The sequence below is a fragment of the Alloyangia mangrovi genome (genome assembly GCF_002300555.2).
In the GTDB taxonomy this organism is placed as follows: domain Bacteria; phylum Pseudomonadota; class Alphaproteobacteria; order Rhodobacterales; family Rhodobacteraceae; genus Salipiger; species Salipiger mangrovi.
Window position 1 is genome coordinate 1 of sequence record NZ_NTHN02000002.1, and the last position, 53,135, is coordinate 53,135.

Below are 53,135 nucleotides of genomic sequence, written 5' to 3' on the forward strand. Positions count from 1 at the left end.
GTAGGCGGCGGCACGGTCCTCGGCGTTCACCATGCCCGCAGCGGCGGCCCATTTCGGGATCAGCAGGTACTGGCCCTCGCGCAGGGTGAAGTTGGCGTCGAGCCCGTTCCACTCCGCCAGCGACTTCGGCGTGACGCCGTAGAGCCGCGCCACAGTATAGGCGGTTTCGCCGCGCTGCACCTTGTGGCGGATCGGCTCGACGCCGCCGGTCTGCGCGGCGGAACTGGTCGCGCGGGTCTGGGCGCTGGTTTGCGCCGGGGCGAGCGTGGTGGTGGTCACCTCCGAGGGGCGGGCGGTGGCGGGGGCGTTGTTGATCGCATTGCCGGCAAGCGTCGCGATGTCCACGTTGCCGGTCGGTACGGCGACGCCGACGCGGCTCGGCAGGGCGATGATCTCGTCGGGGCGCAGCGGGTCGTTCGGCTGCATGCCGTTGTAGCGGGCGACCTCTCCGGCTGGCAGGCCGACGCGGTTGGCCACGTCCGCCACGGTGTCGCCGGTGCGGGCTACGGCCACCTGGTAGGTCGGGTAGGACAGCACGCCCCGCGCATCGGGCACCGGTCGGTCGGCGGTGCTGGCCGAAAGTGCGGCCTGCGATGTGTCGAGCGAGCCGCCCATGCGGCCGCGCATGTCGTAGTCGATCGGGCCGGAGCAGGCCGCCAGCATGGCGGCCGCGGCCAGCGGCCCGGCGATCCGGGTGGCGGATTTGCGGAATGCGTCGTCCATCTGTCTCGATCCTCACCTGCGCCCCTTGTCCCGGGACGTCATGTCAATTGCCGCCCGGAAAGGTCAGCTCTCCTTGGCCAGACCTTCCACAAGCGGCACGAAGCGCACGGGGCGCAGCTCGTCATAGTCGAAGCCCTGTTCCGTGCGGGTCACCCGGATGAGGTGCTGCACGGTGTCGGACTGCCCCACGGGCAAGACCATGATACCGCCAATCCGCAGCTGGGCCAAGAGCGGGCCGGGCGGGTCCTCTGCCGCGGCGGTCACCAAGATGCGATCAAAGGGCGCCTGGTCGGGCAGGCCGAAGCTGCCGTCTGCGGTGAAGGCGGTAATATTCGAAAGATCGAGCGCGTCAAATACCTTGCGCGCCTCAACCACGAGGCGGCGGTGACGGTCCACCGTGTAGACCCGGCGCGCCAGCTGGCTGAGGATCGCCGCCTGGTACCCCGAGCCGGTGCCGACCTCGAGCACCTTGTCGCGGTTCGACACGTTCAGCGCCTGCGTCATCAGCCCGACCACAGAGGGCTGAGAGATGGTCTGCCCGCAGGGGATCGGCAGCGGCATGTCCTCATAGGCTCGGTCGGTGAAATAGCCCTTCACGAAGAGCCCGCGGTCGATCTTCTCCATCGCCTCGAGAACGAGGCTGTCGGTCACCCCGCGCGAGCGCAGGGCGAAGAGCAGCTGCATCTTCTGTTCAGCGTCGAAACTCATGCGAAGGCCCCTTCCAGCGCCGCAAGCGCGGCGTGGTCGGTCAGGTCGGCGCGCATCGGCGTGACCGAGATGTAGCTCTCGAGGTTCACCGCGGCATCGGTCCCGGCAGGTGCGGGGCTGCGCTGGTCGCCGCCGCGGATCCACAGGAAGCGCCGGCCCGAGGGCGAGAGGTGTGGCTCAACCGAGTAGTTGGTCTCGGCCCGCCGGCCCTGCGGCACGACGCGGGTGCCCTTGACCTCCTCCGCCGGACAGGGCGGGAAATTCACGTTCCAGAACAGCCGGTAGTCGGCATCCCTCTCGGTGCCCGCGGCGAGGATGCGGCGGATCACCTCGGCGCCATGGGTCGCGGCGGTCTCGAAGGGGTTCGTCAGGTGACGGGTGCGCGGGCCGAGGTATTGCGACAGGGCGATCGACGGCAGCCCCTGCAGCGCGCCTTCCATGGCGCCGCCAAGGGTGCCGGAGTAGAGCGCGTTCTCGGCTGAGTTGTTGCCCCGGTTCACGCCGGAGAGCACGAGGTCGGGCGGGCAGTCCTTCATCACGTCGTGCAGACCGGCCAGCACGCAGTCCGCGGGGCTGCCTTCGGCGGCCCAGCGGCGCGGTCCCATCTCGGCGATCATCATCGGGTGGGTGTAGCTGATGCAATGGGCCACCCCCGATTGCTCGAAGGCGGGCGCCACGGTCCAGACCTCTCCCTCGGGTCCGGCGAGCTCTTCGGCGATGGCCTGCAGCACCGCCAGCCCCGGGGCGTTGATGCCGTCGTCATTGGTGATGAGAATGCGCATGATGGGATCCCTATTATGGACCTTCCATAGGCAATGGCCCGGTTTGGAGCAAGGCGCTGCAGGGCTACGGGGTGCCTCCGGTGCGTTCCAGGGCCAAGGTGTGACTCAGAAGTTGCGGCGAGCGCAGCAGCTTCCGCGACGTCGGCTTGTGATCACGATCTTTTGGAGAGGCTTCGCAGGGGCGCTGAACATGCTATCGTCCGCCGAAGTCGCATTTCCGAGGCCAACCCCATGCCGACGCAGGAACTTGTCATACTCGTGCCCCTGGCGATCAAGTCGGTAATCGGCGCGCTGCGCGGTTGCATGGAAGAGGCCGCGGGCGTGTCACTGCGGCCGGTGCATGATCTCAACCCGGCGATCGCCGAGCGCGTCTTCTCGGGCCGGCGTGGTGACATCGGTTTGAGCAACCCGCAATACGTCCGGCAGCTCACCGACGCGGGCTACGTGGACCCTGCCGCGCACCGGGCCTTTGGCCGAGTACGGCTCGCCGTGGCCCGCAAGCACGGAACCGGCGGGCCGGTGTTGACCGGGGCCGAGGAAATCGTCGCCCTGCTGACATCGGCGCAGAGCATCGGCTACACCGGGGCTGGCACCAGCGGACGCACTTTTCTGGGCGTCTTGGGGCGGCTCGGAATCGTTGCGGATGTGGGGCCGCGCTGCCGGCCGATGGGGGGGCGGTGCTCCGGTGGCGGCGGTCGCGGCGGGAGAGATCGAACTCGCCGTCGCCCCGCTGACGACCATTCTCAGCAGCCCCGGCGTCGAGCCGGGGGCGATCTTCCCCGATGCGCTCGAAACGCATATCGACATGTCGGTCTTCGTCACGCGAACCGCCGCCGCTGAGGCGATGGCGGTTCTCGAATTCCTCACCTCGCCGGCGCTCGACGCGCAGCTCGCGGCGGCCGGGGTTTCCCGCTTCGAGCTGGGCTGAGGTCTGTCCGAAGCGCAGGGGTCAGGTGAGGCCCAGCTCGCCCAGAAGACGCGCGGCCTCGGCATAGGGCGAGGCGAGCACGGTCTTGTCCTCTCCAGGGTGGAAGACGACGCGGGTGGTGGTGTGCATCGGCTTGGGGCTTACGATCTCGACCTTGGGCCCGGTCTTGACGGTCTCGGCCTGCCAGCTCCGCGCGAGCGCGATCTGCGCGCCCTTGGTGGTGCCGTAGTGGCCGTAGAACCGTTGGCCAGCGTGGTCGTCCTCGAAGAAGACCGCACGGCCCTCTGCGCCGAGCAGCGGTGTGATGTAGGGGATCAGCACGCCGGTCGCGGTCAGGTTGGTCGCGATCGACTTCGCCCAGTCCTTCTGGTCCAGGTGATTGGCCGGGGCCAGCGGCGCGGCATGCACAGCAGTGTGCAGCCAGAGCGCAATGCCGCCCCAGCGGTCCCAGACCGAGCGGCAGAGTTGCGCCATGGCCTCGGGCTTGGTGATGTCCATGGGGGCAAGCGTCGCTGCCCCGCCCTTGGCCTTGATGCGGTCGTCGAGATCCTCGAGCCCACCGACGGTGCGGCCGACGGCGACGATGTGGTACTCCGGCGCGAGCGCGTCGGCGAGGGCAAAGCCCAGCCCGCGCGAGGCTCCGGTGACAAGGGCGATCTTTTCACTCATGGCACGCCCTCTCGCCCGGACACGGGCGAATGTCAATTCGCCCGCGATGCCGCAGGCCGCGCAGTCCGGCAGCCGTGTCGTGCGGGTGTCAGGGCAGCTCGATCCACTCGGCGGCGCCGCCCTTGGAGAGCGCGATACGGTCCTCGTCGATGGCGACGATCTTCTGCCGGCCGAGTTGCGTGCCGACACCGACGGTCATCACCCGGCCATCCGGCAGGCGCACCAGCGCGCGTGGATCGCGGTCCGAGCGTCGCACGCCCAGCAGGGCGATGCCGCTCGGCAAGGGCGCCTGCGTGGTGGCGCTGGCGGCAACTTTAGGGGGTGTGGAATTTGCCATGGCCTGCTCTCCTTGGTCTGGTTGCGGCGGATTGCAGCCAAATAAAGAAGGGCCGTGGGCATAAAAAGGGGGACGCGTCGTCACGTCCCCGTGCGCGCCGCAACGGAAGGGGTCCTGCGGCGGAAAGCGGCGCGCGCCTCGGCGAGGAGGCGCGCAGAGGCTGCGTTACTCTGCCGCAGTCTTGAGCTTGAAGCCCTTCTCGATCATGTCGGCCGGCTCGACCGGGTACTCGCCCGAGAAGCAGGCGTCGCAATACTGCGGGCAGGCGTTGTTGCGGCCCTCGTCGCTCGCGCCGACGGCGCGGTAGAGACCGTCGAGCGAGATGAACTTGAGGCTGTCAACGCCGAGATGCTCGCGCATCTCCTCCTCGGACATGGTCGCGGCCAGCAGCTTTTCGCGCTGGGGCGTGTCCACGCCGTAGAAGCACGGCCAGGCGGTGGGCGGCGAGGCGATACGGAAGTGCACCTCGGCGGCGCCAGCATCAAGGATCATCTCCTTGATCTTGCGCGAGGTGGTGCCGCGCACCACCGAGTCGTCGACCAGGATCACCCGCTTGCCGCGAATGAGCGCGCGGTTGACGTTGAGCTTGAGGCGCACACCCATGTTGCGGATCTGCTCGGTCGGCTCGATGAAGGTCCGGCCCATGTACTGGTTGCGGATGATCCCCATGCCGTAGGGAATGCCGCTCTCGTGCGCAAAGCCGATGGCGGCCGGGGTGCCGCTGTCGGGCACCGGGCAGACGAGATCGGCCTCGACCGGCGCCTCGCGGGCCAGTTCGACGCCGATCTGACGGCGCGTCTCGTAGACCGAGCGACCGCCGATGATCGAATCGGGGCGCGAGAAGTAGACGTGCTCGAAGATGCAGAACTTCGACGGCTGGGCGCGGAAGGGGCGGCGGCTCTCGACCTTGCCACCCGAGATGACGACCATCTCGCCGGGCTCGATCTCGCGCACGAATTCCGCGCCGATGATGTCGAGCGCGCAGGTTTCGGAGCTGAGCACGTACCCGCCGTCGGCCAGCTTGCCGAGCACCAGCGGGCGCACGCCGAGCGGGTCACGCACGCCGATCAGCTTGGTGCGGGTCATGGCGACCACCGAGAAGGCGCCCTCGACCCGGCGCAGCGCGTCTTCCATGCGGGCCGGGATGTCGCGCTGCAGAGAGCGGGCCATCAGGTGGATGATGCATTCGCTGTCCGACGAGCTCTGGAAGATCGAGCCACGCTCGATCAGCTCGCGGCGCAGCGCGTCGGCATTGGTGATGTTGCCGTTGTGGGCGATCGCGGCGCCGCCCATCGAGAATTCGCCGAAGAAGGGCTGCACGTCGCGGATCGCGGCGCCTTTGGAGCCGGCGGTCGAGTAGCGGACGTGGCCGATGGCGAGTGCACCGGGCAGGGTTTCCATCAGCGAGGCGCGGGTGAAGTTGTCGCGCACGTAGCCGAAGCGGCGGGCCGAATTGAACCCGTCTTCGGGCGAGTAGGAGACGATCCCGCCGGCTTCCTGACCCCGGTGCTGCAGGGCGTGCAGGCCGAGGGCGACGAAATTCGCCGCGTCCGTGACGCCGATGACCCCGAACACGCCGCACTCTTCATGCAGCTTGTCGGCATCGACGGCGTCGAAATCAAAGGGATGGGCGGGGGGGCATCTGGCGATCGGACAAGGGCGGCTCCGAATCCATGGGGCTGGGGACAGCCCCCTCATACTGGCATGAGGGGCGCGTGTCACGGAAGCTTCGCATATGGACGCCGCGGCGCGGCGTGGCAAGACATGCGCTAACACGTCTGCGGGATTTCGTGATCATTGTGCCAGCCCCTGCGGCAGGCGGGCAACGAAAAAGCCGCGCCCGGAAGCGCGGCCTCGGGTTCTGCCAGCGGGCTTGCGGCTCAGGCGTCGCCGCCAGCCGGCGCTTCGCAGATGCCCACCAGCTGCTCGTATTGCGCGGTGATCCAGCCGAGCGCGGCCTCGGGGTTCTGGTCCTCGATCTTGCCGGTGAACTGGGCAAAGACCGCAGCCGAGCGCGAATCGTCAACCATGGGGATGTCCTGCGCGGTGATCACCGTCTCGTAGACGAAGAAGGCGATGGCCACGAGCAGCACGCCGCGCGCCACGCCGAAAAGGAAGCCGAGCCCCTGATCGAGCCCGCCGAGCGCCGAGCGCTGCACGAGGCTGGAGAACACCGGAGTGAAGAGCGACACGACGACCAGCGCCAGCGCGAAGACCGCGGCGAAGGCGGCGATGATCGACAGTTCGCAGCTGTCGGCGAGGAAGTCGCCGAGCACCGGGATTTCCTTGACCAGCGGCTGCACCTGCGGTGCGAAGACGAAGGCGAGGATCGCCGCGACGATCCAGCCCAGGATGGCCAGCGACTCGCGCACCAGCCCGCGCGAATAGGCGAGCAGTGCCGACAGCACGATGACGAGCGCGACGACCCCGTCGATGATAGTGAATCCGTCCATGCGCTTCGCGCCCCTCGTCTGATCCGGTTGATCGATGCCGGGCCTTAGCCGGCGCCGAACATCTCTCCCACCAGAGTGACCAGGTCGGGCATCTGGCTGAGCGACATGCCGCTCTTGCCGGTGGCCTTTCCGCCCTTTGGCAGGATCGCGTTGGAAAAACCAAGTTTTTGCGCCTCTTTCAACCTGTTTTCGGTCTGGCCGACCGGTCTCAGGGCGCCAGAGAGGCTGATTTCGCCGAAAACAACTGTTTCCGGGGGTACGGCAATGTCCTCGCGGGCGGAAAGCAGCGCAGCCGCCACCGCCAGATCCGCCGCTGGCTCGTTGATCTTCATGCCGCCGGCGACGTTGAGGTAGACGTCGAGTCCCGCGAAGGGGATGCCGCAGCGCGCCTCGAGCACTGCCAGGATCATCGCCAGACGCCCGCCGTCCCAGCCGACAACCGAACGCCGCGGCTGCGATTGCGGGGTCGGGGCGACCAGCGCCTGGAACTCGACCAGCACCGGCCGGGTGCCCTCGATGCCGGAGAAGACCACCGAGCCGGGCGCGGGAGTGCCGCGTTCGCTGAGGAACAGCGCCGAGGGATTCAGCACCTCGGCGAGCCCCGCGCCGGTCATCTCGAAGACGCCGATCTCGTCAGCGGGGCCGAAGCGGTTCTTCACCGAGCGCAGGATGCGGAACTGGTGGCCGCGCTCGCCCTCGAAGTAGAGCACCGTGTCGACCATGTGCTCGACCACCCGCGGCCCGGCGATCTGCCCGTCCTTGGTGACATGGCCGACCATGATCACCGAGGTGCCCTGGCGCTTGGCGAAGGTGGTCAGCTCATGCGCCGCGGCGCGGACCTGCGCCACCGAACCCGGGGCGCTGGCCACGTTGTCCACCCACATGGTCTGGATCGAGTCGACGATCACCAGCCCCGGCTTCTCGGCCTCGAGCGTGGTGAGAATGTCGCGCAGGTTGGTCTCGGCGGCGAGCTGCACCGACGCCTCGCCAAGTCCCAGACGCTGGGCGCGCATGCGCACCTGCGCCCGTGCCTCCTCGCCCGAGGCGTAGATCACCTTCTGCCCGGCGCGGGCAAAGGCCGCGGCGGCCTGCAGCAGCAGGGTCGATTTGCCGATGCCGGGATCGCCGCCGACGAGGATCGCCGAGCCGGGCACCAGACCGCCGCCGAGCACACGGTCGAGTTCCTCGATCCGCGAGGCGGTGCGGGGCGGCGCGGCCTCGGTGGTGGCAAGATCCGACAGCGCCACCTTGCGTCCACGCGTCGCGCCCAGCGTCTTGCCGCCGGGCCCCTGCGAGAGCGGCACCTCCTCGGTGATGGAGTTCCATTCCCCGCAGGCATCGCAGCGCCCCGACCATTTCGAGGTGGCGTTGCCGCAGGACTGACAGACGAAATTTGCGGTAGCTTTGGCCATGCGCGGGTTCTGCCCGCTCCGGGCGCGCTGCGCAAGTTGGGCGCTTCATCCGGGCGCAAATATCCCGGGAGGGACTGCGGTGAAGTCGCAGAGGGGGCCGTGCCCCCTCCGGTGGTTTCAGCCCGCGGCGCTCACTCGGCGGCGCGTGGTAGGGGCACGACGCGCTCCGGACGCGGCTCTTCCGCGAACTCGGGGGCGGGTGCGTCCATGGTCACCGTGGCCTCGGGCAGGATCTCGGGCAGGATATCCTCGAGTTCGTCCACCAGTCGGGCAAGCTGCGCCTGCGCGATGGCCTCGTCCAGCTCCAGCCGTTCGTGCCAGCGCCGGATCTCGACGGCGGCGGCCTTGGCCTTGTCGATGCGAATGTTGAAATCCTCGACCTCTTGCTGCCGGGCGATCAGGAAATCCTGCGCCCGCTGCACGTTGCGGTCGGAATAGGTGCGTGCGAGATCGCGCGACACGTGGCTCATTTGCGCGGCCACTTCGAGCACCGAGGGTTCGAGCTCGGCAAGGTCGGGATGGTCGCGCAGGTAGGCGATCCGCTCGCGGACCGAATCGAACTCGGATTGCAGTTTGAAAACCCCCTCGCGGTCGGCGCGGTGCGACATCGTATAGGCGCGGGCAATATCGCGCATGCCGATCTGGAACGAGCGATGCGATCGTTCCAACGCCATGACATGCGCGGCATTGGGCAGGAAGGACACCAGTACAAGAGCAAGTCCGGCAAAGATGCATTGCACCCAAAGACCGGCATTCTCAATCGGTTGCCCACCAAGGCTGAGGTCGAGCTCGAGCCAGGGCGCAAGCCCCGCAGCCGCGGCGGCGGTCCAGATCACCAGCGCCACCCCAACGGTGGCTACGACAATGAATGCCAGTCGCTGGAGGATATAGTGCAGGGCGAGACCTGCGTCACGAAGTTGGGACACCATGGGGGACTCCCAAGAAAAAGCCAAAGAAAGAACGGTAACGAAATAGAATAGGGCGAGTGTACCGAAAGGAGAGGGAAATGTTAACTTTAATGACCGGCGCTAAGTCCGCGTGAACAATCACAGTGGCAGAATTGCAATTGTTGCGGGAAACCCGACTCGTTCAGTCGCCTCTATTCCGGCTCTCCAGCAGGCCTATGGCCAGCGAGGCCAGCACACAGAAGGTAAAGAGATAAAGCCCCCAGCCGGTCTCGATCCGGCCGATGCCCATGCCCTTGACCAGCGTGACATAGACCGCGACGAGAAAAATATCGGCCATGGCCAGTTTGCCGAGAGCGTTGACCAGCGGCAGCGCGCGGCGCGGCACCCGCCCGAACTGGAACAGCGCCAGCCCCCCGAGCTTCACCATGGGGGCCACCAGCGCGAAGAGCGCCACCAGCAGCGCCAGGAAGACGTCGCTGTGCCAGAGCGTGACGATGCCCGAGATGACGCTGATTTCCGACAGGCCGAAGAGCGGCAGGAGCCCGGCCCGCATCAGCGGTGCAGCCCAGGCGATGGGGTAGAGCATGAACAAGGCGAGGTTGGCGTATTTGAGCATGCAATGTCTCGGGCCGGGCAAGGGGCGCTGCCCCTCTTCGCCTAGCGGCGAATTCACCCCGGCGTATTTGGAAAGAGAAGAAGGGGTGGATCAGACGAAGCGCGCTGCCAACCACAGGCCGACAAGCCCCGCGATGAGCAGCATATGCAGAATGTCGATGGCGCGGAAGCGGCTGCCGGGCAGCGCTGCGCTCAGCACCAGCGGGGCGGAGGCGAGCAGCAGCGCCGGCAGCCCTTGCTGCCAGGCGAGCAAGCGGGAGACGACGGGCAGGAGAGGGACGCCGGACAGGCCGAGGGATGCGGCGAGCGTCGGAGCGAGGCTCGCGTAGATGCCGCAGCCCGCGAGGACAAGCGAGAGCAGGGCCGCCAGCCGCGCCGGGCCGCGGGCGAAGAGACCGCGGACCAGGGCAAGCAGCGCCAGCACCTCGAGGTAGACGAAGCTCTTGAACACGATCAGCGCGATGAGCAGCGGGCTCGGCTCGAAGAGAGTCATCGCAGCGCCTCGATCGGACCCGCCGCGTGTCCGTGGATGAACTGCTGCACGTAAGGATCTGCAGTGGCGTCCATTTCTTCGACCGGACCTTCCCAGCGGATCTTGCCTGCATGCAGCATGGCGACGCGGTCGGCGATGGCCCTGACCGAGCTCATGTCGTGGGTGATCGTCAGCGCGGTGACGCCCATCTCGGTGACGATCTCGCGGATCAGCTCGTTGATCACCCCGGCCATGATCGGATCGAGCCCGGTGGTCGGCTCGTCGAAGAAGATGATCTCGGGCTCGGCAGCGATGGCGCGGGCGAGGCCGACGCGCTTCTGCATGCCGCCCGAGAGCTCGGCGGGCAGGCGGTCGGCGACCTCGGGTCCGAGCCCGACGCGGCGCAGCTTTTCGATGGCGATCTCGCGGGCCTCGCGGCGGGGGCGCCTCAGCGGGCCGCGCAGAAGGCGGAAGGCGACGTTCTGCCAGACCGGCAGCGAGTCGAAGAGGGCGGCTCCCTGGAACAGCATGCCGAAGCGGGAGAGCAGGGCGTCGCGTTCGCCGCGCGTCGCGTCCTGCCCGTCGATGCTGATGCGGCCGCTGTCGGGGGTGACGAGGCCGAGGATGCATTTCAGCAGCACCGACTTGCCGGTGCCCGAGCCGCCGATGATCACCATCGAGCTGCCCTTGGGCACATGCAGGCTGGTGCCGCGCAGCACGGGTGCGCCGTCGAAGCTCTTGTGCAGGTCCGTGAGGGTGATCATGCCGAGAAGAACACCCCCGTAAGCAGGAAGTTCGCGGCGAGGATCAGGATCGCCGCTGCCTCGACCGAGGACTTGGTGGCACGGCCGACGCCCTGTGCGCCGCGGCCCGAGTGCATGCCGTAATAGCAGCCCATGAGCGCGGCGATGCCGCCGAAGGCGCAGCCCTTGGCGAGCGAGGAGAGCATGTCGAGCGGTTCGAGAAAGTTCAGCGTGTTGGCAAGGTAACCCACTGGGTTGAAGCCGAGCGAGCTGGTGGCCACGGCGTAGCCGCCGGCGATGCCGATCACGTCGCCTACCGCCACCAGCAGCGGCACGGTGAGCAGCGCGGCCAGAAGCCGCGGAGCTACGAGGTATTTCATCGGATCGGTCGACAGGGTGACCAGCGCGTCGACCTGCTCGGTGACCTTCATCGTGGCGATCTCGGCGGCGATCGACGAGGTGACGCGCGCCGCGATCATCAGACCCACCAGCACCGGCCCCAGCTCGCGCACCATGCCGATGGCGACGATCTGCGGCACCACCGCCTCGGCGTTGAAGCGCGCGCCGCCCGAGTAAATCTGCAGCGCCAGCGCGCCGCCGGTGAAAATCGCCGTCATGCCCACCACCGGCAGCGACAGCCATCCGATGTGAAGCAGCGCCATGCCGAACTCGCGCGGGTAGAGCGGCGGGCGGACAATGTGGCTCAGAGCCGCAAGAGCGAAGAGCGTCAGCCGTCCGGCCGCTCCCAGCGCGCGGATCACCGCGCGACCGAGCGTCCCCAGTGCCGCGGCGGGCGCGGCGACGAGGGTTCGGGTCAGGCTCATGCGCCTGCGTAGACCCGCGCGTAGCGGCCCCCGAGCGAGGTGAGAATCTCGTAGCCGATGGTGTCGATGTGGTTGGCCAACTGGTCGACGCTCTGGTGCGGACCGAGCAGCTCGAGCGTGTCGGGCAGGGTGTCGACCGCGGTGACATCGACGGTGATGAGGTCCATCGAGATGCGCCCGAGCAGCTTGCAGCGGGTCTCGCCAGCCCAGAGGTAGGTCTTGGGGGCGAGCGCGCGTTGCAACCCGTCGGCGTAGCCCGCCGAGATCGTCGCGACCTTCATCGGCGAGCGGGCGACGAAGTTGTTGCCGTAGCCCACGGACTCGCCGGTCTTGACCTCGCGGGTCTGGATCACCGGGATATGCAGTGAGACCACGCGCCGGGCGTCGCGGAAGGGCATCGCGCCGTAAAGGCCGATGCCGGGGCGGGTGACGTCGAAATGGTAGTTCTTGCCCAGCAGGATGCCGCCCGTGGCCGAGAGCGAGCGCGGCGCGTCGAGCCCGTCGGTCATCTCGCGAAAATTGCGCAGCTGGTGGGCGTTCATTCCGTGGTTCGGCTCGTCGGCGCAGGCAAGGTGCGACATGATCAGTCGGGGCTTCTGCTTCATCGCCAACTCGCGAAGGGCGGCCCATTCCTCGGCCTCCATGCCGAGCCGGTTCATGCCGCTGTCGAGCTGGATGCCGAAGGGATGGCCGGGCAGCGCCTCGACGTGGCGCAGCATCTGGTCGATGGAATTCAGCATCGGGGTTAGCCCCGCCGCCTTGATCAGCCCCGCATCCCCCGCCATATGGCCGCCGAAGACGTTGATCTCGGGGCCGTCCCCCAGAGCCTTGCGCACCGCGGCGCCTTCTTCGACCGTGGCGGTAAAGAAGCGGCGCACGCCCTCGCGGGCGAGCATCGGCGCGACGCGATCGGCGCCGAGACCGTAGGAGTTTGCCTTGACGACGGCGCCGGTCTCGCAATCGGAGAGGGCGTCGAGGGCGCGCCAGTTGGCGCGGATCGCGTCGAGATCGACGGTAAGCTGTGCCTGTGCCATGGCGCGTTGATTGCCGGGCGCGGGCGGGGCGTCAAGAGGGAAAGCGTTGGACCTGCGGGCCGAAGTTCTCCATCCTGAATTTTCGACAAGGGGCGGGCGGAAGCGGGAATTTCCGGGATGGAAGATGTGGATATCAGGTTCTTCCTGGCCTTCCTCGCGCCGACGCTCGGCTTCCTCGTCTGGTTCGTGAAACGGCTCATCGACGACGAGCGTGACGAGCGTCGGCGCAGGAAGCAGCAGGACAGCCTCGTGCGGGCGCTCTTTGCCGAGATCGACTTTAACACCCGGGACATGGAGCGCTTCCTGAAGCGCTCGCCGTCGGAGGCGGACCTGCTAAAGCGCTTCCGCGAGGACCGGGCGCTGATCCCGCATATCACCGATGCTCGGCACACCGAGATCTACCGCACGCGGATCAGCGAGGTGCACAACATCGCCGACGGGGCGCTGCACCAGACGGTGAATTTCTACGGGCTGCTGGAAAAGATCAGGGTGCAGATCGAGGGGGTTCAGCAGGCCAGCTACCTGACGCTGTCACCGGAGTCGCGGGTCAAGGTGATCGCGCTCATCATCGAGAGCGCCAGCGACGCGGCGGCCTGCGGGCAGGAGCTCCTTGGGAGTCTCGCGCATGACCACGCAGCCCTTGCGCTCGTAAGGTTTCGTTTCGACGAGACCCGGTCGCTGGTGGAATTGGCCGCGCAGAGGGTCGCGCTTGAAGGGAAGATCGAAGCATTCAGGCGGGGCTGGCCGTCAAACTAGATGAGTTGGGAGGCCAGACACGAAAAGGCAGCGCCGGGCCACAAAGGGCCACCGATGCGCTGCCCGGTGAAGGTCAGATGATGATGGGATCCGGTCCGGTCATGAGGCTCTTCCTTCCTGCTTACCCTTGGAATCTAGGGGGCGGGGGGCCGGAAATCAAGAGTCTCCTGCCCCGCACGCCTTGGCTTGGGTCCACGTCAGGCGCGTCAGAAATTGTCGCCTTCGCCGTTCTGCCAAGGACGCACGAGGTTGCCGAAGCGGGTGAAGCGGCCCTCGAAGCTGAGCTCCACCGTGCCGATAGGGCCGTGACGCTGCTTGCCGATGATCACCTCGGCCTTGCCGTGCAGGCGCTCCATGCGCTCCTGCCAGGCGGCCATCTCGTCGAGCCGGTCGTCCGAGGGCTTCTCGCGCTCGACGTAATATTCCTCGCGGAACACGAACATCACCACGTCGGCGTCCTGCTCGATCGAGCCCGATTCCCGCAGGTCCGAGAGCTGCGGGCGTTTGTCCTCGCGGCTTTCCACCTGACGCGAGAGCTGCGACAGGGCGATCACCGGGATGTTGAGCTCCTTGGCGATGGCCTTGAGGCCCATGGAGATCTCGGCGATCTCGTTGACCCGGTTCTCGGCGGTGCCGCGCACCAGCTGCAGGTAGTCGACCATCAGCACGTCGAGCCCGTGCGTGCGCTTCAGGCGCCGCGCGCGGGCGGCGAGCTGGGCAATCGGGATGGCGGGCGTATCGTCGATGAACAGCGGGCAGGCCTCGAGGCTCTTCGCGGCATCGACGAAGCGGCGGAACTCGGCCTCGGTCATGTCGCCGCGGCGGATCTGCTCCGAGGGCACCTCGGCGGCTTCCGACAGGATACGCGCGGCGAGCTGCTCGGCGCTCATCTCGAGCGAGTAGAAGCCCACGACGCCGCCCTCGATCGCCCCCTCGGTGCCATCGTGGCGCGTGCCCTTCTTGTAGGCCTTGGCGATGTTGAAGGCGATGTTGGTGGCAAGCGAGGTTTTCCCCATCGAGGGACGCCCGGCGAGGATCAGAAGGTCCGAGGGGTGCAGCCCGCCCAGCTTCTTGTCCATGTCGATGAGCCCGGTGGAGACGCCCGCCAGACCGCCCTCGCGCTGGTAGGCGGCATTGGCGACGTTCACCGCGTCGGTGACGGCGCGCAGGAAGGACTGGAAGCCGCCCTCGGTCTGGCCCTGCTCGGCAAGCTTGTAGAGCGCCTGCTCGGCCTGCACGATCTGCTCGCGCGGCTCGGATTTCACGTCGACCTTGGTGGCCCGGTCCGAGATGTCGCGGCCAAGCCGGATGAGATCGCGGCGCACCGCAAGATCGTAGATCATCTGCGCGTAGTCGCGCACCGCGAAGCTCGAGACCGCCGCGCCGGCAAGCCGGGCGAGATAGGCCGGCCCGCCAAGCTCCTTGAGCCCCTCGTCATCCTCCATGAACGCCTTCAGCGTCACCGGCGAGGCAAGGTTGTTCTTGGCGATGCGGGCCGCCGAGATCTCGAAGATGCGGCGGTGCACCGGGTCGTAGAAATGATGCGGGCCGAGGATGGCCGCGACCCGGTCGTAGACGTCGTTGTTGGTCAGGATCGCGCCAAGCAGTTGCTGCTCGGCCTCGATCGAATGCGGCATCGTGTCAGCCTGCTCGACCTCGACGCCGGTGGCGTTGAATACGCTTTGATCGTTCATGCCTGTCCCCTTTGCCCTGACCCTTCGGCCCCGTCGTTGCAGCGGCGTCCCATTGGCCCGACGTCTTTTTCTGTCCCTGTGATATCCCCACCGGCTCCCCCGAGTCCCGCAGGTGCGAGCGTCTTAACGCGCCGCGGGTGGCGGACCAATCTGGAAATCTCTGTGGATTATTTCGGGATAACCGGAAATGTGCCCGGCGCCCGTTTCTGCTCTTGAAGATATCGTAGCAGACCCGGGATTTTTCGCAACATTTGGTGCGAGAAGGCGGGCAGGGCGCCGTAGCCCCCGCCCGTGCAAAATCCGCTTATGCGCCGTTTTCCGCCTGCCATTTGCGCGGATCCTCGAGGAAGGCCTCGACCGCAGCCAGGGTCGCGGGCTCGAAGCCGCCGCGGGCCTTGGCCTCGGCCAGAACGTCATGCCAGGTGCAGAGGTAGTGCAGCTCAACGCCATGGTCGCCGAGCGTTTTCGTGGTCTCGGGGAAGATGCCGTAGTAGAAGATCACCGCGGTGTGGGCACAGGTGGCGCCGGTCTCGCGGATGGCGTCGACGAAGCTGAGCTTGGAGCCGCCGTCGGTGGTCAGATCCTCGACCAGCAGCACGCGCTGGCCTTCGGTCATCTTGCCCTCGATGCGGGCGTTGCGGCCGTAGCCCTTGGGCTTCTTGCGCACATAGGTCATCGGCAGAGCCATGCGCTCGGCCACCAGCGCGGCAAAGGGGATGCCCGCGGTCTCGCCGCCGGCGATGTTGTCGAAGGCCTCGAAGCCGGCGTTGCGCATGACGGTGACGGTCAGGAAGTCCATCAGGGTCGAACGGATGCGCGGGTGCGAGATCGGCGTGCGGCAGTCGATGTAGACCGGCGAGGGCAGGCCGGAGGCGAGCTTGAAGGGCTCGTCGCCCATGAAGTGCACCGCGCCGATCTCCCAGAGCATCCGGGCGGTCAGCCGGGCCATTTCTTCTTGCGAGGGATAGGACGAGGGGATCATGGGGCAGCTCCTTTGAAAAACCGCGCCCGCCTTAGCGCGAAAGCGCGGGTTCGGGAAGGGCGCACGGCACCGCGCCGCGCTCTTTCGGCTTTTCCCGAAGTTGGGAAACGCGCGGGAGCGTTGTGCCCCCGCGCGACAGGCTCAGGCTTCGACTCGCCAATGCAGCGGCATGCCGGGATCGAAAACGGTCACCGGGCCGGCGCCGGTCTCGATCTTGGCGGGATAGGTGACGGGCTCGCCCTTGGTCAGGGTTACCGTCTCCTCGCTCACCGGCAGGCGGTAGAAGGACGGGCCATTGCGCGAGGCGAAAGCCTCGAGCTTGTCGAGCGCCCCGTCCTGCTCGAAGACCTCGGCGAGGATCGACAGCGTGTTGGTCGCTGTAAAGCAGCCGGCGCAGCCGCAGGCGCTTTCCTTTGCCGGATCGGCGTGGGGGGGCGCTGTCGGTGCCCAGAAAGAAGCTCGCATCCCCGGAGGTCGCGGCCTCGCGCAGGGCCAACCGGTGCTCCTCGCGCTTTGCGACGGGCAGGCAGTAGTAATGCGGCTTGATACCGCCGACGAGGATGTGGTTGCGATTGATCACCAGGTGGTGCGTGGTGATCGTCGCGCCCAGATCGTCGCCGCCGGCGCGGGCATAGTCGACGCCCTGCTTGGTGGTGATATGCTCCATGACCACGCGCAGGCCCGGGGTGGCGCGGCGGATCGGGTCGAGCACGCGGTCGATGAAGACAGCCTCGCGGTCGAAGATGTCGATGTCGCTGTCAACCACTTCGCCGTGTACGCAGAGCGGGATCCCCTTTTCTGCCATCAGCTCGAGCACCGGGCGCACCTTGTCGAAGTCGCGCACGCCGGAGGCGGAATTGGTGGTGGCGCCCGCGGGATAGAGCTTCAGCGCGGTGATGAGCCCCGAGGCATGCGCCGCGGCGACATCCGCCGGGTCGGTGGTCTCGGTGAGGTAGAGCGTCATCAGCGGCGTGAAGTTGCTGCCTTCGGGCAGGGCCGTCAGGATGCGCTCGCGGTAGGCGGCGGCGTCATCCCCGGTGACCACCGGTGGCACGAGGTTGGGCATGATGATTGCCCGACCGAAGTGGCGGGCGGATTCGGGGGCGATGCCGGCCAGCATCTCGCCATCGCGGAGGTGCAGGTGCCAGTCGTCGGGGCGGCGGAGCGTGATCTGGGTCATGCCCTGCGCGTTAGCACGCGCGCGCGCGCCGAGCCAGATGGCATGCGCAAGAGCGGGCGCGAAAGCTGGTGGGGTGGCCGCGATACGCTCGGCCGAAACCGTGCTGAAACAAACCCGGTCGCCGTTGAAACCCTTGCAACCCGACTCTGCGCGCGCCCGAACGCGCTTTGGGGTAATGTGACCCAACGGAAACATCACAGGGAGTGAGACCATGGACGCATCGACGCCCACCGAAACCATCGGCCGCGGCCGGCTCTACGACAGCATCGTCGACACCGTGGGCAACACGCCTGCCGTGCGCATCAACCACCTCGCGCCCGAAGGGGTCGAGGTCTACGTGAAGGCCGAGTTCTTCAATCCCGCCGCCTCGGTCAAGGACCGGCTCGCGATGAGCATCATCGAGACCGCCGAGAAGAACGGTACGCTGAAGCCGGGCCAGACCGTGGTCGAGGCAACCTCCGGCAACACCGGCATCGGACTTGCCATGGTCTGCGCCGCCAAGGGCTACCCGCTGGTGGTCACCATGGCCGACAGCTTTTCCATCGAGCGGCGCAAGCTGATGCGGATGCTCGGCGCCAAGGTGGTGCTGACGCCGCGCGCCGAGAAGGGCTTCGGCATGTACCGCAAGGCGGTGGAACTGGCCGAGGCAAACGGCTGGTTCCTCGCCCGCCAGTTCGAGACCGATGCCAATGCCGCGGTGCATGAGGCCACCACCGGGCGCGAGATCGTCAACGATTTTGCTGGCAAGCGGCTCGACTACTTCGTGACCGGCTATGGCACCGGCGGCACGGTCACCGGGGTCTCCCGCGTGCTGCGCAAGGAGCGGCCCGAGACCAGGATCGTCCTTTCGGAGCCCGCCAACGCGCAGCTCGTCGGCAGCGGCATCGCGCAGGGCCGAGCCGCGGATGGCTCGCCGACCGAGAGCCACAGCGCCTTCGAGCCGCACCCGATCCAGGGCTGGACCCCGGATTTCATCCCCGCCGTGCTGCAGGAGGGGCTCGACGCCGGCGCCTATGACGAGCTGATCCCCGTCGCCGGCCCGGATGGCATCGCCTGGGCGAAGAAGCTCGCGATGAAGGAGGGCATTCTCACCGGCGTGTCGGGCGGCTCGACCTTCGCCATCGCCATGAAGATCGCCGAGACCGCCGAGCCGGGCACGGTGATCCTCGCCATGCTGCCCGACACCGGCGAGCGCTACATGTCGACGCCGCTTTTCGAGGGTGTCGTCGAGGACATGGACGACGAGGAAAAGGCGCTGTCCCTCTCCACCCCCTCAAGCCAGATGGGCTGAGGCACGACGAAGGGCGCGAGAAGCCCGCGCCCTTCTTCTCTTTCCAAATACGCACATCCCACCGCTTCAGCCGGGACTCACGCCGGGCAAGCGCGCCCTGCGGTCACCCCCGCGTCGCGGTAAGCGCCACGGTTACCTGCACCTCGAAGCTGAGCTGCGCCGGGTCGGCCATGCTCCCACCGATGGCGTAGTCGCGGCGGTCGAGCGTGGTGCTGCCCGTCATGCTGGCCGTATCGCCGTCGAGCGTCAGCTCGAAGGGAAGGGTGACCGGCACCTCGGCACCTTTCAGCGTGAGCGTGCCTTCGGCCTCGTAGCCCGTCTCGGCGCGCAAGATCTCGGCCTGGAAGGTGGCGGTGGGATAGTCCTCGGCAGCGAAGAAATCGGCACCCAGGGCCTGCTTGCTCACAGAGCCGAGGGTCAGCGTCGGGATGGCAATCTGTACGGTGACGTCACCTGCCTTGCCCGGCGTCTCGCGCGGCTCGAAAGCGATCTCGGCGGTCCAGTCGGCGAAGCTGCCCTCGATCTCTTTGCCCATCTGCACGAGGCTGATGCCAAGCGTGCCCTCGGTCACCTGCCAGTCGGACTGGGCGGCTTCGAGCTTCGGTGCCTCGGGGGCCTCCTCGCTGGCGAAGAGGCCCGCGGCAGCGCCGCCGCCGATCAGCGCGGCCCAGGCCGCCAGGGCCAGGAGCAGCGGGCGGAAGACGCGGTGCCCGGCCGAAGGTGTGCCTGCCGAGGCGCCCTTCAGCATCCGTGCCAGCGTGCCGTCGCGGTCAATGACCACGTGTTTCAGCGCCCCGGCAATATGCAGCACCAGCGAGGCGACCAGCAGCCATTGCGACAGGAAGTGCACCGAGGCGGCAGTTTCCGCCACGCTGTCGGACTTGGGCACGAAGGGCAGGTCCTGCCCGAAGGGCCAGAGGATCGGGGCGAAGCCCTCGGTCGCGGCGTGCTCGATCCAGCCCGAGAGCGGCACGATCACCAACGCCATGTAGAGCAGCCAGTGCACCGTCTCGGCGGCGATGTTCTCGGCCTTGCGCTCGGGGTGCAGCGGCGCTGGCTTGGGCTGGCTCAGCGCCCAGAGGATGCGGAGGAGGGCAAGGAAGAAGAGTGTTACGCCGATGGTCTTGTGCACCGAGAAGAGCTGCGCCTTGGTGGCGAGCTCGGCCTCGGTGGCCCAGGGCGACAGATGGGCGATCCAGCCGAGCGGGATCATGATCAGGATGCCGAGCGCGGTCAGCCAATGCAGGCTGCGTGTGACGGCACCATAGGCGGTCTTGGTGTTGGCGAGGGACATCGGAGGTCTCCGGGCTCGGGATGAGGTTTTGCCGAAGATCGGGGATGCCGCGCCGCAGCGCAATTTGCGCGGATGCACAGACCCCGTGCGCGCGGCGTCCCGCCGGGGCTCAGTAGCGGTAGCCGAGCGCCGCTTCGAGGCCGAGATCGAGACGGCTGCGCAGGAAGTCCACGTCTTCGGGGGACAAATGGGCCGGGGGCTCCGGGCGCGGCTCCTCGATGGAGGGTTTGAACCGGCTGCCGAGGCGCTTGTGCACCGGGCGGTAGGGTGTGCTTCGGGGCAGGTCGAAGCGGGCTCGGAGCTCGGTCAGAAAGACCTCGGGGCGGTCCTGCACCGCCTCCAGCTGGCATAAGAGCAGCGCGCTTCCACGGTTGAAGAAGCTTGTAAGGCCGATGAGTTTCGCGCGGCGCAGGGAGAAGAGATCGGGAAAAGGCGTGCCGGTCAGCGGGTGGCGGTCGTGCTGCAGGACCTCCCCGGCGCCGCCAAGCGCCGCGACCTGCGGGAAGTAGCGCGGTCGGTCGGCGATGGTCGCCCACTCGGCGCGGATGAAATCGGAAAAGGGCAGCCGCTGCATCTCGGGTGGGCAGTGCCAGGGCTTGGCGTGCATCGAGCGCGCCCAATCGACGGCATTGCGGATGATGCAGACGATGAGCGTGTCCCGCGGGATCGCAGTCATCTGCGGGAAGCCGTGTTTCCAGCCCAGGTCCTCGATCGGTTCGAGCGGCGTGTTGCGCCCGATCAGCCGCTTGACGAAATTGGTGCCCGAGCTGCGCTCGCCGAACACCTGGTAGCGGGTGATGCCGGGGGCGGGGCGGTGGACCTGCCAGCCGGTGCTGCTGAACTGCTGCGCGATCATCGCGGCCTCTTGGTTTTCCGGCACGATAACGAGGCTGCGCGCGATTGGCGATTCTCATTTGATGGCAAGGCGCTATGCTGTGGCCAAGGCAGGACCCGAACGAGGTGGAGTGAGCAGATGCAGACCGTGGCCGCCGCCGTCACCATGGTGCGCGATGATGCGTTCTTCCTGAAGGCCTGGCTGCGCCACTACGGCCGGATGCTGGGGCGGGAGAACTGCTACATCATCAACCACGGGCGCGGCGCCGAGGTGACCAAGCTGGCCGAGGGCTGCAACGTGATCGGCATCCCGGGCGATCCGCATGCCAACTTCGACATGAAGCGCTGGCGGCTGCTCAACGGGCAAGTCGCCGGGCTGCGCAGCTACTACCGGCATGTGATCGTCGGCGACGTGGACGAGCTGGTGGTGCTCGACCCGGCAGCGGGAAATCTGCTGGATTTCCTTGCACAGCAGCCTTTGCGCCGAGTGCTGACACCACTGGGGCTCGAGTTGATCCATCGGCCTGATCGCGAGACTGCTGCAGTGGAGGACAGCATTCTCGGGCCTCGGCGGCATCTGCGGCACGCGCCGCATTACTCGAAACCCTGCGTGGTCTCGCTGGGGACAAAGATCGCGCGGGGCGGGCATTTCACCCAGGCGTCAAAGCTTTTCACGCCGGAGCCGCTCTATCTCTTCCATCTGAAATATTGCGATTTTGCGCATTACGTCGGAGCCATGGACCGGCGCAATAAGGTGACCGAAGAGCTCGGGGTGGGGGTGAAACAGGCGGCAATCGGGCGGCACTGGTTCGCCGAGGCGCGGGGAGACGATCGGGCGGTTTTCGACGCCTTCGCGGCTTTGCCGCAGGCCGAGGCGTTCGATTTCGCGCGGGTGCGCCGGCGGATGCATCGGAGCTGGGCGCCGCGGGGCGAGACCGGCTTCTGGCACTTCGAGCGCCCCGAGCCGGATCGGCAACATATCTTGCCGGAAAGATTCTACGGGCTCTTCTGAGCCGGGGCCTCTTCGGGCGGGCCCTACGCGGCTGCGTCCCCGAGTCCGTGGCTTGGGGCGACGCCTACGCCTCAGTTGCCGAGGGAGGAGACGAAGGTTGTGCCGCTGATGTCGAGGCCGGTCGTGGCGCGCACCGAGGTGCTGGCCGAGGCGATCATCTCGCGCGAATTCTCGTTAAGCAGGCCAAGGCCGGCCACATAGGTCTGCGCGGGGATCATGCTCATCATGGCGGCGGCGGCGATACCGGCGAGGATGCCGGCGGAGTTGCTGCGGGCCGAGCCGCGGCGGCTCACCATGCGCAGCAGGTGCATCATCACCATGACGCCGGAGACGGCGAGCAGCGCGGCGAGGGCGCCGAAGACGTAGACGTGGTATTCGCGCGGGAGGCTGCCTTGAAGCAGGCTTGCTTCGATGGTCTGCTGGTTCCGGGCGACGGCAATGACCACGCCGGCCCAGAGAAAGCCGACAATGCCCGAGACGATCGGGTGCTTGGAGGTGCGGGCGACCTTGCCTGCGTCGCTTGCGCCGTGCCGGGCGAACTCAGGATCGATGCGGCGGATGCGGGCATCGAAATCTGCGTGCGTCATTTTCCGGACTGCATAGGTTCTCATTGATCCTAGCTCCTTCTGCCAGATGCCGCCGGCTTTCTGCCAGCAGAGGGCTGTTCAAGCTCTCGTTGGAATCGACGCTAGGAATGGATTGTGGCGAAATGTGGCGGCGAATGTGGCTTGGAGCGGATATCTTCTTGGCGAAGTCTGGCATCCGTTCGGGCCACCAACCTATCCCTTCGGATTGGTGTGCCGAGGAGCCCTATAAACAAGGAGCTTTGGAAGTGTCGTCGGTCTGACAGGCAAGTATGAATTTTTCGTAAATGCAGCGGGTTGGCGGGGCGGAAAAACAGGCGCCCCGCCCGCAATACGGCTCAGAAATCAGGCCGCACTGGCCATCGCGTCGAGGATCCTCGCCCAGCTGCGAATCCCCTTGTGGAAGGATTCGAGGTCGTACTTCTCGTTCGGCGAGTGCAGCTGGTCGTCATCCTTGCCCCAACCCACCAGCATCGCATCCATGCCAAGGATGTCTTTGAAGTAGCCGGCAATTGGGATCGAGCCGCCGCAGCCCGCGTAGGCCGCCGGATCGTCCCATTCGTCGCCGAGCGCCTTTCGGGCCGCCTCGAAGCCGGGGTGGCTGGTTTGCATCTCGGAGGCGGGCGAACAGCTGTGGTCCTTCCATTCGACCGAGCAGTCCGAGGGCACCTGCGCCTCGACCCAGGCGCGGAAGTTCTTGCGGATCGCGACCGGGTCCTGCGTGCCGACGAGGCGGAAGCTGATCTTGGCCGAGGCTTCGGCGGGCAGCACGGTCTTGAAGCCCGCGCCGGTGTAGCCGCCCCAGATGCCGTTGATCTCGGCGGTGGGGCGCGACCAGATCATCTCGATCGGCAGGTGATCCTTCTCGCCCGCGGGCTGCGACAGGCCGACGCCGCCAAGGAAGGCCTTGTCGTCGAAGTTCAGCGCTTTCCACTGGTCGATGATTTCCGGGGGCAGGTCCGGCACGCCTTCGTAGATCCCGGGGACCTGGATAGTGCCGTTCTCGTCGAAGAGCCCTCCGAGGATCTTGGTCAGCACGCGGATCGGGTTCATCGCGACACCACCGTACATGCCCGAGTGTAGGTCCTTGTCGGCTGCCTTGATGGTCAACTCCTCGCCCAGGAGGCCGCGCAGGCGGGTGATGATGGCCGGGGTTTTCGACTGGAAGAGGCCAGTGTCGCAGATCAGCGCGATCTCGGCCTGCTTCAGCTCCTCGGCGTTCTCTTTCATGAAGGGGATCAGCGACGGCGAGCCGCTTTCTTCCTCACCTTCGAAGAAGAAGGTGATCTTGCAGGGCAGGGAGCCATGCACGGCCTTCCAGGCCCGGCAGGCCTCGATGAAGGTCATCAGCTGGCCCTTGTCGTCCGAGGAGCCGCGGCCGCGGATGACCTTGCCCTTGGCGGTGTCCTCGATCGCCGGATCGAAGGGATCGCGGTTCCACAGGTTCAGCGGATCCACCGGCTGCACATCATAGTGGCCGTAGAACAGCACGTGCGGCCCCGGGCCGTCAACGTGGCCCACGACCATCGGATGGCCCGGTGTCTGGCGCTTGCTGGCCTCGACGCCTATGCTGGCGAGATCGGCCACCAGCCAGTCGGCGGCCTTGTCGCAGGCCTCCTTGTAGGCAGGGTCGGTCGAGATCGAAGGGATTCGCAGAAGCTCGAGCAGCCGGTCGAGCGCGACCGGAAGATCGGCGTCGATCTTGGTGAGGACGGTGTCCAGGGACACGTTTTCTTGAGCCATTGAGGGGTTCCTTCTTGCGAGTTGCGCGGAGCGTATCACCGGGCCCGCCGCTGTCCAGACCGCAAGATCTGGAAAGGCAACACGGCGGGAAGCCGCCGCGGCACCCTTGAAAACAAGGGGAGGGGGGGAGAATTGGAGAACGTGGGCAAGCGTGGCCTGAGGGGCACGAAAGCCCCTGTCGATGGCGCCGATGGGCGCCATTCGCGCAATATGGGAAACTTCGCCTTGAAACCTTAGTCCGAAAGTCTTGATTCAAATCAAGGGCGCGACGGTTAGTCTCATTCTAAAGCGTGGACATGGGGCGGCCCGAACGGTATCCATTCACGACCACGAATGCGGCCCCTTAGACCGTATAAGTGCCGCGCCGAACGCGGCCTCTGCAAGATGAAGGAAGGAGATACCGGTGGACTACACCGCGAAGCTCGACGAAGCCCTGGACCGTCTTCACGCCGAGGGGCGCTATCGCACCTTCATCGACATCGAACGCAAGAACGGCCGTTTTCCGCATGCCACCTGGCGCAAGCCGGACGGCAGCGAGATGCCGATCACCGTCTGGTGCGGGAACGACTACCTTGGGATGGGCCAGCACCCGGTTGTGCTTGCTGCCATGCACGAAGCCATCGACGCCACCGGTGCCGGCTCGGGTGGCACGCGCAACATCTCGGGCACGACCGTCTATCACAAGCGGCTCGAGGCCGAGCTGGCAGATCTGCACCAGAAGGAGGCCGCGTTGGTCTTCTCCTCGGCCTATATCGCCAATGACGCGACGCTCTCGACACTGCCGAAGCTCTTTCCCGGGCTGATCATCTACTCGGACGAGCTGAACCACGCCTCGATGATCGAGGGGATCAAGCGCAATGGAGGCGCCAAGCGCATCTTCCGGCACAATGACGTGCAGCACCTGCGCGAGCTGTTGGAGGCGGATGATCCCACCGCGCCCAAGCTGATCGCCTTTGAATCGGTCTACTCGATGGACGGCGACTTCGGCCCGATCGAGGCGCTCTGCGATCTCGCCGACGAGTTCGGCGCGCTGACCTATCTCGACGAGGTGCACGCGGTGGGCATGTACGGCCCGCGCGGCGGCGGTGTGGCCGAGCGCGACAACCTGCTGCACCGGCTCGACATCATCAACGGCACCCTCGGCAAGGCCTTCGGCGTCTTCGGCGGCTATATCGCCGCGTCCGAAAAGATGTGCGACGCCGTGCGCTCCTACGCGCCGGGCTTCATCTTCACCACTTCGATTCCGCCGGCGGTGGCGGCAGGGGCGGCGGCCTCGATTGCCCACCTCAAGCAGGACCAGGCGCTGCGCGAACGGCACCAGACCCAGGCGAAGATCCTCAAGCTGCGGCTCAAGGGGCTGGGCATGCCGATCATCGACCACGGCTCGCACATCGTGCCGGTGATCGTCGGCAACCCGGTGCACACCAAGAAGCTGTCGGACATGCTGCTCCAGGGCTACGGCATCTACGTGCAGCCGATCAACTTCCCGACCGTGCCGCGCGGCACAGAACGGCTGCGCTTCACCCCCTCGCCGGTGCATGGTCCGAACGAGATGGACAAGCTGATCCAGGCCATGGACGCACTGTGGTCGCATTGTGCGCTCAACCGGCAGGAACTGAGCGCCTGAACCGCGCAGCCCGTCGCGATCTTCGGCGCTAACGCTGCGCCATTGTGGCCCCGCGGTTTCCAAAATCGCGGGGTCTTGCTTTGTTCCGGAACCGGCCGCTGGGGAATGGGGAAAAGCCACGCATCCTGCGCAGAAGGGCGCCGATGACCCCCTGATTTTGTGTAATTTCAGTTGTTCTGTGCTAACGTAGCCTCAATAAAGGCCGCGACCCGAATCGCGAGCCCGTGATTTGGCAGGCGCAGTCTGAGACGGTGGAGCACAAGGCGGAACGCATGATTGGGCGTAATTCCCCTCGCATGTCCGAAGACGAAATGAACGCGGACGAAGGTCCGCGCGGCTTCGACGACTTCACGCTCGAGCTTGGCGATGTCATGCGCGGCGAGCGTGCCACCATGGGTAAATCGCTGCTCGACGTACAGCGCGAGCTGCGCATCAAGGCCAGCTACATTGCCGCGATCGAGAATTGCGATCCCTCGGCCTTTGACACGCCCGGCTTCATCGCCGGCTACGTGCGTTCCTATGCCCGCTACCTCGGCATGGATCCCGACGAATGCTACCGGCTCTTCTGCGAGGAGAGCGGCTTTGCCGTCGCCCATGGCATGTCCGAGAAGGCCTCGACGATCCGCAAGGGGCAGGGCAACCTGCCGGCCCCGGCGGCCCGCGACATCTTCGAACAGCCCCGCATGCCTTTCGTGCCGGCCGGCGACTCCTTCTTCTCGCGCATCGAGCCGGGTGCCATCGGCTCGCTGCTGGTCCTGATCGCCCTGCTGGGCGGCATCGGCTACGGCGGCTTCGCGGTCCTGCGCGAGGTGCAGCGGGTGCAGGTCGCGCCAGTGGACCAGACGCCGCTGGTGCTGAGCGATCTCGATCCGGTGCAGGCCACCGTTACGCCCCCTTCGGAGGGCTCCGAAGATTTGGCGAGCGCCGATGGCGCGGGTCCCTTCTCGCCGCCGTCGAACGAGGCGCTTGACCGGCTCTACCGGCCCAAGGCGCTGGACGTTCCGGTGCTTGTTGCCCGCGATGCGCCGATCTCCTCGCTGGACCCGGCAACCGTGGGTGCTTTTGCCCAAGCCGAGCGCAACCAGCTGCCGCAGGTGGACACCGCCTCTGCCGAAGCCGAGATGCAGGTGGCCGGCCTTCCCGCGCCGCTGCCGATGCAGACCGCGCTCGACGCGAAGACCGTCACGCTGGTCGCCGTGCGCCCCGCGTGGGTGCGCGTGCGCGGGGCGAATGGTTCCGTGCTTTACGAGCGGGTGATGGAGCCGGGCGACACCTGGACCGTGCCCGAGGGTCAGACCGAGGCCAGCCTCACCGTCGGCGAGTCGGGGGCGCTCTATCTCGCCACCAACGGCCAGACGCTTGGCCCGCTTGGTCCCAAGGGGCAGGTGACCCGCGATGTGGCTCTGCTGCCCGAGGTGGTGAGTGCCGCCTACAAGCCCGCAGAGCCCGCGAAGGACGGCGACCTGCAACGCGTTCTGGCAAAGCTGAACGAAACGCTGGTTCCCGCAACCGCACAGAGCCAGCTTGCGCAGGCTGCCCCCTCGGTGAGCCAGCCCGGCGCGCCCAAGGTGCTGCAGGACAGCGCCCCCGGCGTGACGATGATCGCGGTGCGCCCGGCCTGGGTGCGGGTGCGTTCGGCGGACGGCTCGGTGATCTTCGAGAAGACCATGCGTGCGGGCGACACCTGGACGGCCCCGGCCATGCAGGATCCCGCCAACGTGCGGGTCGGCGAATCCGGTGCGGTCTACTTCGCGGTGAACGGGCAGACCTATGGCCCGGTCGGCGCGGCGGGCACGGTGACCAAGAACCTGCCGCTGTCGGTCGAGCATCTGACCACGGCGTTCAAAGTCGCCGATCTCAGCCGCGATGCGGATCTGTCGCGGGTCGTGGCCGAGCTGAGCAGCGACCTGACCCAGACCGACTGAGCCCACCCTCACGCCTTTGCGCTTTTGCATCTGCACTCTGACGCCGCTGGCCTCTGGCTTCATCCGGCCGCGAAGGCTATGTTGAGGCCGAATACCAACGTATGCCCTCAGGAGGCGTCCATCTCATGAGCCACAACCCGATCCGCCCCTGGCGCAGCATCGAGCGCCGCAAATCCCGGCAGATCATGGTGGGCAACGTGCCGGTGGGCGGGGATGCACCGATCTCGGTGCAGACCATGACCAACACCGTCACCACCGACATCCGCGGCACCATCGAGCAGGTACAGCGCGCCGCCGAGGCGGGGGCTGACATCGTGCGCGTCTCGGTGCCCGACGAGGCCAGCTCGAAGGCGCTGAAGGAGATCGTGCGCGAAAGCCCGGTGCCGATCGTCGCCGACATCCATTTTCACTACAAGCGCGGCATCGAGAGCGCTATTGCCGGCGCCGCCTGCCTGCGCATCAACCCCGGCAACATCGGCAGCCCCGAACGCGTGCGCGAGGTGATCGCCGCCGCCCGAGACAACGGCTGCTCGATGCGTATCGGCGTGAACGGCGGCTCGCTGGAAAAGCACCTGCTCGAGAAATACGGCGAGCCCTGCCCCGAGGCGATGGTCGAGTCCGCCCTCGATCACATCCGCATTCTCGAGGACAACGACTTCCACGAGTTCAAGATCTCGGTGAAGGCCTCGGACGTGTTCCTCTCGGCCGCCGCCTACATGGGGCTCGCCGAAGCCACGGACAAGCCGATCCATCTCGGCATCACCGAGGCGGGCGGGCTGACCTCGGGCACCATCAAGAGCGCCATCGGCCTTGGCCAGCTCCTCTGGATGGGGATCGGTGACACGCTGCGCGTCTCGCTCTCGGCCGATCCGGTCGAAGAGGTGAAGGTCGGCTACGAGATCCTGAAATCCCTCGGCCTGCGCCACCGTGGCGTCAACATCATCTCCTGCCCGTCCTGCGCGCGGCAGGGTTTTGACGTGATCAAGACGGTCGAGGCGCTGGAACAGCGGCTCGAGCACATCAAGACGCCGATGTCGCTGTCGATCATCGGCTGCGTGGTGAACGGACCGGGCGAGGCGCTGATGACCGATGTCGGCTTCACCGGCGGTGGTGCGGGCTCGGGCATGGTCTATCTGGCGGGCAAGGCCAGCCACAAGATGTCCAACGACCAGATGATCGAGCACATCGTCGAGGAGGTCGAGAAGAAGGCCGCCCAGATCGACGCCGCGGAGGCCGCCAAAGCACGGGCCGCGGAGTAGGGCCGGTGCGGCAGCCCGGCGCCTTGGGTGGGATAATCCCGCCTTCCGGCCAGCTGCTGGACTTTACCGAGGTGCGGGCGCTCGAGGGAATGCGGCGCTCGCAGGGGCTTCTCAGCATCGTCATGGTCGCCGGTGCCACCCTCGCCATCTGGGCCCTGAAGGACGTGCCGCTGCTGTTGCCCTGGCTCGGGGTGATGCTGCTGAGCTTCGGCGTGCATTCCTACACCGTTCACGCACTCCCGGAGCAGGGATACCGTCGCCAGCTCCTGCTGCCGATCGCGACGCTGGTGCTGTCGGGGATCGCCTATATCGCCGGGGGGGATGATCCTCTGGGCGGAGGGTGAGCCAAGCCTGCGGATCCTGTCGCTGCTTTTCATCTTCGTGGCGCTGCTCAACACTCTGACCTACCGGGTGCGGATGCGGCTCTTGCTGGTGCTGGACCTCGCGCTGATGGGGGCAGGGGTGCTGGCGCGGGCCGGCTGGCTCTGGATCGTCGATCCCGGCACGGCGGACACCTTGCTTGTGAGCGTGGCGCTGGTGATCTGCTACCTATTCTTCGTCCGCGTGGCCTGGACCGTGATGCGCACGCGCGAGGCGTTGGACCTCGCTAGCGGCGAAGCCCTTGCGGCGGCGCGTGGCCGCGCCATGGAGCAGCTGACCGGCGGCGTCGCACATGATTTCAACAACCTCCTGACGGCGGTGCTCGGCAACATGGAGCTGGCCCGGCTGTCGCCCGTTCCGGCCGAGCGCGAAGAGCTGATGGACGAGGCCGAGCGCGCAGCACGCCGCGGCGCCGAACTGACGGCGCAGCTCCTGGCCATGGCGAGCTGCGCGCGGCTCAAGCCGGTCTCGATGTCTCCCGAAGAGGCGCTTCGCGGCCTGCCCGAGCGCGCGGCGGAGCAGCTCGGGTCCGCGCATGACCTGACGATCGAGCTCGGGCCCGAGCTGCCGGACATCCGGGTCGACGGGCCCAACCTGCAGACCTGCCTGCTCGAGCTGATCTCGAACGCACGCGATGCGATGCCGGACGGCGGGGTGATCGCGCTGCGGGTCAATGCCGCGGCACGTGTCCAGGTTCCCGGCGTCTGCTTCGAACTCAGCGATACCGGCGCCGGGATCCCCGCCGATCTCATGCCGCTGGTCTGCGAGCCCTACTTCACCACCAAGCCGGTGGGGCAGGGCTCGGGTCTCGGGCTGGCAATGCTGCGCGGCTTTGCCGAGCAGTCGGGCGGCGATTTCGAGCTTGGCACGCCGCGCTCCGGCCTCGGCACCTGCGCATGCCTCTGGTTTCCCGCCGTCGCGGACCAGGCCAAAGCCGGGCCGGGACCGACAAGCGCCGGTCCGCGGCCAAAGGCGGCGCGGGCCGCCTCTCCCGCCGAGTAGACCTCAGCTCTCTTCGCGCACCTGCTTCAGGATTTGCCGCATGCCGTCGATCGGCACGTAGCCGCGCAGCATCTGGTCTCCGAAGACGAAGGTCGGCGTGCCGCTGATCTGCAGGCGCTGCGCCAGCTCGTGGGTCTCCTGGATGCGGCGGTCGACCTCGGGGTCGCTCATCTTGGCGAGGATAGCGTCCGCATCCAGCCCCAGCGTGCTTGCCAGCTTCGACAGCACCGGCTGCGACGGTTCCTGCTTGAGCGAGATCAGCGCGTCGTGCATCTGCTTGTAGGCGTCCGGGCCCGCGACCAGCATGGTGGCGAGGGCAAAGCGGGAGGAGGTCATCGAATCCTGGCCGAGGATCGGGAATTCCTTGATGACGATGCGGATGTTGCCATCGCTCTTCACCAGCTCCTCGACCTCGGGGAAAGCCTTGCGGCAGTAGCCGCAGCGGTAGTCAGAGAACTCGACGATGGTCACGTCGCCATCCGGATTGCCGCCGAACCAGCTGTAGCCGTCGTCGAAAAGCTTGTCCGCGTTCGAGGACACCAGCTGGTCGTCAGCCGCGGCCTGCTGCTCGGCCTGCCTGGCCTCGAGCGCGTTGACCGCCTCCATGATCACCTCGGGGTTGTCGAGCAGGTACTCGCGCACCTCTGCCCGGAAGGCCTCGCGCTGCTCGGGGGTCAGCTTCTGGAGGTCGAAGTCCTGTGCCAGCGCCGGGGGCGCCATAAGGCCGGTGGCCACGGCCAGCGAAGCGGCGGTTCGGCGAAGGGCATTGCGTCGGGTCGTTGCGGTCAAGATCTTGTCTCCGTCGATCAGGGCGCCCGCTCGGGCATTGTCTCAGCGTTTCCTTGCGGCGCGTTCAGATGCGTCTAGCACATCCTGCGCGCGGTTCCACGGTGCGGATCCACGCGGCAGCAGATCCACCGCGCGTTTTGCGTGAAGTCCGGCATCCTTCATGCGCCCCTCGAGCGCGTAGCGCTGTGCCGTCGCCTCAGAGGCCATGGCGTTGTTGCCGGCGCGGGCATAGGCAACCGAGAGGTCGCGCAGGATGCGCGGATCGGCCCAATCCCGGCCACGCGCCTCCTCCAATGTCTTCAGCGCTGCCGCGAATTGGCCCGAAGCAAGTTGCGCCCGGCCGAGCCCGCCGAGCACCTGCGCATTGCGCGGAGCTAGGGCGCGGGCCTGCGTGTAGACGCGGGCTGAGTCGGCGGGGCGGCGCCCCTCGAGCAGGATCTGGCCCTTGAGGTCATGGTAGTAGGGGTCCTTGGGGCGCAGTGCGATGGCGCCGTCGATGGCCCTCAGCGCGCCGGGCAGGTCGATCTGCCTGTGCCGTGCCACCGCTTCGCGCATGAATGCGATGTCGCGGCTGCCGCTGTCCTCGAGCCGCCCAAGGGTCCAGCCGGGCGCACGAAGGAAAGCCGAAAGCTTGCCGCGGGCCCGCAGGAACCAGTAGTCGGCCGTTGGGTCATTGCGCTCGGGCACCTTCGCCGCCGCGACCAGCCCCTGCGTGGCGCGGAACCGATCGCGGGTGAGCGGGTGGCTCTGCATGTAGGGATCCTGCCGGCCGACATTCAGCGCTTCCTGCCCGAGGAAGATTTCCTGCACCTGCAAAGCCCCGCGCGGATCGATCCCGGCCTGCACCAAGGTCCGGATCGAGGCGATGTCCGCCGAGCTTTCCTCGGCGCGGGTGTGGCCGAGGAAGCTGCGCAGGGCCGAGCCCTGCGCGCCGATTGCCAGCCCCGCCGCGGCCCCGGCGTTGCCGGAGGCGGCGCCCGCCGCCGCAGCCAGCACGAGACCCAGCCCTGCCGCGTTGCGCGCCGCGCGCATGTTGTCGACGCGCCGGGTGATGTGCCCGCCGGTGATATGCGCCGCCTCATGGGCGATCACCGCCTGCAGGGACTTGGCGTCGGGCAGCTTCAGGATTAGCCCGGAATTGACGAAGATGCGGGTGGTGTCCGCGACGAAGGCGTTCATCCGGTCGTCCTTGATCACCAGCACGTCGACCTGCCCGGGGCTCAGCCCTGCGGCGCGCAGGACCGGCGCGGCTATCTCGGTCAGGGCATGCTCGAGGTCGGCGTCGCGCAAGAGCGTCGCCGCACGCGCGGCGGGCGCCGCGAGCAGGATCGCGAGCGCGCAAAGCGTGGCGATGAGGCGCAGCGCGGCGCGCGGTCCCGGCATTGACCCTCCCCCGGAAGCTTCGTACTTCGCCCGAAGACGATGTGCCGAGCCACCATGGGAGAGAGACATGCGAAACTCAAGCCGGGGGGCGGTCGATCCCTTCATCGTGATGGACGTGATGGAGCAGGCGCGCGCCGCCGAAGCCGCAGGCCGCCACATCATCCACATGGAGGTCGGCCAGCCCAGTTCTCCCGCGCCCGAGGCCGCCCGCAAGGCGCTGGCCACCGCGATGGAGCGCGATGCGCTCGGCTACACGGTGGCGCTTGGCATCCCCGAGCTGCGGGCGCGCATCGCCCGGCTCTACGGCGAATGGTACGACGTCGATCTGAACCCGAACCGCGTGGTGGTCACCCCGGGCTCTTCGGGCGGCTTCATTCTCGCCTTCTCGGCGCTTTTCGACGCCGGGGACCGCGTGGCGCTCGGCGCGCCGGGCTACCCCTCCTACCGGCAGATCCTCAAGGCGCTGGACCTGCGCCCGGTCGAGGTGCAGACCGCCGCAGAAAACCGCTACCAGCTGACTCCGGCTGACCTTGCGGGGATCGACTACGAGGGCGCCATGGTCGCCTCGCCCAGCAACCCCACCGGCACGATGCTCGGCAAGCCCGAGCTTTCGGCGTTGGTCGAGGCAGTGCAAGCACGCGGCGCCGCCTTCCTGTCGGACGAGATCTACCATGGCATCGATTACGACAAGAAGCCGGTCACGGCCCTGCAGGTCTCGGACGATGTCTGCGTGATCAACTCCTTCTCCAAGTATTTCTCGATGACCGGCTGGCGGGTTGGCTGGCTGGTGGTGCCCGAGGCGCAGGTCCGGCAGGTCGAGCGGCTGGCGCAGAACTTCTTCATCTGCGCGCCCAACGCCTCGCAGGTGGCGGCGCTGGCAGCGATGGACGCGACCGAGGAGTTGCAGGCCAATCTCGCGGTCTACGCGAAGAACCGCGCGCTGATGATGGAGGGTCTGCCCAAAGCCGGCTTCGACCGCATCGCCCCGCCCGACGGCGCCTTCTACGTCTATGCCGATGTCGGTCACCTGACGGATGACAGCCGTGCCTTCGCCGCCGAGATTCTCGAGAAGGCCGGGGTGGCGGTGACGCCCGGGCTCGACTTCGATCCCGAGCGCGGCGCCGGGACGCTGCGCTTTTCCTACGCCCGTGGCACGGCGGAGATCGAGGAAGGGCTGGCGCGGCTCAAGACCTTCATGGAGACGCGGGGCTGAGATCGCTCCGGGCGTGACCTGGGCGCGCCTCGGCCACCGGGAGGCGCCCTCCATGCCACGTGCGAATCCCGCGCCGCGCTGCTAGGGTCCTTGCCAACAACAAGAAGACAGACAGGCGGATGGGCAGTTATTTCCGGATCATCACGGCAGCGGCGCTCTGCACCGCGCTTGGCATCGGCGCGCAGGCGCAGGATCTCGCGCTTGGTGGGCAGGCGCGCTTCATCGAGGGCGCTGCGGCCGATGCGGGCTGGGGCCGAGGCACGGAGCTGACGCTCTCGATCAGCCAGGGGGTGCCCTGGCGCGCCTTCACCCTGATCGATCCGCCGCGGCTGGTGCTGGACTTCCGCGAGGTCGACTGGACTGGCGCCGACCCCGATGCCATGGACCGCTCCGATGCCATCAAGTCCCTGCATATGGGACCCTTCCGCTCCGGTTGGTCGCGACTGGTGGCAGAACTTGCCGCACCCATGGTCCTCGATCGGGCCGAGATGAAGGTCTCCGAGGTGACCGGCGAGGCCAGTCTCGCCCTGCGCCTCGACCCCACCAGCGCAGAGGCCATGGCCGCCCGCTCCGGCCTGCCACGCGATCCGCGCTGGGACCTGCCCGAGCCCCGTGCCAAGGCCGCCCCGCGCCGCGCCGAGAGCGCTCCTTTGCGCATCGTGCTCGACCCGGGCCACGGAGGGATAGACCCGGGCGCACAGCGCGACGGGCACAACGAGGCCGACCTCATGCTCACCTTCGCGCGCGACCTGCGCGAGGTGCTGCGCCGCGCTGGCTATGAAGTGCTGATGACCCGCGAGGCGGATGTCTTCGTCTCTCTCGAGGGACGTGTGGCCATGGCGCATGACGCGAGCGCCGATCTCTTCCTTTCGCTGCATGCCGATGCGATCGAGCAGGGCGTGGCCCATGGCGCGACGGTCTACACGCTCGCCGACGCCGCTTCCGACGCCGCCTCGGCGGCGCTCGCCGAGCGCCACGACCGGGACGACCTGCTCGCAGGGCTCGACCTGTCGGGCTCGGACGACCGGGTGGCGAACGTGCTGTTGGACCTTGCCCGTCTCGACAACGCGCCGCGGGGCAAGGCGCTGGCCGGGCATCTGGTCGCGGGCATCCGCAACGCCGTGGGGCAGGTGCACAAGCGCCCGCAGCGGCAGGCGGGCTTTTCGGTGTTGAAGGCGGCGGACATTCCCTCGGCGCTCATCGAGGTCGGCTTCCTGTCGACAGAAGAGGATCTGCGTCACCTGCAGGACCGCGCCTGGCGCGCCTCGATGGCGGCCGGGATCCGCGACGGCATCGCCGCCTGGGCAATCGAGGACGAGGCGCTGGGGCGACTGCGCCGGAAGTAAGCGCTGATCGCAGGGAGGGCAGTTCCGAACGCCGGCGGAGGTCCTTATCTTCGCCGGTGCCTGATTGCGAGACCGTTGGTCTGGCAACGGACAAGGCTCGGAGATGAGACGGCATGGGCCACGCCATCGGCGGGCGTCCGATCTGGAACCAGTGCGCGTGATCTTGAATCTCCCAGTCTCACAAGCCCCGGAAAACGCGTGCGTCCTTGGGGCAGGCGCCGCGGAGACTTCGTCACAAAGAACGCTGCGGCAGGCCGGATTTGCGATTGCGGAGCGTTTCGCTTTGCCGTAAGACCCGCGACAGGCACCCGTAGCTCAGCTGGATAGAGCGCTGCCCTCCGAAGGCAGAGGCCACAGGTTCGAATCCTGTCGGGTGCGCCACCTTATCAATGACTTAGCGCGGTTTTTTCACCGGATGTTTCGGCTCTTGTGCCGTTACTGTGTCAAAACGATCTGCATTTTGTTCTTGCGCCGTTCCATTTTCAATCCTCGCGCGCCGATTCCCGGGGCAGTGGTGAACAGCACCAGAAAACTCTGCCCTTCGTAACAGTAGCATTGCCTCTGCCCTGTCTGCTTGCTGCAGCGCGACCTTTTGCTTCCGCTTGCACGGGAGACCGCAGTGCGCAGGTAGCGGACCTCGGGTTGGTGAGGTCCGGCCTGAAGCCACCCGGTGCTTCGGCCCACGCCGGACATTCGAACACGGCCCGCGGAACGACCGGTTCTAACCTACATCGGCCATCGATGCGGGGCGTAGCGGGTGACCACTACCTGTCCGAAGCTTCCCTCAGTTGTTGCCGCAGTGTTGCACCACGCATCGACGAAAGGGGTAAAGAAGCGGGGGATGATCTATTGCTTGAGGAGTCTGAGGTGCGAGCATGTGTGACTATCGCAGGGCATCGGCGTTTATTAGATACGTCTGTGTCGGCCAAAGCACGTGATGCCGAATACCTTTAATATCTGAAATCGTGCAATTTTTTCGGTTGAGACGACGAATGCCGTCGCTGTCAATAAGGGTGATGGAATTCTCGCTCATTGTGCCGATGCAGGTCCAATGGTCGTATCTCCCCCCGAGGCCTAGAATAACTGAACCTGGCCCATGTTCGTCCAAATGCGTAGATGTCGTTTTCCAGAAGTGCTGAAGCCCATCGGGCGGTCGGCGGAAAGCAAGTTGACGGCAGAGGCGATGGCCACGTCTGGTTCGTAGAAAGTCACTGGCCGCATCGACCAAACGGCCCAGTGGCTGAATCGTCATTCCACTACAGAGAGCATCCTCCAGCCGCCGCTCCTCTCCTAACTTGGCAATCAGCTGACGGAACAGCTCTCTCTCCTCGTCACTATCCAACCGTGTAGGTGTCAAGTTTCTTACCGAGTTGACGACTGCATATACGCCGCAGAGGCCATCGAGGTTCCCCTGAATTCTGGCCCGTGGCAAAGACTTATGTGGCATGCCTATATCCAATGAAACCTATGATGCGCACCTTAGCGCGTGCGGCAAGATGCGAGCAATCGTAGACTCTGCTGCCCATTCTGACTGGCTACCCTGCCCCTGCCACCGAGTCCCATGCCCGCAGCTACGTTGTCATAGACCCGAGCTCGCGACTGCGTAGGCTCGCCTATCGGGGAAAATTCTTCCAAAGCCAGCCCTGTTCGATCAAGTCTCACAAAGTCGGCCCTGAGTTGCCGCTATGGCTACGGATCATCGATGCGTCGCAGCTTGACTAGACTGGACTTTCGCCGCCAGAGCAGGTCAGCAGGGTGATGGTGTTTTGATCGGTGTCGGTGTTTTATGGCAATTCGCAACTTGTTCTTCCAAAGGATATTCGCTTTGACCAATGAGGAAAACTCCGTACACCCGGTCACCGCCTTTGATCACCTGGTCCGTGAAGGGCAGGAGCCGGCAAGTCACCTCATTGGGAAATTTGACTACCTCAACACGTCTGGAAGGCCGGAAGCCGATGCAGTACGTGCGCTCGTCGATCAGTGGCTAGCTGACTATCCGGCTTCTCATCGACCGGAAATGATCCGCAGACTCAGGTCCCGAAACGACATTCTACACAGCAGTTCGCTGTTCGAGCTCATGCTGCACGCGTTGCTTCTGCGGCAGGGGTTTACGGTCGTCGAAATCGAACCGGCGCTACCGAATGGCCGCTCACCGGACTTTCTCGTTGAGGCGCCAAGTGGAGCGCACTTCTATTTGGAAGCAACGCTAGCTTCGGGCATGGACAATGTCGCGGTTGGCGCGGACCGGCGGATGCGGGAAGCGCTGCAGGCGATCGACGAGGTCCAATCACCCGACTTTTTCCTTCATCTTCATACTCGAGGCACGCCGACTCAGCCGGTCGCGGTAAGCGGCCTCCGGCGGTCCTTGCAGAGCTTTGTGGATGGCCTCGACTACGAGCAGGCTGTCGCCAACGAGGAGTCTGGAATGGCAGCCGCTCCGATCTGGCAGCATGACGAGCATGGCGCCCATTTTACTATCGAGCCTGTCCCGAAGAATGTGCGGCGCATGGGCGGGCGGGCGGTCGGCAGCAGGATGCTGCCAGGCGGAGTCATCCACCCAGAAATAGCGATCAGGTCGGCGGTCAAAAAAAAAGGCCGACCATTACGGCGATGTCGATCTGCCGCTGGTAATCGCGATCAACGCACTAGAGGCATATGCTAGTATCGACGACGCAATCGACGCCCTGTTCGGCACGACAGGCGTTATTGTCCGCGAGAACTGCGAACCGCAGGTCGACCGGCATACCGATGGGGCCTGGCGCGGACCTGCCGGCGCGGCCAATACGAGGTCGAGTGCGATCCTCTTCGTTGAGCGCCTTTCGGCTTGGAGCGTCGCCCAAAGATCACTTCGCCTAGTCGTCAATCCGTGGGCTCGTAATCCTATCGGAGATATCCCGCTAAAGGTCGAGATGCGTGAAGTGATCGATGGCCGGCTGCACACGCGAATGGGACAATCGCTCCAAGAAATTTTCAATCTGCCTGAAGGCTGGCCGGAATAGGTCTAAAGAGAAGCACCTCTCGCTGGTGCCGACGCGCGCGCTAGCGCTTTCTATCGATCAGGAAATATATGTCGGAAGGCATGGGCAGTCGGCGCGATTGGCAGCTTTCAGCTCTCAATGTATTTCGACCAGGTGCGCCTTGGTTTCTCCATTAAAAGTCCGCTTCTCGCTGTGACACCATCCGCTTCGCACCGGCGACGAATGACTGGAATTCGCCCTTCGTGTCGGTGCCAGGCTTCATGCTGCGGCGAGCACGGAGGGCAGATAAGGGCTGGCTTCGGCTGAATGCCCTCGCAGTGATATCAGGCCTTCTTGCCCTTCCGGGCCGCCGCCTCGCGCGCGCTTTCCTGCCAGTCTGGATGGTGATGCCCGTAGACGTCTTGCAGCGTCTCGACCGAGGTCGAGAAGTAGCCGGCCGCGGACCAGAAGTCCGCGCCGCTTTGCAGTGCCCATGTAATCGCCGTGTGCTTCAGCGTGTGGGGCGTCACGTCCGACAGGTTGAGCTTGATCTCCTTCTTCGCCGCCATCTCCTCGGCCAGTTCTACCGCCCGGGCCCAGCCTTTGCGGATGTCGGCAACCTGGGTCCGGGTCTTCTCGCCTTTGACGATGATGGTGCGCTCGACCACGTAACGCCGCCCGCTCTTTGCCTGCCGGCGGAGCTTGGACAGATAGGGGGTGGGCAGCCGGGCCACGCCCTGCTGCTTCTTCGTCATGACCTTGCCCTGAGGCTTGCGGTAGAGCAGGCCGTTGACCGTGTCGGCGTGCCCGCCGCTGATCGACGGCGTGTCGATGTGCAGGGCGAGCATCGTCGCCTTCCGGCTGCCGGTGTAGAGCCCGCAGACGATGAAGTCGGCCAGGTGTCGGCCGTCGCTGTTGAGGTGCCGGGCCGCGCGCAGGAGCCACGCCGCTTCCTGCCGGGTGAGCCAGCGCTCCTTCGAGTCCGGCTTCGGGGGCAGGGTGACAGACGGCGCCTCGCCGATCAGATGCCCTTCCTTGGCCGCGTGCTTGAGCGCCGCCTGAAGAGTGCCCAGCTCGCGCCGCACCGTGCCGTCCGACGCCTTCTTGCCGGTGCGCTTGTGGACCCGCTGGTTCGCGTAGCGCCGGCAGAGCGCGCCCTTCACCTCGCTGACGAAGATGCCGCCCCAGAAGGGCACGAGCGCGTCGATCGCGTAGGCGATGCGGGCCGGGTCCGCGGTGTGCGGCCCGTGCTCCTCGGCATAGATCTCCAGTACCTGCCCGATCGTCAGCTCTTCCGCCCGAGTGGGACCACTGTTGCGCTTTTTCCGGTCGAGGTAGTCTTGGAGAGCGCTTTCAGCCTCTTCGCGGCGTTCAGTGCCCGTCGAGATCCGGATTCGTCCGTTGTCGGTGTCTCGGATTTCGTAGACGCCCTTCCCGCCAGGGAGTTTTCGCCAGTGGAGGCGGGGGCCTTGGGGTCGTCTTGGCATAGCTTGCAGAGCTCCTCGAGGTCGTCAGGGTGCAGCCGCACCGCGCGGCCCATTCTGATGGTTTTTCCGTGTTTGTCAGCCGCGGTCCGGAGCGAGCCCGGGGGGACGCCGAGCATGTTTGCGGCTTCGTTGATCGGCAAAAGTCTGGTCACTGCCATGTCTACAATTCCCCGTCGAAAAGCGGCAGCGCCGCTGCTTCTCGCTCTACCTGCGCCTTGGTGCGAGGACGATACCCGAAATTGACCAGGTAGTCGCGCCGGGCGGCCTGCCACGCTTTCCTCGGCCAACTGCATCCGACCCAGAACGGACGCGCGGCGTCTACGATCTTCGTACGCTCGGCAAGTGGCATGTCCTTCGGCAGGTCGCGTGTGGGATCGGCGATGATCTCTGCTGCATCTTCGCGCCAGGTCATTCCGTGCCCTCCCCATTGCATTCGTGGCAGGTCTCCCAGCTGCCGCTCTCCATGCCGACGATCTCGCCTTGGCCGCCGCAGGTCTCGCAAACCTCCGCCTCCGGCTCGCGATCATCCTCCCACGGGGCCGCGCCGCCGTAGCTGCGCTCGAACGGGTCAGGCACCCGGAAGCCGTTGTTGACGGTCATGCCGTCACCTCATCCTGCTGCTCTCTCCAAACATCGCCGATGCCCTTCGGGCGCTCCCTTCCGGATAGCGCGAGGTAGGTGGCGATACCTTCGCTGGTCAGTCCATACCCAGCGCCCGCGACCTCGCCATCTTCGGTGAAGAGGCCAGACCGGTAGTGGCAGAGACCCTTGTCGGTGAGATCGCGCAGGACTCCGCGCGCGATCTCTCTGGTTATGCCGGGGGTGACGAAGGTGCGAAGGTGGAAGTAGGTCTCGCACACGCCGAAATCCGGGATGTAGCCGGCGAACATGACGCCGAGCACATGCTCGTCGATCGCGCGCCGGGCTGCCTCGATGTCAGTCATAGAGAGCCTCCTTCGCGTTGAAGATCAGCGCCAAAATCCAGAGCGCGCAGGCGGCGCACACGAAGAGCGCGAGAGCGCCGAATGGATGGAAAAGCGCGGCGGCTAGGGTGGTCATCTGGTCAGTTCCTCCAGCTGCTCGCGCACGGCCTGGATGGCGTGGCGGAGCGCTTCGACCTGAAATGGGACGGGGTTGAACGAGAGGCGGTAGTTCCGCTCGGCGGTCTCAAGGACCGTCAGCGTGCGCCTGAGCGTCGCCTCCATGGTCTCGACCCGGTCGGCAGCAGCGCCGAGCACGAGCACCACCGTCCGGTGATGCGCGGGCCCGAGCTGAGCGGCCTCCCTGAGCCTATCCACGAAGGCGCTCAAGTTCAGTCCATCCCGAGGGCGGCTTTGTACATCTCGAGGACGGCTTCTTCCTCGGCGATGTCGTCCTTGTCGCGCTTGCGCAGCGCGATCACCTTGCGGATGACCTTGGTGTCGTAGCCGCGGCCCTTGGCCTCTGCCATGACTTCCTTCTGCTGGTCGGCGATCTCGCTCTTCTCGGTCTCGAGGCGCTCGAAGCGCTCGATGAATTGCTTGAGCTCGCCGGCGGTGACGCCGTAGGCGCCGGTTTCGTTCTGTTCGGACATGATGGTTCCTTCTTGGGTGGTCAGGTCTTCTGGTGGAATTTCTCGATCGCTCGCTGCCGGGCACGGGCCGCGGGGAGCCGCAGGAGCATGTGGACGGGGCGGATGGCGACGACGAAGATGAGGAAGGGGGTCAGAGGGTCAGTCACCTCCGCTCCCGGCACTTCATGGCGAGCTCTCGCATGGTGATCTCGACCGCGCCGGCCGCGACCGCCTTCGCACGGAGCCCCATGCCGACATCGAAGTGCTCGTCGGGGGTGCCGCGCTTCTGCAGCCACTTGCGTTGCAGGCCGATCCGGTCTGCCATCTCCAGCAGCTCTTCGGTGCTGTCCGCGATCATGTGGCTCATCTTCATATGGTGGAAGCGACCCATCTCGGTGCGGTACATGTCGTCGACGTAGACGGTCATGCTGCCATCTCCCGCTCGACCACCAGGTGCGCGCAGTTCGACCGCACCAGCGCCTCGGCCAGCGGCGGGCAGACGCTGTTCCCGACGCAGGAAACCTGCACGTCCTTCGGGAAGGCCTCGAACTCCCACTCGCCGTGCCGCCGGTGCCAGACGCCCTCGATCACGTAGTCGGACGGGAAGCCCTGTGCGTTGAAGAGCTCGCGCGGGGTGAGCATGCGCATGCCGACATCGACGATGACAAAGGACGTGCCGCCGATATCTACGGTGACGAACTCGCGGTCATCCCAGAGGCCGTGCTGGCGTAGCAGCTCGGCCACCTGGCGGGCCCGCGGCGCGTGGCTGTCGTTGAAGGGCGGGGCCGCAAGCTCGGCCTGCATCGGGCCCATGCGGTCTTTGGTGGTGACCGTGTGCATGGGCTCATGTGCCGGGGCGCCGTCACCGGTGCCGTAGTATTTTGCCAGCCAAGCCGCGACCGGTGTCTGGTGGCTGCCCGAGCTGGTGACGGTCGAGATCGGCTCATCGGCCGGTCGGCCCGGGTGAACGCCGCGCCCGTCGTTGTTCTGCTGGGCGAGGAAGGCCGCGACCGGGTATTGCTTCACGCCGCCAGCGACGATGGTATTCAGCGGCGCGGTGATGTCGAGTGCGCGCGGCGCTTGGCCTTGGCGCTCACCGTTCCCGACGTGCACCATCGTCGCGGCGATCATGCTGTTCTGATCTTTCTTGCTCGCGCAGATGGTGTGGTGGGGATCCTTGATCGACCGGCAGCGCCCGCCTTGCTGGGCGTAGGTCAGCACAGGCGCGACGATGGCGCTGTGATTGCCTTCCGCGCAGATGGTGGGGTGTGGCTGCGCCATGGGGCCCATGCGGCGCGTGGTGCCCTTCAGGCTGGCCAGCAGCGGCGCAAGGACGCCGAGCGGTGCCGCGCCGCCCGGGCGCTTGAGGTAGCTGTTGGCGGTCACGGTGGGGAGCGTGGCGGCGATGTCGCTGCCGGTGGCTCCGGTCATGAACTTGGCGATGGACGGAGCGATAAGCGTCAGCCCTGCGCCGCCCGCCGTCACGGTGTGGGCGGGCTCGGTGACGCCTTGCCACGGCTTCCGGCTGTTGCGCATCGTGGCCATGACGGGCGCGACCACGGCATGCGAGATGCCGCCCGCCGTGACCACGCCGTGTGGCTCGGTCAGCGGGTATTCCCGGCGTCCTCCGCTGTCGCCGTGTGCGATGCTCACCAGCGACGGGATGACCAGTGCCTTCTCGCCGCGGTTCGCGCCGGTCACGGTGCGCAGAGGATCGTCGAGATCCTCGGTCCGCGCCCCATGGGTCAGGTTGACCAGGAAGGGCCGCTCCGCGTCGAGCACGTAGCGGCGCAGCCCCTTGGCCACCCGGGCGAGGGTGTTGTCCGCGAGCGGGCGCACGGCGCGCAGCCCGTGCTTGCCCATGATCGCGGCCTTGGTGTCGAAGATGCTCGGGCAGGGCAGCGACCAGTCGATGCATTCCGCCGCGGTGCGCCAAGGCTTCAGCTTGCCCGCCTTCACCTCGTCCGAGCCCGGCGCGCCGTGGGTCGGCGCGGGCCATGCGATGGGCAGGCCGTCGAACCGGATGGCGACAAAGAGCCGCTTGCGGATCGTGGGGGCGCCGTAGTCGCAGGCGCGCAGCTCGCGGCGCTCGATCTTGCCGCCGAGCTTGCGGATCGCCTTGCACCAGGCGGCGAACGTCTCGCCCTTGCGCGCCGGGCACGGCATCAAGCCACGCTCGGTCTCGATCAGAGGTCCCCAGCCCGCGAACTCCTCGACGTTCTCCATCAGAACCACGTCGACACGCCCGCCGCTCTTCTGGATGCGCTCGATCCAGCCGGGGATGATCCACGCGAGGTCGCGGATGTTGCGCGCCACGGGCTTGCCGCCCTTGGCCTTGCTGAAGTGCTTGCAGTCCGGGCTGAACCACATCAGGCCGATGTGCTTGCCCGCGAGGTGGTCGAGCGGATCGACGCGATAGACATTCTCGGACAGGTGCAGCGTCTCGGGGTGGTTCGCCGCGTGCAGCGCCAGCGCCGCCGGGTTGTGGTTGATCGCGATGTCGGGCCCGCGGCCAAGCGCCATTTCGATGCCGGTGCTGGCCCCGCCGCCGCCGGCGAAGCTGTCGACGATCAGCGGCAGGCCGGTGAAGGCGCGGTCAGGAAGCTCGGGGAAGTCGAAGGTGTCGCGCATCAGAGCCACCCCTCGAGCCAGGCCGACGCCGCGCGGATCAGGGCCGCCAGCTGCTCAACGCCGGTTGCGATGACCCAGAGGCCCAGCAGGACCAGGATCAGGAACACTGGCACGGCGAACCACCAGCCCTCAGGGAGAAGAGGATCCTTGCGGTCCATCTCGATCTTGTCCCGAAGGCCATCACCCTCGTATTCGCGCAGGGGGGCAGGCTGTCGCTCTTGCGGTACTCGCGCTCGGCAGCCCGTCCGGTGGCCCGGAGGGCGTCAAATTCTGTCATGCTCACTGGTTCAGTCCTTCCAAACGGGTGTGCCGTCGAAGCGCCGATAGCTCATCTTGCGCTTGGGCTTGGCGAGCCCGAGGTGCTTGTTGCGCTTGCGCGCCTCGGTGGCCTTCTGCTGCACGTCGGCGCGGGTCTTCGCGCGGTGGCAGGGCTTTCGGAGGGCGCGCAGGTTGTTCTCGTCGTTAGCACCGCCGAGGATCAGCGCTTGCGCGTGATCGAAATCGATCTGTTCTCCAGCCACGCCGAGCTTGACGCCGCAGCCGCATCCGCAGACGCCGCCCTGGCGGGTCACGATGCGTGCCTTGACGCGGGCCGGTGCCGGGGTGTCGTCGGTGCGGCCGACCCATGCAGGGACAGCGCGGCTCATGAAACGTGCCCCCAAGTTCTACCTTCGAGGACCGCTTGCACGGTCGCGGGATGCACGTCGAAGGCTGCGGCTATCACCCTCTGTGACGCACCCTTGGAGCGCATCTCTCGGATGCGCCGAATGGCCCGAGTGTCGAGTCTCGCGTTACCCGAGCTCTCCCCGATCGGCTGGTTTCCAGCGGCACGTTTGTCTTCGTTATTCTCGGCGACGGTGCCCCAAGACAGATGGTTGGGATTGACACAGCCGAGGTGACCATTTCCGCAGCGATGCATTGCGACAGCGTCGGGGAAAGGCGGGGTTCCGTGTTTCAATTCGCACATAATGCGGTGTGCGAGCCTCGTCGTGAAACCCGGCATCTTTGCTCGACCATATCCACCCGCATCGCGGCCGAGTGGCCAGATGAGGCAATCGTCGCCGTCGAACTCACTCAGCTCGATGAGCTTGCGCGCGCTCTTGTTCTGCTTCGCCAAGTCCATCACGCGAACTCCTGCTCGTACCTAAGCGCTTCGGGATCGGTCAGGCGGACCCCCTGGCTGGTCCAGTGCCTCTGCATCTGGTCCATGAACTCGGTCATCTGCTTGGCGGTCATGAGACGCGTGACCGGAAGGTCGAAAGCCTTGATCGCGTCCAGTTTTTCCTCGTAGTCGAGCTGCTTCATCGTCCGGTCATAAGAGAGCCGGAACGCCTCGTTCTCGGCGCGCAGGATCGGAACGCCTATGATCAGTTTGCACTCGGCGCGGACCTCTTCATGCGTCCTGTCGCCGAGCTGGGTGGCGACGTCCGTGAACCAGCGCCGAGCGAGCCGGTTTTGCGCAGACGAACGGGTAGCGCCCTGAGCCCAAGTGACCGTGATGGGGAGCTTGCGCCCGCCCAGCAGGAGCGCCAGCGCATCGGCATGAGCGGGCTCTCTGATGACCTTTGTCGGCATCAGTAGGCCTCCTGCTCGGTCCAGACGCGGACGCCGGCGATTGCCCGGTCGTGATGGTTCCGGCGCACATAGTCTTCGATGAAAGCGGTCATCGCGGCGCGATCGTTCTGGGCGATGTCGTGCAGTGCGGCTCGGTGATCATCGAGCACGTAGCGAGTGACGGTGCGGAGGCCCTTGGGCTTGTCCTTGGCCGCGGCGCTGGCGCTCTTCTGCGCGGCCTTGGCGTCTTCCATCTTCTGCGCGGCATCGCGCTGCGCCTCGATATCGCCAACGTCGGCCTGCCGTGCTGCTTCCTCGGCCTCGCGGCGCTTTCGTTCAGCCTCGGCCCGCGCGGCGCGCTCGGCCCGCGCCTTCTCCTCGGCCAGCTTGACCTTGAAGTTGGAGACCAGGGCCGCGAGCCCCTTCTTCATGCGCTCGGCGTCGTCCAGCGTCGGCTTCCAGCGCGCCTTCTCGCCCTGCCAAGCCTTGTGTAGCGGGCCTACGACCTCCTTCTCGGCTTTCCCGAGCTCGGTGGCGTAGGTGCGGATCTCCTTGAGCACCGCGTCGACGGCCTTCATTTGGTCCTCGGTCTCGACCTTCTTCCCGTCGAGCCAGTTCTCGGCCTCGGCGATCGCATCGCCGTAGGGTTCGATTGCTGCGTCGATGGGGTCGATCTCCGCCGGCGGGTTGTTGTGACCGATCATCGCGATATCGCTGGTGGCGTTGTCTTTGGGCATGATGCGGCTCCTCAGTAGGGGATTTCGTCGATGTCGCCGTAGCCGCCGCCCTGCGGGCCGCTGGCGTTGGCATCGCGCCATTCCTGCATGGCGCGCTGGACGCGGTTCGCTTCATCCGACGCCAAGGTTTGAAGGCGGGAAAACTCTTTCCGGAAGCGTTCGTCTGCATCGACACGATCGGCGCCGACCTCACGAATGCTGGCGATCATCTTGTCGGCAACCTGCCGCGCGTTCGGCCCGCGCTGCTCTTGGTGCTGTTCGCGCCGCTGGCTGCGATGCGGCTCACGGCCCGGCCCGTTGTCTTCGATGGGGTCCGCCGCGTGGGCGTCATCGTCGACCTCCGCAGAGAGGCCGAGAGCAGCCTTCAGCGTGTAGCGCTGCAAGTAGGTGACCGCCGATCCGATGGACTGGAAGCCGTTCTTATTGCCGGAGGTGTCGGGCTGCGCGAAAAGGGACGTCTCCTCGCTGTGCCCGTCGGCGTGGGCGATGACGCAGGTCACCTTCACGCCGCCGCTCGCCTGGTCTGTGCGGAAGCGATACGAAAGGCCGTGCTCCGCCATTACTGGATCGATCACCTTGGCGATGCCCGCGAGCGTCTCATGACGGTAGTGCGTCCGGCCCTTGGCGCTGGTGAAGTCGACCATGGCGTCCTTGTGGATCGGCGGGAAGCTGGAGCGGGCGCCGGAGAGGGCCTTGGCGAAGGCAACCTTGGCGCTCTGCGCGTCCATCCGCTCCTTCATCGCGAGCATGCGCTCGAGCTTGTCGAGGTCGGCGTCGGGATTGAGGACGATGCGCTCGATCATGGCGACCATAGGGTCGTCCTTGATGTGGACGACCTCACCGGTTGGCCGCGTCTGATGTTCAACTACCGCATTCATGCTGCTTGCTCCTTCTGGGAAAGAACCGCCGGCGCATCAGCGGTCGCATCCTGCAGGGCGCGTTCCGCAATGGCGGTGGTGGTTTCGGGGTAGGCGCTGGCGAAGTCGGCCAACGCGGCGTTGATGTGGCGGTTAAGCAGGCTCTGCAGGGCGCTCTCGGTCACTTCTGGCTCCACTCGGCCATGCAGTCCTCGCAGCAGAAGACGAACTGCCTGTCGTCAATCGCGGCCATGTTGGTGTCATCCTCGGCGACTTCGCCGCACTGCTCGCAGATGGTCACTTCCTCGGCGCAGATGCCGCAGACCGGCCCGCCGTAGCGGCGTTCCACGGCGTCCAGCGTCGGCGCGTCGAACTCGGTCGGATGGCTGCGGGCCATTTCCTCTGCCCAGAGCGTGTCGTCGTTGCAGCAGGCGCAGGTGAGGGTGGCTTGGCCGAAGGCGCCCAAGGCGAGAACGCTGGTGCTGATTTCTGGCGTGCGGTGGTGAAAGCTCATCGGGTGTCTCCCTATGGAAATCCCCGCGATTGGCGTTGCCTTTGCGGCGGGGCGTAGAGAGAGATGTAGCGAAAATCGCTACCTCACGCAAGGGGAAATGTAGCTTTATTCGCTACACCACTTCTCGCTATCCGACTCGGCGTGCTACACTGCCCCTGTCAGCGCTGTGCTGGCGGCAAAGAAAAACCCCGCCGGAGCGGGGGTAGCAAGCCTGACCGATGGATCGTTAGCTATGCCAGATGATCAATGGGGGCGAACGATAGCAAGTGGATACGCTTCGGTCGCAGAGCTCCGTCAGCGCCGCGATTGCACTCGACCACCAGGTTCGCGATTACACTGCGATGATTGGCAAGCTTGTCAGGGTCCACCGTTGGGTAAAGGTCCATGGGAAGTCGTTTTGGGAAACGGTCATCCCCGACTATCGCCGCGCCCCATCCCTGCTTGTGCCTGTCGCGATCAGTGCCCCTCAAGTCCAGTCGAGCGAACTCCAACTCGACATTCTCACTGTCGTCAACGGCCTCGAGATCTGCGTCATTGGGGAACTCCTGCAGTACGTCTGAAGAGATGTCGGGTGCGTTCCGCATCTCAATGGACTCACCAGGGCATTTTCGTGCTGGCCGCAAGAAGTCTGCAACTTTTGGTATAAGCGCCCTGCGTCGAGCGGGTGGCAGGCTGCGCTCGAGGGCCTTCTCGACCTGATGTTCATCGACGCCGACGATGGCACCGATTTGCTGGATTACGACGTTGTTCTCGCCGTGGATGTGAATGGAGGGCGCATTGGACTCTTTTGATCTGGTGACGCGTTCGTATCCGTAGCGCGCAACCATATATGTTGCGCCCAAAGCCAGTAGCGTGACCAGCCCCTCGTACTCTTGCGGTATGTCGACACCAAACATTTCTTCAATGCTGCCCGCTACTTTGTCCTCAATCTGGGTCTGATATTTGCCGTAGACTTCGACCAGGAGGTCCCAAGCCAGCGACGACGTTGTGATTGATTCTACACGTATTTTGGAGCTGTCATATCGAAAATTCTCGTCTAACTCGGAGAGAATTTTGAGCCCTTCTTCCAGCAAAGTTTTCTGAGCAGAGAGTGAGAGAATGAGTTCATCGACTGTGAAGTCGTGACCGGTGTAACGGCCTGCATGATGAAATTGTAAACGCACTAACTCGTTACCCTATGGTCGTCACTTGTCGATTTTTTTTGCTGATACTGAAGAAGTTCAGGCGGAAATTTTACGCCTTCTTCGCGAGTTCGGCCGGCCAGTGCAGACGAACCCGCGCTGCCCACTTGAGGCGGACATTCCACATCGTGTTGGCGCCGGGGTTCAGCGAGATCAGGTGAAACAGCCCTGGTTCGTCGCCAGCCTTCACCTGCTTCACCCAGCCCATTCCGGCCACATCTTCCACGACGCAGCGATGACCGACAACTTCTTCAGGCACGCCATCGTGCGTCTCGCGGGTGTAGAAGAGCAGGTCGCCCGCGCTGTACACGGGCTCCATGCTGTCGCCGACCACCTCCACGGCAACGACACCGTGTGGCGATAGGCCGGGCGGGCATTCGACCTGAGGGCCGTCGCCCTTGGTGTAGGCGTCGAAGACGGGGACTTGCGCGCCTGCACCGACCTTGCCGGCAATCGAGATCGTGTTAGTCGCCGGGTCTTCTCCTGGCACCTCGAAGCCCGTGATCTCCGAAATGTGCAAGAGCTCCTCGGCTGAGATGGCACGTTTTCCCAGAACCATCTTGTTGATGGTCGATCGGTCAACCTTTTTGGGAACTGCCGCGTCCAGTCGCTCGGCCAGCGCAGATTGGCTAAGCCCTGAATGTTCAAGGGCTTGAGAGAGCCACTCATGGAGCGGCGTGGATATGGGGGCTCGCGCGATCATGTCGGCGAGCAACATAGCTGGGCTTGTGATTAGCATCTGTAACGAAAATCGCTACAGGCCGCCTTGCGTTGCGTAGCTAAAATCGCTACAACTGCCACATGGAACCCGCAAGCAGTATTATCTCGGCCCTTGGTGGCCCAACTGCGGTAGCCGAGGCAATCGGCATTCACCGCACACGCGTCTCGATGTGGCAGGCCCCGCGGGCTCGCGGCGGCACCAATGGCCTCATCCCCTATCGCCATGTCTCCAAGATCATGGAGTTGGCGCGCGTGAAGGGGGTCGACCTGCAGGCCGCAGATTTCATCCCGTGCGCTCAAGGCGCCGCCTGATCCCAAACACTGTTCCATTCCTCGAACATGGGCCAGCGCAAAACAATACAAAAGAAAACGAGGTTTCTCATGCAGGTATACCGCGGCCCGGCGATCAGAGCGCTCTACAAGCAGCTCGTCGCGGACTTCGGCGGCGTCGAGGCTGCGGCGCACCTTATAGGTTGCGAGAAGGGCACGATCTCGAAGCAGATGAACGGCCACGCCGCGATCGGCGCCGAGCACTACGGAGCGCTCGAAGACGAGGTGGGACGCTGGCCCATCACTGAACTGATGTTCGCCCGCAGAGAGCGGAGTTCCCAAGAAGTCGAACGTGATGCCCTGATCATGAGCGCAATGCGCGAGCTGGCCGATGTTGGCCCTGCGCTGCTCGCTCTCGCAGCGAAAGGAGACGCAGCCGCGATCATGAAGGAAGGGCCAGAAGCGCTTGAAGTGCTCAATCGTCTGGTTCGCCACGTGGAGAACCAGGAATGACCCAGACACCGGCCAATCTCCTCCTGGCCGGCCCGCGCGGTGGGGCGGTCTCCCCTCATGTGTCCCGCCGCGCACCCGAATTCCTCAGCCGTCCCGCATGCGGAGCCACTCCCGCATTTCGGAACCCAACACGTGCAGCGGGGCCGCGTGGCGGCTGTTGGAGCCCCGCACCCATTCCGAGCCGCGCGGGAACCTATCCCCGTGAGAGCTCGCGCCACCGGGGCCGCGAGGCGGCTCAGGAAGCCCCGGAAACCTCCCTGTTGGATACTGGCCGGGGGCCCTGAGCTCCCGGCGCCTTTCTGCAACCTCTCATTACAGGAGCGCCACATGGCCGCATCACTGAACAAAGTCATGCTCATCGGTCACCTCGGGGCTGATCCCGAAGTCCGCACGTTCCAGTCGGGAGGCAAGGTCTGCAACCTGCGCCTTGCGACGTCGAAATCGTGGAAGGACCGCAACACGGGCGAGCGCCGAGAGCGTACCGAATGGCACTCGATTGCCATTTTCGCAGATGGCCTCGTGCGGATCGCCGAGCAGTATCTGCGCAAGGGCTCCAAGGTCTACATCGAGGGCGAGCTCGAGACACGCAAGTGGCAGGATCAGTCCGGCCAGGACCGCTACACGACCGAGATCGTGCTGCGCCCCTACGGCGGCACGCTAACCCTCCTCGATAGCCGCCAGCGCGACGGCGGCGGGGATAGCGGCTATTCCGGCGGCGGCTCCTACGATGACGGCGGCCGTGGCGGCTATTCCGGAGGGGGTTATGACCGCGGCGATGGTTACGGCGCCGGTGGTCGAGGCGGCTCGCGCGACATCGACGACGAGATCCCCTTCAGCGCCGAATGGAGGGTCTGATGCGGAAGCTTTTTCGCACATTCCGTCGCGCGGTCGACCTGCGCCCGAAGGCGGCGCTGCGTGCGCGTGCGGCCGAGATGGATCGCCTCGCCGATGAGCAGCTCGCCGAGGCGCGCCGCCGCCGGAACACCCAGGCAATCGGTCGCGCCCTGGAGGCCAAGAAAGCCGCGCGGCGCGAGATGCTGAGGGTAGGGGCATGAACGGCTGCCTGCTCACTCTCGCCGGGTTGCTCAGCGGCCCCGCACCGGGCGCCACGCTCTTCGCCATGATGAGCCGCCCCGGCCCGTTCTCTCGGTATGGCTCGGCTGAATGCCGCGTCGTTCGGGCGCTTGGGATCGAGGGGAGCGGGCCGACATGGGACGAGGCCGCTCGCAAGTGGGCCGAAGGGGCCCGCTGGCTGGCCACCCAGCCTGAACCCGTCCGCGCTCCCGTGCAGCTAGACCTGCTGGAGTTGGCGGCATGAGCGAGGGGCGCGGCAGCATCAAAATCGAGGGCGACATGGTGGTGATCCGCGTGCCGCTCGCCGAGGCGCACAGCCTGCGAGTGGCGCTCGAGCCGTGCCCCTGCAAAGCCACAAAATCCGCCGCGACCGCATCAATCCGGGAGCGTATCGCCAAGGGCCTCGTCTTCGCCCTGGCAGGGAGAAAGTCATGAGTGGAACGGTCAATATCTCGCGGTCGCTCTGGGAAGATGAGGCCTTTGCCGCAGACCCATTCAGCGAGCGCGAGGCGTGGATCTGGATGATCGCAGAAGCCTCGTGGAAGCCCCGCAAGAGGCGCGTGGGTGACTACATCGTCCCGCTTGAGCGCGGACAGCTCGCCGGGTCGATCCGTTTCTTCGCGAAGGCGTGGAAGTGGACCCCAGCCAAGGCGCAACGGTTCCTTGATCGTATTCAGAAGATGGATCTCATCCGACGCGAAACCGATACAGGTGTGACAGTCGTAACTATCTGTAAGTACGACGAATATCAGTATGGGGCGAAAGCACCCGATGCACCTCCGATACAGGACCGATACACCTCCGATACAAACGAGAAGAAGGGGGAAAGAAAGGGGAAAGAAGGGAAGGAGGATACTAACGTATCCTTGCCGCCTGCCGGCGCCGACCTTCATCCCGCCAACGATCTTTCCCACGCTGTCGGTCGATACAACGCGGCGGCCGAAAAAGCTGGATGGCCTCAGGTCCAAAAGCTCAACCCGAACCGCTCCAAGCTTCTCCGAGCACGTCTCAAAGACTGCGGCGGCGTCGAAGGCTGGGAGGTGGCGCTTCGCAAGGCGTTTGACAGCGACTTCCTCCGTGGCCGCACCTCGGCTGGCTTCGTGCTCAGCTTCGATTTTCTCATCAAGGCCGCCAACTTCACCAAGCTCATGGAGGGCAACTATGACAACCGCAGTGGCAATTTTGGACACCAGGCAGCCCGCCCAGGTGGACAAGGGTCTAGCCTTTTTGACGCGTGTGCTGCAGTCGCAGCGCGTCGTTCCGGCCGAGCGTGAAGCGGTGCAACGCGTGGTGAACGCTCTCAGCCAACCGGCAGACCCTGTGCGCATCATGGCCCGCGTCGGCGCGCTCCTGGAACCGTACTACGACAAGGGAACTCCTCAGAGCATCCGGGAGATCGAGATGGAGGACTGGGCCGACGCGCTGGGGAAATACCCGTACTGGGCAATCGAGCGCGCCGCGAAATGGTGGAAGTCCGAAGGGAACCCTCAGCGACGCAAGCGCCCGCTCGAAGGCGACATCGCGGCCCGCTGCAAGGTCGAACTGATGGCTGTCCGCGCCGCAGAAATCCGGGAACGCGGAGGATGGCGCGGGAACTTCATGAGCCACGAGGAACGCGGTGAGCCCTGCAGCCCGGAGGCGGCCAGCGAAATCCTCGCTCGCGCCGGCTTCACGGCCAAAACGTTCGGGCAAGAGGCGGCAGAGTGACCGAGAGCAAGGCATATCCCAGCCTCGAGGCGGTGCCGCTGTTCAAGTACGGGCTGATCATGGCGGACCCGCCCTGGCACTACGAGCTGAGATCGGCAGCCGGGGAGGCCAAGGCGCCGCAGGCCCAGTACGAGTGCGCGCCTCTCGACTGGATCAAAGAACTGCGCGTCGCCGACATCGCAGCGCCGGACTGCGTCCTCTGGCTCTGGGCCACCAACCCGCTCCTGCCGCAGGCACTGGAGGTGATGAGGGCTTGGGGCTTCACCTTCAAGACCGCGGGGCACTGGAGCAAGAAAACGAAGAACGGCAAGCAGGCCTTCGGCACCGGCTATCTGCTGCGCTGCGCGGGCGAGCCGTTCCTCATCGGCACGATCGGCAACCCCAAGACCTCGAAGGCGGTGCGCTCCGTCATAGAGGGGCCGATCCGCGAACACAGCCGAAAGCCGGACGAGGCGTTCGCGGCGGCCGAGCGGCTCTG

63 protein-coding genes and 1 tRNA gene (1 of these 64 running past the window's edge) are annotated in these 53,135 nt (G+C 66.0%); 21 read left to right on the forward strand and 43 right to left on the reverse strand.

What is annotated here, in order from left to right; all coding sequences use genetic code 11:
• The 3 genes from CLG85_RS01265 to surE all read right to left on the reverse strand — a co-directional run.
• Positions 1 to 723: LysM peptidoglycan-binding domain-containing protein (locus CLG85_RS01265; RefSeq protein ID WP_260348295.1), on the reverse strand; the 723-nt coding region annotated here is incomplete at its 3' end.
• Positions 724 to 786: 63 nt separating this feature from the next.
• A complete protein-coding gene (locus CLG85_RS01270) occupies positions 787 to 1,431 on the reverse strand; it encodes a protein-L-isoaspartate(D-aspartate) O-methyltransferase (RefSeq protein WP_095883258.1) in 645 nt (214 codons plus the stop codon).
• Positions 1,428 to 2,213 carry a 5'/3'-nucleotidase SurE gene (gene surE / locus CLG85_RS01275; protein WP_095883257.1) on the reverse strand — a complete coding sequence of 262 codons (786 nt, stop codon included), beginning with the start codon at positions 2,211 to 2,213 and terminating at the stop codon, positions 1,428 to 1,430. The genes CLG85_RS01270 and surE overlap by 4 nt, the downstream gene beginning before the upstream one ends.
• 685 nt (positions 2,214 to 2,898) lie before the next feature.
• Between surE and CLG85_RS01280 the strand changes: the two genes are divergently transcribed.
• A complete protein-coding gene (locus CLG85_RS01280; protein ID WP_260348296.1) occupies positions 2,899 to 3,141 on the forward strand; it encodes a hypothetical protein in 243 nt (80 codons plus the stop codon).
• 21 nt (positions 3,142 to 3,162) lie between these two features.
• Here the strand turns inward: CLG85_RS01280 and CLG85_RS01285 are convergent, their stop codons facing one another.
• The 11 genes from CLG85_RS01285 to alr form a co-directional block, all read right to left on the reverse strand.
• Positions 3,163 to 3,810, reverse strand: a complete 648-nt coding sequence (locus CLG85_RS01285; RefSeq protein WP_095883255.1) for an SDR family NAD(P)-dependent oxidoreductase — start codon at positions 3,808 to 3,810, stop codon at positions 3,163 to 3,165.
• Between the two features lie 88 nt (positions 3,811 to 3,898).
• Positions 3,899 to 4,147, reverse strand: coding sequence for an amidophosphoribosyltransferase (locus CLG85_RS01290; RefSeq protein WP_095883254.1), 249 nt, complete (start codon positions 4,145 to 4,147; stop codon positions 3,899 to 3,901).
• Positions 4,148 to 4,312: 165 nt separating this feature from the next.
• Positions 4,313 to 5,845: an amidophosphoribosyltransferase gene (gene purF, locus CLG85_RS01295; RefSeq protein ID WP_260348298.1), complete on the reverse strand. Its 1,533-nt coding sequence runs from the start codon at positions 5,843 to 5,845 to the stop codon at positions 4,313 to 4,315.
• Positions 5,846 to 6,027: 182 nt separating this feature from the next.
• The gene (locus CLG85_RS01300) at positions 6,028 to 6,600 is read right to left on the reverse strand and encodes a CvpA family protein (protein WP_095883253.1); all 573 of its coding nucleotides are present in this window, start codon (positions 6,598 to 6,600) and stop codon (positions 6,028 to 6,030) included.
• 44 nt (positions 6,601 to 6,644) lie between these two features.
• Complete coding sequence (gene radA, locus CLG85_RS01305; RefSeq protein WP_095883252.1) at positions 6,645 to 8,012, reverse strand: DNA repair protein RadA; 1,368 nt, start codon at positions 8,010 to 8,012, stop codon at positions 6,645 to 6,647.
• A gap of 131 nt (positions 8,013 to 8,143) precedes the next feature.
• Positions 8,144 to 8,941, reverse strand: a complete 798-nt coding sequence (locus CLG85_RS01310; RefSeq protein WP_095883251.1) for a DNA repair protein — start codon at positions 8,939 to 8,941, stop codon at positions 8,144 to 8,146.
• Positions 8,942 to 9,101: 160 nt separating this feature from the next.
• Positions 9,102 to 9,536 carry a paraquat-inducible protein A gene (locus tag CLG85_RS01315; protein ID WP_095883250.1) on the reverse strand — a complete coding sequence of 145 codons (435 nt, stop codon included), beginning with the start codon at positions 9,534 to 9,536 and terminating at the stop codon, positions 9,102 to 9,104.
• Positions 9,537 to 9,626: 90 nt separating this feature from the next.
• Complete coding sequence (locus tag CLG85_RS01320; protein WP_095883249.1) at positions 9,627 to 10,028, reverse strand: hypothetical protein; 402 nt, start codon at positions 10,026 to 10,028, stop codon at positions 9,627 to 9,629.
• On the reverse strand, positions 10,025 to 10,771 hold the full coding sequence (locus CLG85_RS01325) for an ABC transporter ATP-binding protein (RefSeq protein ID WP_095883248.1): 747 nt from the start codon (positions 10,769 to 10,771) through the stop codon (positions 10,025 to 10,027). Before CLG85_RS01325 ends, CLG85_RS01320 begins: the two co-directional genes overlap by 4 nt.
• The gene (locus tag CLG85_RS01330) at positions 10,768 to 11,574 is read right to left on the reverse strand and encodes an MlaE family ABC transporter permease (protein WP_095883247.1); all 807 of its coding nucleotides are present in this window, start codon (positions 11,572 to 11,574) and stop codon (positions 10,768 to 10,770) included. Before CLG85_RS01330 ends, CLG85_RS01325 begins: the two co-directional genes overlap by 4 nt.
• Positions 11,571 to 12,608 carry an alanine racemase gene (alr, locus tag CLG85_RS01335; protein WP_095883246.1) on the reverse strand — a complete coding sequence of 346 codons (1,038 nt, stop codon included), beginning with the start codon at positions 12,606 to 12,608 and terminating at the stop codon, positions 11,571 to 11,573. The genes CLG85_RS01330 and alr overlap by 4 nt, the downstream gene beginning before the upstream one ends.
• A 126-nt stretch (positions 12,609 to 12,734) precedes the next feature.
• Here alr and CLG85_RS01340 point away from each other — a divergent pair, with 126 nt between their 5' ends.
• Entirely contained in the window at positions 12,735 to 13,364 is a 630-nt protein-coding gene (locus CLG85_RS01340) for a hypothetical protein (protein ID WP_141244622.1), read from the forward strand.
• A 206-nt stretch (positions 13,365 to 13,570) separates the two neighbouring features.
• Here CLG85_RS01340 and CLG85_RS01345 read toward each other — a convergent pair whose 3' ends face one another.
• The 3 genes from CLG85_RS01345 to pyrC all read right to left on the reverse strand — a co-directional run bounded on the left by CLG85_RS01345 (position 13,571) and on the right by pyrC (position 17,460).
• Entirely contained in the window at positions 13,571 to 15,058 is a 1,488-nt protein-coding gene (locus CLG85_RS01345) for a replicative DNA helicase (RefSeq protein WP_095883244.1), read from the reverse strand.
• Between the two features lie 304 nt (positions 15,059 to 15,362).
• Positions 15,363 to 16,040, reverse strand: coding sequence for an orotate phosphoribosyltransferase (locus CLG85_RS01350; protein WP_095883243.1), 678 nt, complete (start codon positions 16,038 to 16,040; stop codon positions 15,363 to 15,365).
• Between the two features lie 31 nt (positions 16,041 to 16,071).
• Entirely contained in the window at positions 16,072 to 17,460 is a 1,389-nt protein-coding gene (gene pyrC, locus CLG85_RS01355; protein WP_375796890.1) for a dihydroorotase, read from the reverse strand.
• Here pyrC and CLG85_RS01360 point away from each other — a divergent pair.
• Positions 17,432 to 18,511 (forward strand): PLP-dependent cysteine synthase family protein, encoded by a 1,080-nt coding sequence (locus CLG85_RS01360; protein WP_095883241.1) that lies wholly within the window; start codon positions 17,432 to 17,434, stop codon positions 18,509 to 18,511. The two genes, pyrC and CLG85_RS01360, sit on opposite strands and share 29 nt — an antisense overlap.
• A gap of 103 nt (positions 18,512 to 18,614) precedes the next feature.
• Here CLG85_RS01360 and CLG85_RS01365 read toward each other — a convergent pair whose 3' ends face one another.
• Together CLG85_RS01365 and CLG85_RS01370 are read right to left on the reverse strand one after the other, a co-directional pair.
• Positions 18,615 to 19,805, reverse strand: coding sequence for a cytochrome b/b6 domain-containing protein (locus tag CLG85_RS01365; protein ID WP_095883240.1), 1,191 nt, complete (start codon positions 19,803 to 19,805; stop codon positions 18,615 to 18,617).
• A gap of 109 nt (positions 19,806 to 19,914) precedes the next feature.
• A complete protein-coding gene (locus CLG85_RS01370; RefSeq protein WP_095883239.1) occupies positions 19,915 to 20,661 on the reverse strand; it encodes a hypothetical protein in 747 nt (248 codons plus the stop codon).
• A gap of 117 nt (positions 20,662 to 20,778) precedes the next feature.
• Here CLG85_RS01370 and CLG85_RS01375 point away from each other — a divergent pair, with 117 nt between their 5' ends.
• Positions 20,779 to 21,651 carry a glycosyltransferase family protein gene (locus CLG85_RS01375; RefSeq protein WP_095883238.1) on the forward strand — a complete coding sequence of 291 codons (873 nt, stop codon included), beginning with the start codon at positions 20,779 to 20,781 and terminating at the stop codon, positions 21,649 to 21,651.
• 71 nt (positions 21,652 to 21,722) lie between these two features.
• Here the strand turns inward: CLG85_RS01375 and CLG85_RS01380 are convergent, their stop codons facing one another.
• Positions 21,723 to 22,238, reverse strand: coding sequence for a hypothetical protein (locus tag CLG85_RS01380; RefSeq protein ID WP_224843431.1), 516 nt, complete (start codon positions 22,236 to 22,238; stop codon positions 21,723 to 21,725).
• 342 nt (positions 22,239 to 22,580) lie between these two features.
• Positions 22,581 to 23,978 (reverse strand): M20/M25/M40 family metallo-hydrolase, encoded by a 1,398-nt coding sequence (locus CLG85_RS01385; protein ID WP_176476653.1) that lies wholly within the window; start codon positions 23,976 to 23,978, stop codon positions 22,581 to 22,583.
• Between the two features lie 403 nt (positions 23,979 to 24,381).
• On the opposite strand from CLG85_RS01385, the gene hemA reads away from it, so the two are divergent.
• The 5 genes from hemA to CLG85_RS01410 all read left to right on the forward strand — a co-directional run bounded on the left by hemA (position 24,382) and on the right by CLG85_RS01410 (position 30,172).
• On the forward strand, positions 24,382 to 25,605 hold the full coding sequence (hemA, locus tag CLG85_RS01390; protein WP_095883236.1) for a 5-aminolevulinate synthase: 1,224 nt from the start codon (positions 24,382 to 24,384) through the stop codon (positions 25,603 to 25,605).
• Positions 25,606 to 25,916: 311 nt separating this feature from the next.
• A complete protein-coding gene (locus tag CLG85_RS01395) occupies positions 25,917 to 27,530 on the forward strand; it encodes a helix-turn-helix domain-containing protein (RefSeq protein WP_235865453.1) in 1,614 nt (537 codons plus the stop codon).
• Between the two features lie 125 nt (positions 27,531 to 27,655).
• Positions 27,656 to 28,789, forward strand: coding sequence for a flavodoxin-dependent (E)-4-hydroxy-3-methylbut-2-enyl-diphosphate synthase (gene ispG / locus CLG85_RS01400; protein ID WP_095883234.1), 1,134 nt, complete (start codon positions 27,656 to 27,658; stop codon positions 28,787 to 28,789).
• A 5-nt stretch (positions 28,790 to 28,794) separates the two neighbouring features.
• The gene (locus CLG85_RS01405) at positions 28,795 to 29,133 is read left to right on the forward strand and encodes a hypothetical protein (protein ID WP_260348306.1); all 339 of its coding nucleotides are present in this window, start codon (positions 28,795 to 28,797) and stop codon (positions 29,131 to 29,133) included.
• Positions 29,111 to 30,172 carry a sensor histidine kinase gene (locus tag CLG85_RS01410; protein WP_260348307.1) on the forward strand — a complete coding sequence of 354 codons (1,062 nt, stop codon included), beginning with the start codon at positions 29,111 to 29,113 and terminating at the stop codon, positions 30,170 to 30,172. The genes CLG85_RS01405 and CLG85_RS01410 overlap by 23 nt, the downstream gene beginning before the upstream one ends.
• A 3-nt stretch (positions 30,173 to 30,175) precedes the next feature.
• Here CLG85_RS01410 and CLG85_RS01415 read toward each other — a convergent pair whose 3' ends face one another.
• Positions 30,176 to 30,892: a DsbA family protein gene (locus CLG85_RS01415; RefSeq protein ID WP_095883260.1), complete on the reverse strand. Its 717-nt coding sequence runs from the start codon at positions 30,890 to 30,892 to the stop codon at positions 30,176 to 30,178.
• Positions 30,893 to 31,003: 111 nt separating this feature from the next.
• Positions 31,004 to 32,344 (reverse strand): M48 family metalloprotease, encoded by a 1,341-nt coding sequence (locus CLG85_RS01420; RefSeq protein ID WP_260348308.1) that lies wholly within the window; start codon positions 32,342 to 32,344, stop codon positions 31,004 to 31,006.
• A gap of 67 nt (positions 32,345 to 32,411) precedes the next feature.
• Here CLG85_RS01420 and CLG85_RS01425 point away from each other — a divergent pair, with 67 nt between their 5' ends.
• From CLG85_RS01425 to CLG85_RS01440, 4 genes are all read left to right on the forward strand, one after another.
• A complete protein-coding gene (locus CLG85_RS01425; protein ID WP_260348310.1) occupies positions 32,412 to 33,557 on the forward strand; it encodes a pyridoxal phosphate-dependent aminotransferase in 1,146 nt (381 codons plus the stop codon).
• Between the two features lie 119 nt (positions 33,558 to 33,676).
• Positions 33,677 to 34,903 carry an N-acetylmuramoyl-L-alanine amidase gene (locus CLG85_RS01430; protein ID WP_095880541.1) on the forward strand — a complete coding sequence of 409 codons (1,227 nt, stop codon included), beginning with the start codon at positions 33,677 to 33,679 and terminating at the stop codon, positions 34,901 to 34,903.
• 304 nt (positions 34,904 to 35,207) lie between these two features.
• Positions 35,208 to 35,284 (forward strand) — tRNA-Arg (locus CLG85_RS01435).
• 1,444 nt (positions 35,285 to 36,728) lie between these two features.
• Positions 36,729 to 37,565, forward strand: coding sequence for a hypothetical protein (locus CLG85_RS01440; RefSeq protein WP_260348311.1), 837 nt, complete (start codon positions 36,729 to 36,731; stop codon positions 37,563 to 37,565).
• Between the two features lie 639 nt (positions 37,566 to 38,204).
• Here CLG85_RS01440 and CLG85_RS01445 read toward each other — a convergent pair.
• The 20 genes from CLG85_RS01445 to CLG85_RS01540 all read right to left on the reverse strand — a co-directional run bounded on the left by CLG85_RS01445 (position 38,205) and on the right by CLG85_RS01540 (position 49,091).
• Positions 38,205 to 39,347: a site-specific integrase gene (locus CLG85_RS01445; RefSeq protein ID WP_095880539.1), complete on the reverse strand. Its 1,143-nt coding sequence runs from the start codon at positions 39,345 to 39,347 to the stop codon at positions 38,205 to 38,207.
• A 160-nt stretch (positions 39,348 to 39,507) separates the two neighbouring features.
• Complete coding sequence (locus CLG85_RS01450) at positions 39,508 to 39,759, reverse strand: hypothetical protein (RefSeq protein WP_095880538.1); 252 nt, start codon at positions 39,757 to 39,759, stop codon at positions 39,508 to 39,510.
• On the reverse strand, positions 39,756 to 39,947 hold the full coding sequence (locus tag CLG85_RS01455) for a hypothetical protein (RefSeq protein WP_095880537.1): 192 nt from the start codon (positions 39,945 to 39,947) through the stop codon (positions 39,756 to 39,758). The genes CLG85_RS01450 and CLG85_RS01455 overlap by 4 nt, the downstream gene beginning before the upstream one ends.
• Positions 39,944 to 40,291 (reverse strand): hypothetical protein, encoded by a 348-nt coding sequence (locus CLG85_RS01460; RefSeq protein ID WP_095880536.1) that lies wholly within the window; start codon positions 40,289 to 40,291, stop codon positions 39,944 to 39,946. Before CLG85_RS01460 ends, CLG85_RS01455 begins: the two co-directional genes overlap by 4 nt.
• On the reverse strand, positions 40,284 to 40,406 hold the full coding sequence (locus tag CLG85_RS01465) for a hypothetical protein (RefSeq protein WP_260348312.1): 123 nt from the start codon (positions 40,404 to 40,406) through the stop codon (positions 40,284 to 40,286). Before CLG85_RS01465 ends, CLG85_RS01460 begins: the two co-directional genes overlap by 8 nt.
• The gene (locus tag CLG85_RS01470; protein WP_141244409.1) at positions 40,403 to 40,645 is read right to left on the reverse strand and encodes a hypothetical protein; all 243 of its coding nucleotides are present in this window, start codon (positions 40,643 to 40,645) and stop codon (positions 40,403 to 40,405) included. The genes CLG85_RS01465 and CLG85_RS01470 overlap by 4 nt, the downstream gene beginning before the upstream one ends.
• 14 nt (positions 40,646 to 40,659) lie before the next feature.
• Positions 40,660 to 40,920, reverse strand: a complete 261-nt coding sequence (locus tag CLG85_RS01475; protein ID WP_095880534.1) for a DUF2312 domain-containing protein — start codon at positions 40,918 to 40,920, stop codon at positions 40,660 to 40,662.
• Positions 40,921 to 40,940: 20 nt separating this feature from the next.
• The gene (locus CLG85_RS01480) at positions 40,941 to 41,066 is read right to left on the reverse strand and encodes a hypothetical protein (protein ID WP_260348315.1); all 126 of its coding nucleotides are present in this window, start codon (positions 41,064 to 41,066) and stop codon (positions 40,941 to 40,943) included.
• Entirely contained in the window at positions 41,063 to 41,326 is a 264-nt protein-coding gene (locus CLG85_RS01485; protein ID WP_095880533.1) for a DUF4031 domain-containing protein, read from the reverse strand. The genes CLG85_RS01480 and CLG85_RS01485 overlap by 4 nt, the downstream gene beginning before the upstream one ends.
• On the reverse strand, positions 41,323 to 43,530 hold the full coding sequence (locus tag CLG85_RS01490; RefSeq protein WP_095880532.1) for a DNA cytosine methyltransferase: 2,208 nt from the start codon (positions 43,528 to 43,530) through the stop codon (positions 41,323 to 41,325). The genes CLG85_RS01485 and CLG85_RS01490 overlap by 4 nt, the downstream gene beginning before the upstream one ends.
• A complete protein-coding gene (locus CLG85_RS01495; RefSeq protein WP_176476449.1) occupies positions 43,530 to 43,688 on the reverse strand; it encodes a hypothetical protein in 159 nt (52 codons plus the stop codon). Before CLG85_RS01495 ends, CLG85_RS01490 begins: the two co-directional genes overlap by 1 nt.
• A 129-nt stretch (positions 43,689 to 43,817) precedes the next feature.
• The gene (locus CLG85_RS01500; RefSeq protein ID WP_095880531.1) at positions 43,818 to 44,177 is read right to left on the reverse strand and encodes an HNH endonuclease; all 360 of its coding nucleotides are present in this window, start codon (positions 44,175 to 44,177) and stop codon (positions 43,818 to 43,820) included.
• Positions 44,174 to 44,653, reverse strand: coding sequence for an HNH endonuclease (locus tag CLG85_RS01505; protein ID WP_095880530.1), 480 nt, complete (start codon positions 44,651 to 44,653; stop codon positions 44,174 to 44,176). Before CLG85_RS01505 ends, CLG85_RS01500 begins: the two co-directional genes overlap by 4 nt.
• On the reverse strand, positions 44,653 to 45,105 hold the full coding sequence (locus CLG85_RS01510; RefSeq protein ID WP_095880529.1) for a hypothetical protein: 453 nt from the start codon (positions 45,103 to 45,105) through the stop codon (positions 44,653 to 44,655). The genes CLG85_RS01505 and CLG85_RS01510 overlap by 1 nt, the downstream gene beginning before the upstream one ends.
• A complete protein-coding gene (locus CLG85_RS01515; protein WP_095880528.1) occupies positions 45,105 to 45,821 on the reverse strand; it encodes a hypothetical protein in 717 nt (238 codons plus the stop codon). Before CLG85_RS01515 ends, CLG85_RS01510 begins: the two co-directional genes overlap by 1 nt.
• Before the next feature lie 11 nt (positions 45,822 to 45,832).
• Entirely contained in the window at positions 45,833 to 46,699 is an 867-nt protein-coding gene (locus CLG85_RS01520; protein ID WP_095880527.1) for an ERF family protein, read from the reverse strand.
• Entirely contained in the window at positions 46,696 to 46,863 is a 168-nt protein-coding gene (locus CLG85_RS01525; protein ID WP_176476448.1) for a hypothetical protein, read from the reverse strand. The genes CLG85_RS01520 and CLG85_RS01525 overlap by 4 nt, the downstream gene beginning before the upstream one ends.
• The gene (locus tag CLG85_RS01530; RefSeq protein ID WP_095880526.1) at positions 46,860 to 47,192 is read right to left on the reverse strand and encodes a hypothetical protein; all 333 of its coding nucleotides are present in this window, start codon (positions 47,190 to 47,192) and stop codon (positions 46,860 to 46,862) included. The genes CLG85_RS01525 and CLG85_RS01530 overlap by 4 nt, the downstream gene beginning before the upstream one ends.
• 230 nt (positions 47,193 to 47,422) lie before the next feature.
• Positions 47,423 to 48,355: a hypothetical protein gene (locus CLG85_RS01535; protein ID WP_141244408.1), complete on the reverse strand. Its 933-nt coding sequence runs from the start codon at positions 48,353 to 48,355 to the stop codon at positions 47,423 to 47,425.
• A 70-nt stretch (positions 48,356 to 48,425) separates the two neighbouring features.
• Complete coding sequence (locus CLG85_RS01540; RefSeq protein WP_235865278.1) at positions 48,426 to 49,091, reverse strand: S24 family peptidase; 666 nt, start codon at positions 49,089 to 49,091, stop codon at positions 48,426 to 48,428.
• A gap of 83 nt (positions 49,092 to 49,174) precedes the next feature.
• Here CLG85_RS01540 and CLG85_RS01545 point away from each other — a divergent pair, with 83 nt between their 5' ends.
• The 8 genes from CLG85_RS01545 to CLG85_RS01580 all read left to right on the forward strand — a co-directional run.
• Positions 49,175 to 49,405 carry a helix-turn-helix domain-containing protein gene (locus CLG85_RS01545; RefSeq protein WP_141244407.1) on the forward strand — a complete coding sequence of 77 codons (231 nt, stop codon included), beginning with the start codon at positions 49,175 to 49,177 and terminating at the stop codon, positions 49,403 to 49,405.
• 69 nt (positions 49,406 to 49,474) lie between these two features.
• The gene (locus tag CLG85_RS01550; RefSeq protein WP_095880523.1) at positions 49,475 to 49,876 is read left to right on the forward strand and encodes a hypothetical protein; all 402 of its coding nucleotides are present in this window, start codon (positions 49,475 to 49,477) and stop codon (positions 49,874 to 49,876) included.
• 327 nt (positions 49,877 to 50,203) lie between these two features.
• Complete coding sequence (gene ssb / locus CLG85_RS01555) at positions 50,204 to 50,731, forward strand: single-stranded DNA-binding protein (protein ID WP_095880522.1); 528 nt, start codon at positions 50,204 to 50,206, stop codon at positions 50,729 to 50,731.
• The gene (locus CLG85_RS01560; protein ID WP_095880521.1) at positions 50,731 to 50,931 is read left to right on the forward strand and encodes a hypothetical protein; all 201 of its coding nucleotides are present in this window, start codon (positions 50,731 to 50,733) and stop codon (positions 50,929 to 50,931) included. Before ssb ends, CLG85_RS01560 begins: the two co-directional genes overlap by 1 nt.
• A 259-nt stretch (positions 50,932 to 51,190) precedes the next feature.
• Positions 51,191 to 51,385, forward strand: coding sequence for a hypothetical protein (locus CLG85_RS01565; RefSeq protein WP_095880519.1), 195 nt, complete (start codon positions 51,191 to 51,193; stop codon positions 51,383 to 51,385).
• Complete coding sequence (locus CLG85_RS01570; RefSeq protein ID WP_095880518.1) at positions 51,382 to 52,224, forward strand: hypothetical protein; 843 nt, start codon at positions 51,382 to 51,384, stop codon at positions 52,222 to 52,224. The genes CLG85_RS01565 and CLG85_RS01570 overlap by 4 nt, the downstream gene beginning before the upstream one ends.
• A gap of 13 nt (positions 52,225 to 52,237) precedes the next feature.
• Positions 52,238 to 52,657, forward strand: a complete 420-nt coding sequence (locus tag CLG85_RS01575) for a hypothetical protein (protein WP_260348317.1) — start codon at positions 52,238 to 52,240, stop codon at positions 52,655 to 52,657.
• Positions 52,654 to 53,135, forward strand: partial view of an MT-A70 family methyltransferase gene (locus CLG85_RS01580; RefSeq protein ID WP_311734938.1) — the 5' portion only. It continues 103 nt past the right edge of the window; only the first 482 of its 585 coding nucleotides appear in the window; it begins with the start codon at positions 52,654 to 52,656; its stop codon lies beyond the right edge, outside the window. The genes CLG85_RS01575 and CLG85_RS01580 overlap by 4 nt, the downstream gene beginning before the upstream one ends.

Excerpts from the sequence above, each read along its gene's own strand:
- CLG85_RS01270 (WP_095883258.1), bottom strand. The coding sequence starts at position 1,431 with ATGAGTTTCGACGCTGAACAGAAGATGCAGCTGCTCTTCGCCCTGCGC.
- surE (WP_095883257.1), bottom strand. The coding sequence starts at position 2,213 with ATGCGCATTCTCATCACCAATGACGACGGCATCAACGCCCCGGGGCTG.
- CLG85_RS01285 (WP_095883255.1), bottom strand. The coding sequence starts at position 3,810 with ATGAGTGAAAAGATCGCCCTTGTCACCGGAGCCTCGCGCGGGCTGGGC.
- CLG85_RS01290 (WP_095883254.1), bottom strand. The coding sequence starts at position 4,147 with ATGGCAAATTCCACACCCCCTAAAGTTGCCGCCAGCGCCACCACGCAG.
- purF (WP_260348298.1), bottom strand. The coding sequence starts at position 5,845 with ATGAGGGGGCTGTCCCCAGCCCCATGGATTCGGAGCCGCCCTTGTCCG.
- CLG85_RS01300 (WP_095883253.1), bottom strand. The coding sequence starts at position 6,600 with ATGGACGGATTCACTATCATCGACGGGGTCGTCGCGCTCGTCATCGTG.
- radA (WP_095883252.1), bottom strand. The coding sequence starts at position 8,012 with ATGGCCAAAGCTACCGCAAATTTCGTCTGTCAGTCCTGCGGCAACGCC.
- CLG85_RS01310 (WP_095883251.1), bottom strand. The coding sequence starts at position 8,941 with ATGGTGTCCCAACTTCGTGACGCAGGTCTCGCCCTGCACTATATCCTC.
- CLG85_RS01315 (WP_095883250.1), bottom strand. The coding sequence starts at position 9,536 with ATGCTCAAATACGCCAACCTCGCCTTGTTCATGCTCTACCCCATCGCC.
- CLG85_RS01320 (WP_095883249.1), bottom strand. The coding sequence starts at position 10,028 with ATGACTCTCTTCGAGCCGAGCCCGCTGCTCATCGCGCTGATCGTGTTC.
- CLG85_RS01325 (WP_095883248.1), bottom strand. The coding sequence starts at position 10,771 with ATGATCACCCTCACGGACCTGCACAAGAGCTTCGACGGCGCACCCGTG.
- CLG85_RS01330 (WP_095883247.1), bottom strand. The coding sequence starts at position 11,574 with ATGAGCCTGACCCGAACCCTCGTCGCCGCGCCCGCCGCGGCACTGGGG.
- alr (WP_095883246.1), bottom strand. The coding sequence starts at position 12,608 with ATGGCACAGGCACAGCTTACCGTCGATCTCGACGCGATCCGCGCCAAC.
- CLG85_RS01345 (WP_095883244.1), bottom strand. The coding sequence starts at position 15,058 with ATGAACGATCAAAGCGTATTCAACGCCACCGGCGTCGAGGTCGAGCAG.
- CLG85_RS01350 (WP_095883243.1), bottom strand. The coding sequence starts at position 16,040 with ATGATCCCCTCGTCCTATCCCTCGCAAGAAGAAATGGCCCGGCTGACC.
- CLG85_RS01360 (WP_095883241.1), top strand. The coding sequence starts at position 17,432 with ATGGACGCATCGACGCCCACCGAAACCATCGGCCGCGGCCGGCTCTAC.
- pyrC (WP_375796890.1), bottom strand. The coding sequence starts at position 17,460 with ATGGTTTCGGTGGGCGTCGATGCGTCCATGGTCTCACTCCCTGTGATG.
- CLG85_RS01365 (WP_095883240.1), bottom strand. The coding sequence starts at position 19,805 with ATGTCCCTCGCCAACACCAAGACCGCCTATGGTGCCGTCACACGCAGC.
- CLG85_RS01370 (WP_095883239.1), bottom strand. The coding sequence starts at position 20,661 with ATGATCGCGCAGCAGTTCAGCAGCACCGGCTGGCAGGTCCACCGCCCC.
- CLG85_RS01375 (WP_095883238.1), top strand. The coding sequence starts at position 20,779 with ATGCAGACCGTGGCCGCCGCCGTCACCATGGTGCGCGATGATGCGTTC.
- CLG85_RS01380 (WP_224843431.1), bottom strand. The coding sequence starts at position 22,238 with ATGACGCACGCAGATTTCGATGCCCGCATCCGCCGCATCGATCCTGAG.
- CLG85_RS01385 (WP_176476653.1), bottom strand. The coding sequence starts at position 23,978 with ATGGCTCAAGAAAACGTGTCCCTGGACACCGTCCTCACCAAGATCGAC.
- CLG85_RS01395 (WP_235865453.1), top strand. The coding sequence starts at position 25,917 with ATGAACGCGGACGAAGGTCCGCGCGGCTTCGACGACTTCACGCTCGAG.
- ispG (WP_095883234.1), top strand. The coding sequence starts at position 27,656 with ATGAGCCACAACCCGATCCGCCCCTGGCGCAGCATCGAGCGCCGCAAA.
- CLG85_RS01410 (WP_260348307.1), top strand. The coding sequence starts at position 29,111 with ATGATCCTCTGGGCGGAGGGTGAGCCAAGCCTGCGGATCCTGTCGCTG.
- CLG85_RS01415 (WP_095883260.1), bottom strand. The coding sequence starts at position 30,892 with ATGGCGCCCCCGGCGCTGGCACAGGACTTCGACCTCCAGAAGCTGACC.
- CLG85_RS01420 (WP_260348308.1), bottom strand. The coding sequence starts at position 32,344 with ATGCCGGGACCGCGCGCCGCGCTGCGCCTCATCGCCACGCTTTGCGCG.
- CLG85_RS01425 (WP_260348310.1), top strand. The coding sequence starts at position 32,412 with ATGCGAAACTCAAGCCGGGGGGCGGTCGATCCCTTCATCGTGATGGAC.
- CLG85_RS01430 (WP_095880541.1), top strand. The coding sequence starts at position 33,677 with ATGGGCAGTTATTTCCGGATCATCACGGCAGCGGCGCTCTGCACCGCG.
- CLG85_RS01445 (WP_095880539.1), bottom strand. The coding sequence starts at position 39,347 with ATGCCAAGACGACCCCAAGGCCCCCGCCTCCACTGGCGAAAACTCCCT.
- CLG85_RS01450 (WP_095880538.1), bottom strand. The coding sequence starts at position 39,759 with ATGACCTGGCGCGAAGATGCAGCAGAGATCATCGCCGATCCCACACGC.
- CLG85_RS01455 (WP_095880537.1), bottom strand. The coding sequence starts at position 39,947 with ATGACCGTCAACAACGGCTTCCGGGTGCCTGACCCGTTCGAGCGCAGC.
- CLG85_RS01460 (WP_095880536.1), bottom strand. The coding sequence starts at position 40,291 with ATGACTGACATCGAGGCAGCCCGGCGCGCGATCGACGAGCATGTGCTC.
- CLG85_RS01465 (WP_260348312.1), bottom strand. The coding sequence starts at position 40,406 with ATGACCACCCTAGCCGCCGCGCTTTTCCATCCATTCGGCGCTCTCGCG.
- CLG85_RS01475 (WP_095880534.1), bottom strand. The coding sequence starts at position 40,920 with ATGTCCGAACAGAACGAAACCGGCGCCTACGGCGTCACCGCCGGCGAG.
- CLG85_RS01485 (WP_095880533.1), bottom strand. The coding sequence starts at position 41,326 with ATGACCGTCTACGTCGACGACATGTACCGCACCGAGATGGGTCGCTTC.
- CLG85_RS01490 (WP_095880532.1), bottom strand. The coding sequence starts at position 43,530 with ATGCGCGACACCTTCGACTTCCCCGAGCTTCCTGACCGCGCCTTCACC.
- CLG85_RS01495 (WP_176476449.1), bottom strand. The coding sequence starts at position 43,688 with ATGGACCGCAAGGATCCTCTTCTCCCTGAGGGCTGGTGGTTCGCCGTG.
- CLG85_RS01500 (WP_095880531.1), bottom strand. The coding sequence starts at position 44,177 with ATGAGCCGCGCTGTCCCTGCATGGGTCGGCCGCACCGACGACACCCCG.
- CLG85_RS01505 (WP_095880530.1), bottom strand. The coding sequence starts at position 44,653 with ATGGACTTGGCGAAGCAGAACAAGAGCGCGCGCAAGCTCATCGAGCTG.
- CLG85_RS01510 (WP_095880529.1), bottom strand. The coding sequence starts at position 45,105 with ATGCCGACAAAGGTCATCAGAGAGCCCGCTCATGCCGATGCGCTGGCG.
- CLG85_RS01515 (WP_095880528.1), bottom strand. The coding sequence starts at position 45,821 with ATGCCCAAAGACAACGCCACCAGCGATATCGCGATGATCGGTCACAAC.
- CLG85_RS01520 (WP_095880527.1), bottom strand. The coding sequence starts at position 46,699 with ATGAATGCGGTAGTTGAACATCAGACGCGGCCAACCGGTGAGGTCGTC.
- CLG85_RS01530 (WP_095880526.1), bottom strand. The coding sequence starts at position 47,192 with ATGAGCTTTCACCACCGCACGCCAGAAATCAGCACCAGCGTTCTCGCC.
- CLG85_RS01540 (WP_235865278.1), bottom strand. The coding sequence starts at position 49,091 with ATGTTGCTCGCCGACATGATCGCGCGAGCCCCCATATCCACGCCGCTC.
- CLG85_RS01545 (WP_141244407.1), top strand. The coding sequence starts at position 49,175 with ATGGAACCCGCAAGCAGTATTATCTCGGCCCTTGGTGGCCCAACTGCG.
- CLG85_RS01550 (WP_095880523.1), top strand. The coding sequence starts at position 49,475 with ATGCAGGTATACCGCGGCCCGGCGATCAGAGCGCTCTACAAGCAGCTC.
- ssb (WP_095880522.1), top strand. The coding sequence starts at position 50,204 with ATGGCCGCATCACTGAACAAAGTCATGCTCATCGGTCACCTCGGGGCT.
- CLG85_RS01560 (WP_095880521.1), top strand. The coding sequence starts at position 50,731 with ATGCGGAAGCTTTTTCGCACATTCCGTCGCGCGGTCGACCTGCGCCCG.
- CLG85_RS01565 (WP_095880519.1), top strand. The coding sequence starts at position 51,191 with ATGAGCGAGGGGCGCGGCAGCATCAAAATCGAGGGCGACATGGTGGTG.
- CLG85_RS01570 (WP_095880518.1), top strand. The coding sequence starts at position 51,382 with ATGAGTGGAACGGTCAATATCTCGCGGTCGCTCTGGGAAGATGAGGCC.